The 56494-nt window shown below is 68.7% G+C and carries 52 protein-coding genes and 2 pseudogenes (2 of these 54 cut by a window edge); 22 read left to right on the top strand and 32 right to left on the bottom strand.

The window, feature by feature from the left end; translation table 11 throughout:
* Positions 1-4234: the 3' portion of an ATP-dependent helicase gene (locus ASD37_RS22135; protein WP_056556525.1), read on the top strand. 296 nt of this gene lie to the left of the window's left edge; the window shows 4234 of its 4530 coding nt (coding positions 297-4530); its start codon lies beyond the left edge, outside the window; it ends in the stop codon at positions 4232-4234.
* On the opposite strand, the gene ASD37_RS22140 is transcribed toward ASD37_RS22135, so the two are convergent.
* Entirely contained in the window at positions 4220-5656 is a 1437-nt protein-coding gene (locus tag ASD37_RS22140; RefSeq protein WP_056557506.1) for an MFS transporter, read from the bottom strand. The genes ASD37_RS22135 and ASD37_RS22140 overlap by 15 nt on opposite strands.
* Positions 5653-7119 (bottom strand): FAD-dependent monooxygenase, encoded by a 1467-nt coding sequence (locus ASD37_RS22145; RefSeq protein WP_056557508.1) that lies wholly within the window; start codon positions 7117-7119, stop codon positions 5653-5655. Before ASD37_RS22145 ends, ASD37_RS22140 begins: the two co-directional genes overlap by 4 nt.
* Before the next feature lie 56 nt (positions 7120-7175).
* Here ASD37_RS22145 and ASD37_RS22150 point away from each other — a divergent pair, with 56 nt between their 5' ends.
* Genes ASD37_RS22150 through ASD37_RS22160 form a run of 3 tightly spaced genes read left to right on the top strand, consistent with a single transcriptional unit; the run spans position 7176 to position 9444 of the window.
* Positions 7176-7898, top strand: a complete 723-nt coding sequence (locus ASD37_RS22150) for a TetR/AcrR family transcriptional regulator (RefSeq protein ID WP_056556528.1) — start codon at positions 7176-7178, stop codon at positions 7896-7898.
* Positions 7899-7953: 55 nt separating this feature from the next.
* Positions 7954-8445 (top strand): DUF2834 domain-containing protein, encoded by a 492-nt coding sequence (locus ASD37_RS22155; RefSeq protein ID WP_056556532.1) that lies wholly within the window; start codon positions 7954-7956, stop codon positions 8443-8445.
* Positions 8446-8502: 57 nt separating this feature from the next.
* The gene (locus ASD37_RS22160; protein WP_056556536.1) at positions 8503-9444 is read left to right on the top strand and encodes an SDR family NAD(P)-dependent oxidoreductase; all 942 of its coding nucleotides are present in this window, start codon (positions 8503-8505) and stop codon (positions 9442-9444) included.
* Here ASD37_RS22160 and ASD37_RS22165 read toward each other — a convergent pair.
* The 8 genes from ASD37_RS22165 to ASD37_RS22200 are packed head-to-tail and all read right to left on the bottom strand — an operon-like array spanning position 9441 to position 16855.
* Positions 9441-10535, bottom strand: a complete 1095-nt coding sequence (locus tag ASD37_RS22165; protein WP_056556539.1) for an MSMEG_0565 family glycosyltransferase — start codon at positions 10533-10535, stop codon at positions 9441-9443. The genes ASD37_RS22160 and ASD37_RS22165 overlap by 4 nt on opposite strands.
* A 2-nt stretch (positions 10536-10537) precedes the next feature.
* On the bottom strand, positions 10538-11377 hold the full coding sequence (locus ASD37_RS22170; RefSeq protein ID WP_056556541.1) for a carbon-nitrogen hydrolase family protein: 840 nt from the start codon (positions 11375-11377) through the stop codon (positions 10538-10540).
* A 1-nt stretch (position 11378) separates the two neighbouring features.
* Complete coding sequence (locus ASD37_RS22175; protein WP_156721058.1) at positions 11379-12779, bottom strand: MSMEG_0567/sll0787 family protein; 1401 nt, start codon at positions 12777-12779, stop codon at positions 11379-11381.
* Positions 12780-12784: 5 nt separating this feature from the next.
* Positions 12785-13840, bottom strand: coding sequence for an MSMEG_0568 family radical SAM protein (locus tag ASD37_RS22180; protein ID WP_056556548.1), 1056 nt, complete (start codon positions 13838-13840; stop codon positions 12785-12787).
* Between the two features lie 14 nt (positions 13841-13854).
* Positions 13855-15144, bottom strand: coding sequence for an MSMEG_0569 family flavin-dependent oxidoreductase (locus tag ASD37_RS22185; protein WP_056556551.1), 1290 nt, complete (start codon positions 15142-15144; stop codon positions 13855-13857).
* The gene (locus tag ASD37_RS22190) at positions 15141-15440 is read right to left on the bottom strand and encodes an MSMEG_0570 family nitrogen starvation response protein (RefSeq protein ID WP_056557510.1); all 300 of its coding nucleotides are present in this window, start codon (positions 15438-15440) and stop codon (positions 15141-15143) included. The genes ASD37_RS22185 and ASD37_RS22190 overlap by 4 nt, the downstream gene beginning before the upstream one ends.
* Positions 15433-16323 carry a carbon-nitrogen hydrolase family protein gene (locus ASD37_RS22195; protein WP_056556554.1) on the bottom strand — a complete coding sequence of 297 codons (891 nt, stop codon included), beginning with the start codon at positions 16321-16323 and terminating at the stop codon, positions 15433-15435. The genes ASD37_RS22190 and ASD37_RS22195 overlap by 8 nt, the downstream gene beginning before the upstream one ends.
* 10 nt (positions 16324-16333) lie before the next feature.
* Positions 16334-16855, bottom strand: coding sequence for an MSMEG_0572/Sll0783 family nitrogen starvation response protein (locus ASD37_RS22200; protein ID WP_056556557.1), 522 nt, complete (start codon positions 16853-16855; stop codon positions 16334-16336).
* A 194-nt stretch (positions 16856-17049) separates the two neighbouring features.
* Between ASD37_RS22200 and nei2 the strand changes: the two genes are divergently transcribed.
* A complete protein-coding gene (nei2, locus tag ASD37_RS22205) occupies positions 17050-17820 on the top strand; it encodes an endonuclease VIII Nei2 (RefSeq protein WP_056556560.1) in 771 nt (256 codons plus the stop codon).
* A gap of 75 nt (positions 17821-17895) precedes the next feature.
* Here the strand turns inward: nei2 and ASD37_RS22210 are convergent, their stop codons facing one another.
* Positions 17896-18936 carry an acyl-CoA desaturase gene (locus tag ASD37_RS22210; RefSeq protein ID WP_235568523.1) on the bottom strand — a complete coding sequence of 347 codons (1041 nt, stop codon included), beginning with the start codon at positions 18934-18936 and terminating at the stop codon, positions 17896-17898.
* Between the two features lie 140 nt (positions 18937-19076).
* Positions 19077-20150, bottom strand: a complete 1074-nt coding sequence (locus tag ASD37_RS22215) for a ferredoxin reductase (protein WP_056556563.1) — start codon at positions 20148-20150, stop codon at positions 19077-19079.
* Between the two features lie 69 nt (positions 20151-20219).
* On the opposite strand from ASD37_RS22215, the gene ASD37_RS22220 reads away from it, so the two are divergent.
* From ASD37_RS22220 to pip, 3 genes are read left to right on the top strand one after another with little or no spacing between them, the layout of a single operon-like run.
* Positions 20220-20903, top strand: coding sequence for a TetR family transcriptional regulator (locus tag ASD37_RS22220; protein WP_056556565.1), 684 nt, complete (start codon positions 20220-20222; stop codon positions 20901-20903).
* A gap of 24 nt (positions 20904-20927) precedes the next feature.
* Positions 20928-21713 carry an enoyl-CoA hydratase/isomerase family protein gene (locus tag ASD37_RS22225; protein ID WP_056556568.1) on the top strand — a complete coding sequence of 262 codons (786 nt, stop codon included), beginning with the start codon at positions 20928-20930 and terminating at the stop codon, positions 21711-21713.
* A gap of 5 nt (positions 21714-21718) precedes the next feature.
* Complete coding sequence (gene pip / locus ASD37_RS22230) at positions 21719-22669, top strand: prolyl aminopeptidase (RefSeq protein ID WP_056556572.1); 951 nt, start codon at positions 21719-21721, stop codon at positions 22667-22669.
* Here the strand turns inward: pip and ASD37_RS32365 are convergent.
* The 5 genes and pseudogenes from ASD37_RS32365 to ASD37_RS22255 all read right to left on the bottom strand — a co-directional run bounded on the left by ASD37_RS32365 (position 22653) and on the right by ASD37_RS22255 (position 29193).
* Positions 22653-24057, bottom strand: a pseudogene (locus ASD37_RS32365) (HNH endonuclease signature motif containing protein). The gene pip and the pseudogene ASD37_RS32365 sit on opposite strands and share 17 nt — an antisense overlap.
* Positions 24058-24297: 240 nt before the next feature.
* Entirely contained in the window at positions 24298-25068 is a 771-nt protein-coding gene (locus tag ASD37_RS22240) for an SDR family NAD(P)-dependent oxidoreductase (protein ID WP_056557514.1), read from the bottom strand.
* A gap of 4 nt (positions 25069-25072) precedes the next feature.
* A complete protein-coding gene (locus ASD37_RS22245; RefSeq protein ID WP_200959977.1) occupies positions 25073-25924 on the bottom strand; it encodes a pseudouridine synthase in 852 nt (283 codons plus the stop codon).
* Between the two features lie 20 nt (positions 25925-25944).
* Positions 25945-27696: a glycerol-3-phosphate dehydrogenase/oxidase gene (locus tag ASD37_RS22250; protein WP_200959978.1), complete on the bottom strand. Its 1752-nt coding sequence runs from the start codon at positions 27694-27696 to the stop codon at positions 25945-25947.
* An 81-nt stretch (positions 27697-27777) separates the two neighbouring features.
* Positions 27778-29193 (bottom strand): NAD(P)H-quinone dehydrogenase, encoded by a 1416-nt coding sequence (locus ASD37_RS22255; RefSeq protein ID WP_056556583.1) that lies wholly within the window; start codon positions 29191-29193, stop codon positions 27778-27780.
* 81 nt (positions 29194-29274) lie between these two features.
* Between ASD37_RS22255 and ASD37_RS22260 the strand changes: the two genes are divergently transcribed.
* Positions 29275-29760: a gamma-glutamylcyclotransferase gene (locus tag ASD37_RS22260; RefSeq protein WP_056556586.1), complete on the top strand. Its 486-nt coding sequence runs from the start codon at positions 29275-29277 to the stop codon at positions 29758-29760.
* On the opposite strand, the gene ASD37_RS22265 is transcribed toward ASD37_RS22260, so the two are convergent.
* Positions 29757-30926 carry an amidohydrolase gene (locus ASD37_RS22265; RefSeq protein ID WP_056556589.1) on the bottom strand — a complete coding sequence of 390 codons (1170 nt, stop codon included), beginning with the start codon at positions 30924-30926 and terminating at the stop codon, positions 29757-29759. The genes ASD37_RS22260 and ASD37_RS22265 overlap by 4 nt on opposite strands.
* Positions 30923-32107, bottom strand: a complete 1185-nt coding sequence (locus ASD37_RS22270) for a M20 family metallopeptidase (RefSeq protein WP_056556592.1) — start codon at positions 32105-32107, stop codon at positions 30923-30925. Before ASD37_RS22270 ends, ASD37_RS22265 begins: the two co-directional genes overlap by 4 nt.
* Positions 32108-32281: 174 nt before the next feature.
* On the opposite strand from ASD37_RS22270, the gene ASD37_RS22275 reads away from it, so the two are divergent.
* Positions 32282-33058 carry a purine-nucleoside phosphorylase gene (locus tag ASD37_RS22275; protein ID WP_056557516.1) on the top strand — a complete coding sequence of 259 codons (777 nt, stop codon included), beginning with the start codon at positions 32282-32284 and terminating at the stop codon, positions 33056-33058.
* Here the strand turns inward: ASD37_RS22275 and ASD37_RS22280 are convergent.
* Complete coding sequence (locus ASD37_RS22280; protein ID WP_056556595.1) at positions 33004-34092, bottom strand: AbrB family transcriptional regulator; 1089 nt, start codon at positions 34090-34092, stop codon at positions 33004-33006. The two genes, ASD37_RS22275 and ASD37_RS22280, sit on opposite strands and share 55 nt — an antisense overlap.
* Before the next feature lie 76 nt (positions 34093-34168).
* Here ASD37_RS22280 and ASD37_RS22285 point away from each other — a divergent pair, with 76 nt between their 5' ends.
* Together ASD37_RS22285 and ASD37_RS22290 are read left to right on the top strand one after the other, a co-directional pair.
* Positions 34169-34609, top strand: coding sequence for a MarR family winged helix-turn-helix transcriptional regulator (locus ASD37_RS22285; RefSeq protein WP_056556599.1), 441 nt, complete (start codon positions 34169-34171; stop codon positions 34607-34609).
* A gap of 15 nt (positions 34610-34624) precedes the next feature.
* Positions 34625-36139 (top strand): phospho-sugar mutase, encoded by a 1515-nt coding sequence (locus ASD37_RS22290; protein ID WP_056556602.1) that lies wholly within the window; start codon positions 34625-34627, stop codon positions 36137-36139.
* Here ASD37_RS22290 and upp read toward each other — a convergent pair.
* On the bottom strand, positions 36121-36744 hold the full coding sequence (upp, locus tag ASD37_RS22295; protein ID WP_056556605.1) for a uracil phosphoribosyltransferase: 624 nt from the start codon (positions 36742-36744) through the stop codon (positions 36121-36123). The two genes, ASD37_RS22290 and upp, sit on opposite strands and share 19 nt — an antisense overlap.
* A gap of 50 nt (positions 36745-36794) precedes the next feature.
* Between upp and ASD37_RS22300 the strand changes: the two genes are divergently transcribed.
* Complete coding sequence (locus ASD37_RS22300) at positions 36795-37091, top strand: type VII secretion target (protein WP_056556608.1); 297 nt, start codon at positions 36795-36797, stop codon at positions 37089-37091.
* A gap of 3 nt (positions 37092-37094) precedes the next feature.
* A complete protein-coding gene (locus tag ASD37_RS22305) occupies positions 37095-38177 on the top strand; it encodes a C40 family peptidase (protein ID WP_056556611.1) in 1083 nt (360 codons plus the stop codon).
* Between the two features lie 12 nt (positions 38178-38189).
* On the opposite strand, the gene ASD37_RS32770 is transcribed toward ASD37_RS22305, so the two are convergent.
* Together ASD37_RS32770 and ASD37_RS22315 are read right to left on the bottom strand one after the other, a co-directional pair.
* Positions 38190-38744: a DUF6636 domain-containing protein gene (locus tag ASD37_RS32770; RefSeq protein WP_370073075.1), complete on the bottom strand. Its 555-nt coding sequence runs from the start codon at positions 38742-38744 to the stop codon at positions 38190-38192.
* Between the two features lie 25 nt (positions 38745-38769).
* Complete coding sequence (locus tag ASD37_RS22315) at positions 38770-39840, bottom strand: alcohol dehydrogenase catalytic domain-containing protein (RefSeq protein ID WP_056556617.1); 1071 nt, start codon at positions 39838-39840, stop codon at positions 38770-38772.
* Positions 39841-39950: 110 nt separating this feature from the next.
* On the opposite strand from ASD37_RS22315, the gene ASD37_RS22320 reads away from it, so the two are divergent.
* Positions 39951-41219, top strand: coding sequence for a hypothetical protein (locus ASD37_RS22320; protein ID WP_056556621.1), 1269 nt, complete (start codon positions 39951-39953; stop codon positions 41217-41219).
* Positions 41220-41226: 7 nt separating this feature from the next.
* Here the strand turns inward: ASD37_RS22320 and ASD37_RS22325 are convergent, their stop codons facing one another.
* From ASD37_RS22325 to ASD37_RS22345, 5 genes are read right to left on the bottom strand one after another with little or no spacing between them, the layout of a single operon-like run.
* Entirely contained in the window at positions 41227-42096 is an 870-nt protein-coding gene (locus ASD37_RS22325; protein ID WP_056556623.1) for a polysaccharide deacetylase, read from the bottom strand.
* The gene (speB, locus tag ASD37_RS22330) at positions 42093-43046 is read right to left on the bottom strand and encodes an agmatinase (RefSeq protein WP_056556626.1); all 954 of its coding nucleotides are present in this window, start codon (positions 43044-43046) and stop codon (positions 42093-42095) included. Before speB ends, ASD37_RS22325 begins: the two co-directional genes overlap by 4 nt.
* Positions 43043-43804: an SDR family NAD(P)-dependent oxidoreductase gene (locus ASD37_RS22335; protein ID WP_056556630.1), complete on the bottom strand. Its 762-nt coding sequence runs from the start codon at positions 43802-43804 to the stop codon at positions 43043-43045. Before ASD37_RS22335 ends, speB begins: the two co-directional genes overlap by 4 nt.
* The gene (locus tag ASD37_RS22340) at positions 43804-44487 is read right to left on the bottom strand and encodes an SDR family NAD(P)-dependent oxidoreductase (protein ID WP_056556633.1); all 684 of its coding nucleotides are present in this window, start codon (positions 44485-44487) and stop codon (positions 43804-43806) included. Before ASD37_RS22340 ends, ASD37_RS22335 begins: the two co-directional genes overlap by 1 nt.
* Positions 44487-45956 carry an APC family permease gene (locus ASD37_RS22345; protein WP_056556636.1) on the bottom strand — a complete coding sequence of 490 codons (1470 nt, stop codon included), beginning with the start codon at positions 45954-45956 and terminating at the stop codon, positions 44487-44489. Before ASD37_RS22345 ends, ASD37_RS22340 begins: the two co-directional genes overlap by 1 nt.
* 139 nt (positions 45957-46095) lie before the next feature.
* On the opposite strand from ASD37_RS22345, the gene ASD37_RS22350 reads away from it, so the two are divergent.
* Positions 46096-47640: a PucR family transcriptional regulator gene (locus ASD37_RS22350; protein ID WP_056556638.1), complete on the top strand. Its 1545-nt coding sequence runs from the start codon at positions 46096-46098 to the stop codon at positions 47638-47640.
* Positions 47637-48461, top strand: a complete 825-nt coding sequence (locus ASD37_RS22355; RefSeq protein ID WP_056556641.1) for an alpha/beta fold hydrolase — start codon at positions 47637-47639, stop codon at positions 48459-48461. The genes ASD37_RS22350 and ASD37_RS22355 overlap by 4 nt, the downstream gene beginning before the upstream one ends.
* Positions 48462-48517: 56 nt before the next feature.
* On the opposite strand, the gene ASD37_RS22360 is transcribed toward ASD37_RS22355, so the two are convergent.
* The 3 genes from ASD37_RS22360 to ASD37_RS22370 are packed head-to-tail and all read right to left on the bottom strand — an operon-like array spanning position 48518 to position 51325.
* Positions 48518-49606 carry an adenosine deaminase gene (locus tag ASD37_RS22360; RefSeq protein WP_056556645.1) on the bottom strand — a complete coding sequence of 363 codons (1089 nt, stop codon included), beginning with the start codon at positions 49604-49606 and terminating at the stop codon, positions 48518-48520.
* A gap of 10 nt (positions 49607-49616) precedes the next feature.
* Complete coding sequence (locus ASD37_RS22365; protein ID WP_056556647.1) at positions 49617-50924, bottom strand: thymidine phosphorylase; 1308 nt, start codon at positions 50922-50924, stop codon at positions 49617-49619.
* Positions 50921-51325 (bottom strand): cytidine deaminase, encoded by a 405-nt coding sequence (locus tag ASD37_RS22370; protein ID WP_056556650.1) that lies wholly within the window; start codon positions 51323-51325, stop codon positions 50921-50923. The genes ASD37_RS22365 and ASD37_RS22370 overlap by 4 nt, the downstream gene beginning before the upstream one ends.
* Positions 51326-51570: 245 nt before the next feature.
* Here ASD37_RS22370 and sdhC point away from each other — a divergent pair, with 245 nt between their 5' ends.
* The 5 genes and pseudogenes from sdhC to ASD37_RS22395 form a co-directional block, all read left to right on the top strand.
* Entirely contained in the window at positions 51571-51996 is a 426-nt protein-coding gene (sdhC, locus tag ASD37_RS22375) for a succinate dehydrogenase, cytochrome b556 subunit (protein WP_082570334.1), read from the top strand.
* Complete coding sequence (locus ASD37_RS22380) at positions 51993-52475, top strand: succinate dehydrogenase hydrophobic membrane anchor subunit (protein WP_056556656.1); 483 nt, start codon at positions 51993-51995, stop codon at positions 52473-52475. Before sdhC ends, ASD37_RS22380 begins: the two co-directional genes overlap by 4 nt.
* A 16-nt stretch (positions 52476-52491) precedes the next feature.
* Positions 52492-54246 (top strand): succinate dehydrogenase flavoprotein subunit, encoded by a 1755-nt coding sequence (gene sdhA / locus ASD37_RS22385; RefSeq protein ID WP_056556659.1) that lies wholly within the window; start codon positions 52492-52494, stop codon positions 54244-54246.
* Positions 54246-55031, top strand: a complete 786-nt coding sequence (locus tag ASD37_RS22390; protein ID WP_056556662.1) for a succinate dehydrogenase iron-sulfur subunit — start codon at positions 54246-54248, stop codon at positions 55029-55031. The genes sdhA and ASD37_RS22390 overlap by 1 nt, the downstream gene beginning before the upstream one ends.
* A gap of 226 nt (positions 55032-55257) precedes the next feature.
* A pseudogene (locus tag ASD37_RS22395) lies at positions 55258-55878 on the top strand (carboxymuconolactone decarboxylase family protein); the annotation flags it as partial.
* Here ASD37_RS22395 and ASD37_RS22400 read toward each other — a convergent pair.
* Positions 55853-56494 carry the 3' portion of a sigma-70 family RNA polymerase sigma factor gene (locus ASD37_RS22400; protein WP_056556670.1) on the bottom strand. Its footprint extends 267 nt past the window's final position, so the window shows 642 of its 909 coding nt (coding positions 268-909); its start codon lies beyond the right edge, outside the window; its stop codon occupies positions 55853-55855. The pseudogene ASD37_RS22395 and the gene ASD37_RS22400 sit on opposite strands and share 26 nt — an antisense overlap.

Raw genomic sequence — 56494 nt, forward strand, 5'->3', positions numbered from 1 at the left:
CCTCAGCACCCCGCTGACGGGCATCGGCCGCGTCGCGGAACGCCGAGGAGAGGTCGCCCCGAGCATCAGCGTCGGGGTCCGCTCCGGCGACACCCCACCCAATCGCCGCCGCGAGATGATCGCCCGGCCACCCGACATCCTCATCACCACGCCCGAGTCCCTCTTCCTCATGTTGACCTCGGCCGCCAGGGAGACCCTCACCGAGGTCGACACCGTGATCGTCGACGAGGTGCACGCCGTCGCGGCCACCAAGCGCGGCGCCCACCTCGCGCTGTCGCTCGAGCGGCTCGACCAGCTGATGGACCAGCCCGCCCAACGCATCGGGCTGTCGGCAACCGTCCGACCGCCCGAGGAGGTGGCCCGGTTTCTGTCCGGCCAAGCCCCCACCACCATCGTGGCGCCCATGGCCGCCAAGACCTTCGACCTGTCGGTTCAGGTGCCGGTGCCCGACATGGCCAACCTCGAGAACAACAGCATCTGGCCCGACGTCGAGGAACGCATCGTCGACCTCATCGAATCGCATCGGTCCTCGATCGTGTTCGCCAACTCCCGGCGGCTCGCCGAGCGACTCACGGCCCGGCTCAACGAGATACACGCCGAGCGCCAGGGAACCGAGCTCGTCGAGACGCCCAACCCGAAGGTCGGCGGCGGCTTTCCCGCCCAGATGATGGGCAGCGGCGTGGCGAAGGGCGCCGCGCCGCTCCTGGCCAAGGCCCATCACGGATCCATCAGCAAGGAGCAGCGGGCGATCGTCGAGGACGATCTGAAGACCGGTCGGCTCAAGGCCGTGGTGGCCACCTCCAGCCTCGAACTCGGCATCGACATGGGGGCCGTCGACCTCGTCATCCAAGTCGAGTCCCCGCCCTCGGTGGCCAGCGGGCTGCAGCGCATCGGCCGCGCGGGTCACCAGGTCGGCGAGATCTCCCAGGGCGTGCTGTTTCCGAAGCACCGCACCGACCTCATCGACTGCGCGGTGACGGTCCAGCGCATGCTCGCCGGTCAGATCGAGACCATGCGCGTGCCGACCAACCCGCTCGACATCCTCGCCCAGCACACCGTCGCGGCCGCCGCTCTCGAGCCGCTCGACGCCGACCGTTGGTTCGACGCGGTGCGGCGCAGTGCCCCGTTCGCCACGTTGCCGCGCAGCGCATTCGAGGCGACGCTGGACCTGCTGAGCGGCAAGTACCCCTCCACGGAGTTCGCCGAATTGCGCCCCCGGTTGGTCTACGACCGCGACGGCGGGACCCTCACCGCACGACCCGGTGCCCAGCGGCTCGCGGTGACTTCCGGCGGTGCCATCCCCGACCGCGGGATGTTCACCGTGTACCTGGCATCGTCAGCCGACACCGACAAGCCCTCCCGGGTGGGCGAACTCGACGAGGAGATGGTCTACGAGTCGCGGCCCGGCGACGTCATCTCATTGGGCGCCACCAGCTGGCGGATCACCGAGATCACCCACGACCGCGTGCTGGTGCTGCCCGCACCGGGACAACCCGCCCGGCTGCCGTTCTGGCGCGGCGACGGGGTTGGCCGACCCGCCGAGTTGGGTGCCGCGATCGGGGCGTTCACCGGCGAGCTGGCGAGCATGAACCGGGCGAAGTTCGACGAGCGCTGCGCCACAATGGGTTTCAACGACTTTGCGACGAACAACCTCTGGCAGCTGATCTTCGACCAGAAGGAGGCCACCGGCACCGTCCCCACCGACACCACGTTCGTCGTCGAACGCTTCCGCGACGAATTGGGCGACTGGCGAGTGATCCTGCACTCCCCCTACGGGTTGCGGGTGCACGGGCCGCTCGCGCTGGCGGTGGCACGACGGTTGCGAGAGCGCTACGGCATCGACGAGAAGCCGACGGCGTCTGACGACGGCATCATCGTGCGCCTGCCCGACACCGAGGACACCCCGCCGGGTGCCGAACTGTTCGTCTTCGACGCCGACGAGATCGACCCGATCGTCACCGACGAGGTGGGCGGCTCCGCGCTCTTCGCGTCGCGGTTCCGGGAATGTGCCGCCCGCGCGCTGCTGTTGCCGCGGCGCCACCCCGGCAAGCGGTCGCCGCTGTGGCATCAGCGCCAGCGCGCCGCGCAGCTGCTCGACATCGCCCGCAAGTACCCCGACTTCCCGATCGTCCTGGAGACCGTCCGGGAATGCCTACAAGACGTGTACGACGTTCCGACGTTGCGCGAGTTGATGAATCGCGTTGCGCAGCGGAGTATTCGCATACTCGAGGTCGAGACCGTCACGCCGTCTCCGTTCGCGGCGTCGCTGCTGTTCGGCTACGTCGGGGCCTTCATGTACGAAGGCGACAGTCCGCTGGCCGAGCGGCGCGCGGCAGCCCTGTCGCTGGACAGCACGCTGCTGGCCGAACTGCTCGGTCGCGTCGAGCTCCGCGAACTCCTCGACCAGAAGGTCATCGAGTCGACCGTCGCCCAGTTGCAGCACCTTGCCGAGGACCGAAGGGTGCGCGACGCGGAGGGGGTGGCCGACCTGCTGCGACTGCTCGGACCACTCACCGAAGCCGAAGTGGCTGAGCGGTCGACCGTCGACGACGTCGGTGGCTGGGTCGACGGCCTGCGGTCGGCCCGCCGCGCGTTGACGGTGTCGTTCGCCGGCCAGACGTGGTGGGTGGCCGTCGAGGACATCGGCCTCTTGCGCGACGGCGTCGGCATCGCCGTGCCCGTCGGCATCCCGGCCAGTTTCACCGAGTCGGTCACCGATCCGCTCGGTGAACTCCTCGGTCGATACGCCCGCACGCGCGGCCCGTTCACGACCGCCGACGCCGCCGAGCGCTTCGGGTTGGGTCTGCGGGTGACGGCCGACGTGCTCGGCCGGATGTCGTCGGACCGACGACTGGTGCGCGGCGAGTTCACCACCTCCGTTCCCGTCGACACCGAACAGTGGTGCGACGCCGACGTTCTCAAGATCCTGCGGAGACGGTCGCTTGCTGCCCTTCGGGCGCAGGTCGAACCGGTCAGCACGGCGGCGTACGCCAGATTCCTGCCAGCCTGGCAGCAGGTGGGCGTCGAGAAGAGCACGGGGATCGACGGTTTGGCGTCGGTGATCGAGCAGCTGTCCGGGGTGCCGATCCCCGCGTCGGCGATCGAACCGTTGGTGTTCGGGCAGCGGGTCCGCAACTACCAACCCGCGATGCTCGACGAGCTGCTCGCCGCAGGCGAGGTGACGTGGTCGGGCGCCGGTTCGATCAGCAGCGGCGACGGTTGGATCGCGTTTCACAGCGCCGACACGGCACCGCTGACGCTCGGCGCTCCAGCCGACTTCGAGCTGACCGACGTGCACCGCGAGGTCCTCGACACCCTCGGCAACGGCGGTGCGTACTTCTTCCGCCAGCTCACCGGTGGCGCTTCGGAGGCCGACACGAAAGCCGCACTCTGGGAACTGATCTGGGCGGGCCGGGTCACCGGTGACACGTTTGCCCCCGTGCGCGCCCTGCTCGCGGGATCGGGAAAACGGGGCGGCACCCATCGGCAGCGCCAGCGTCCGCCGCGGTTGAGCCGCTACAGCGTCGCCCACGCCCAGACCCGCACCACCGACGCGACCGTCGCCGGCCGCTGGTCGGCGTTGCCGCACCCCGAGCCCGACTCGACCATCCGGGCACACTTCACCGCCGAGCTCCTCCTCAACCGGTACGGCGTGCTGACCAAGGGCGCGTCGGAGGGGACACCCGGCGGGTTCGCCATGTTGTACAAGGTGCTCACCGCCCTCGAGGACGTGGGGCGGTGCCAGCGCGGCTACTTCGTGGAATCCCTTGGTGGCGCTCAGTTCGCGGTGGCTTCCACTGTCGACCGACTGCGCACCTACCTCGACGACCTGGACCGCCAGCGTCGCGATTATCACGCGGTGGTGCTGGCGGCCGCCGACCCCGCCAACCCGTACGGAGCCGCGCTGCCGTGGCCCACCGAGGCGGACACCGGCCACCGACCCGGGCGCAAGGCGGGCGCGCTGGTCGTGCTCGTCGACGGGGAGTTGACCTGGTTCCTCGAGCGGGGCGGCCGGTCGCTGCTGGCCTTCTCACCGGATGCGGAGGCGCATGCCGCCGCGGCGACCGCACTGGTGGAACTGGTGGGTGCCGGGCGGCTTCAGTCGCTTCTCGTCGAGCGCATCAACGGCGTTCCGGTGCTGGAGACCGGTGCGGGCGCTGAGCACGTCGCGGTCCAGGACGCGTTGACCGGCAGCGGCTTCTCCCGCACCCCGCGAGGGCTACGACTGCGCTGAAACGGCGACCGTCGACACCCCAATGTGCTTGGGCAGCAACCCCACCAACATCAGCGTCACGACGTACAGGGCCGCGGCGACGAGGATGACGAGCTCGGCCGCCGAGAAGATCCCCGCTACGCCGCCGGCGTTGGCACGGGCGAAGAAGACGGTGCCGAGGGCGGCGAAGCCGATGGCGTTGGCGAACTGCTGGACCGCGTTGAGCATTCCAGAGCCCGCACCGGCCTCTTCGACTGTCGCGTCGCCGAGGATGTAGTCGAAACTGGGGACGAACACGAGGCCCGACCCGAACCCGATGACGAACAGCGCGGGGGCGAGCGTCCACGCGGTGAACTGCCCGCCGGCGTGGTCGAGGATCCACCACAGGCCCAGCAGGCCCGCCGCAGCGACTCCCAGGCCCACCTGCATCGAGCTGCGCCCGAACTTCTCGGCGAGGACGGCGCCGCTGAGGCCGATGGCCACCGCGGTGCCCAACGCCCATGGGATGAGGGCGAATCCGGTGTTCAACGGACTCCAGCCCATGCCGAGCTGGAACAGCAGGTTGACGGCGAGCTGAAAGCCGGTGAAGGAGGCGAAGAAGGCTCCGGTGATCACCAGTCCGACCACGAAGCTGCGTCGGGCGAAGAGCGACGGCGGCAGGACCGGATGCGTGCTGCGGCGTTCCCACCTGGCGAACAGCGCCGTCGCCACCATCGCCGCGCCGATCATGACGAACGACCATGCGGGCCAACCGAACTGGCGGCCCTCGACCAGGGGCACGATCAGCAGGAGCGAGGCGACGGTGAGCAGTGCCACCCCGCCGAGGTCCACGCGCAGCTCGGGGTCCTCACCGGCGTGCTTCGGCAGCAGGAACCAGCCCAGGATCACGGCCAGGATGCCGATTGGCACGTTGACCAGGAAGATGGCCCGCCACTGGCTGCCGAACAGGTCCAGGTGCAGCAGCCAGCCGGCCAGGATCGGCCCGGCCACGGTCCCCAGGCCCATGATCGGCCCGAAGGGTATCAGCGCCGCGCGCAACCGATCCGGTGGGAACACCACTTTCACCAGCGCGAAACCCTGCGGAATCATGACCGACCCGGCGAGGCCCTGCACTGCGCGGGCCGCGATCAGCGATCCCACCCCCGGCGCGAGCCCGCAGGCCAGCGAGGCAACGGTGAAACCGGTCATCCCGAGGAGGAACAGTCGCCGTCGGCCGAGGATGTCTCCGAGGCGGCCAGAGGTCACCAGCCCGATCGCCAGGGTGGTGGTGTAGGCCGCGAGCACCCATTGCAGCGTGGTCTCGTCACCTCCGAGGTCCGCGCGGATGGAGGGGCCCGCGAGGTTGGCGATCGTCGTGTCCAGCAGGTCCATCAGGTCGGCGATCAACACCACGGCGAGCACCGGCACCGCGCGCCGCAGCGGCAGCGTGGTCGTGGCGGTCATCGAACGCCCGCCCATCGCCGCAGGGCGTCGTCCAGTCCCGCGCCGTCGGAGGTGTCAGTCGCCCAGGCGACCACGCCGTCGGGGCGGACCAGGACGCCGGTGGGCGTCCCGTCGTCGTCCGCGACGGTCGTGACGTCGGCGTCCCACCGCGCGGCGAGGCGCGTGAACGCGCCGTCTCGCGTGCGGTCGAGCAACAGGAAGCCGCCGCCGTGGCCGTGGTCGACCAGACGGGAGCCGTCGCGCAACCAGAGATCGGGCACCAACGCCCCGACCGGCGGGTGGTCGCCGGAGAGGTCGACGCGCTGCGTCACCCCCGAGATCTTCTTGGCCGCGTAGGTCGTGCCCGCCGAGGTTCCCAGCAAGTCGCCGACGATCCCGCGCAGGGCAGCCGACTTGGCGTCGCCCCGCATCAGGCCGGTCTGTGCCCGCGTCCAATCCAGCACCCAGGCGCCGACGGGCCGACGCTCGGCATCGTAGGTGTCCAGGAGCGCCTCGGACGTCCGCCCCGCCACCACGGCGCCCAGCTTCCAGCCGAGATTCATCGCGTCGCCGATCCCCAGGTTGAGACCCTGGCCGCCGAACGGAGGGTGCACGTGGGCGGCGTCGCCGGCGAGCAGCACGCGGCCCGATCGGTAGTCCTCGGCCTGGCGGGTGTTGTCGGTCCAGCGGGTCGGCATCGTGCGCAACGCCGTCACCGTGACGTCGGTGCCGGAGGTCCGGCGCAGGCTGGCTTGCACGTCATCCAGGGTGACCGGCGCAGAGCGGTCGGCACGCGCGAACTGCGCACCGGCAGAACCAAACTCGAGGGTGACCACCCGGCCCGGCTGTGGACCGTAGCGATACACCCCGTGCGCAGACCACACCCAACCGTCCGCGAGCTTCTCGAGATCGGCGACGTCGACGATCGCTTGGTATCCGACGAATTCGGGTTCGGTGCCGGGGAATTCGAATCCGGCGAGACGACGAACGGCGCTGTGCCCGCCGTCGCAGCCCACCAACCACCCAGTGCGCATCTGGCCCGCCGACGTACCTACGCGCACGCCGTCACCGGTGTCTTCCAGCGCAGTGACCTCGACGCCGCGCTGCACCGGCACGCCGAGTCGGGCGACGTGCTCGGCGAGCAGCGCCTCCAGGGTGGGTTGCGCGATCATGCGGCAGCGGTCGGCGGCGGTGTGCGCGACGAAGTCGGGATCGGACCAGTCGACGAGGTCGGGGTCGAGGACCATCCCGGCGAAGTGTCCGGTGAACCGCTGGCCCGACGTGCCGGCGGGTAGCAGGCCGCGGCGGTCCAGCGCTTCCGCCGTCGGAACGTTGATCGACTGTGCCTTCATCGCCTGATCCGGCTCGGTCAGCCGCTCCAGCACGTGGACGTCGGCTCCGGCGAGGGCCAGCTCCGCGGCGAGCAGCAGGCCGACGGGACCGGCTCCGACGACGGTCGCGTCGCATTCACGCTCCGATGTCATGTTCACGAACACTGTTCTAGTAACGAACGGTGTTCGTGTCAAGTTAAGCTGGGCGAGTGAACCCGAAGCAGCGGCGCGCGGCGCGCCATCAGCCGCCAGGCCCCGGGGCATCCGACGTCGCGCGACCGCGTCGCCGCAAGACCCCGCTCACCCCTGAGCACGTCGTCGACACCGCCCTGAAAGTCGTTGCCGCAGAGGGATATGAGGCGCTCACGATGCGCCGACTGGCGGATGAACTCGACACCGGACCCGCGTCGCTCTACGCCCACGTGGTCAACAAGGCCGATCTCGACGAGCTGCTGATGGGCCGGTTGTGCGCCAAGCTCGACCTACCCGAGCCCGACCCCGACGCGTGGCGGGAGCAGATTCGCAGCGTGTGCACGCAGATGCGCGACCAGTACCTCAAGTACCCGGGCATCTCCCGCGCCGCGCTGGCCATGGCGCCCACCGACCTCGAAATCGTGCGCGTCAACGAAGGAATGCTGGCCATCCTGCTGGCCGGCGGCATCGAGCCCCAAGCCGCCGCGTGGGCCGTCGACGCGCTATTCCTGTACGTGGCCTCCTATTGCCTGGAGACGTCCATCGCGCGGCAGCGGTCAGCCGACGACAACAGCGAATGGGTGCTCGACCGCGGCGAGCTGCTCCGACGCTTCGCCGCCCTGCCCGCCGCGACGTTCCCCAACACCACCCGGTACGCGGCCGAGCTGACCGCCGGCGAAGGCCACGACAGGTTCGACTTCACGCTCGGGTTGATGGTCGACGGGCTCAAGCGCCGCTGATCGACGAAATGGCAAAAGTGTCAAAACTTCGGCGGATGAGTTTCATACTCGGGACATGGTCTCGCTGATCGTTCACGGCATCCTCGGCGTCCTCGTCATCCTGTGGATCGTCCGCGCCAACCCGCGTGTCTTCTCCCGCCCCACGGACGGACCCGCCTTCTCGACGCTGGAGATCGCGTTCTACCTCATCGGCGTCGCGTCGATCGCGCTCGGCTACTACTTCAACCACCAATTCGTCGCCCAGTACGCCGTCCCCGGCGGCAACCCCTTCTGGGGCCCGGGCAGCTGGCAGCAATTCATCGCCCTCGGCTACGTCAACCCCGCGGCGGCCTCGGCCAGCCAGGACTACACGATCATCAACGTCGTACTGCTGCCGCTGTTCACGATCGTCGACGGACATCGACGCGGAATCCGCCGGCCGTGGCTGTTCTTCGTCGCCAGCCTCTTCACCAGTTGCGCGTTCGCGTACGCCTTCTACTTCGCGGTCGTGGAACGTCAACACCGCCAACAGAAGACCGCGGCGCCAATAGCGCCGATTCCCGCCTGACGCACCGAATCCCGCCCGGCGGGAACATCGCTGGGCCGAACCGGGTTGACGACGGTCGTGACCGAGACACCACTGCGCACCCCGTTCGGATTCGACTCGACCGCGGCCGAGGTGATCGCAGGCGTCGACCTCACGGGGCGGCGCGCGATCGTCACCGGTGGCGCGTCTGGCATCGGCGTCGAAACTGCGCGTGCCCTCGCGACCGCCGGCGCCGAGGTGACGCTGGCCGTCCGCGACGTCGCCGCGGGTCACCGCGTGGCAGCGGACATCGGCGGCACCGTCGACGTGGCGGCCCTGGACCTGAGCGACCTGGACAGCGTGAAAGCCCTCGTCGCGGCATGGAGCGGCCCGTTGCACATCCTGGTCAACAACGCCGGGGTGATGGCGATTCAGGAGCTGACCATGTCGGCGAGCGGCCACGAGATGCAGTTCGCCACCAACCACCTCGGACACTTCGCGCTCGCCGTTGGCTTGCACGACGCGCTGGCTGCGGCCGGTGGGGCTCGCGTCGTCTCGGTGAGTTCGTCGGGTCACCTGCGCTCACCGGTCGTGTTCGACGACGTCGACTTCGCGTTCCGCGACTACGACCCCTTTGGCGCGTACGGGCAGTCGAAGACGGCCAACGTGCTCTTCGCGGTCGAGGCCACCAGACGCTGGAGGGCCGACGGAATCCTCGCCAACGCGTTGATGCCGGGCGGCATCGCCACCCCGCTGCAACGCCACCTCCCGGCCGACTACGCCAAGGAAGCGCTGACCGCGTTCCGCGCCGCGGGCACCGACTTCAAGACCGTCGAACAGGGAGCCGCGACGTCGACGTTGTTGGCAGCGTCCCCGCTGCTCGACGGCATCGGCGGTCGGTACTTCGAGGACTGCAACGAAGCCTCGGTGGTCGACCGACGTACCGGCCCCGGCCGCGGTGGTGTCGCGCCGTACGCCCTCGACCCTGCGAATGCCGAACGGCTGTGGGATCTTTCGCTGAAACTGACCGACCTCGGCTAAACCGGCATGGGGTGAGCGGCGTAAAACTCGACGTGACGGCTCGCCGCGGCCGCCCACGTCAACGACGCCGCCAGCGTGCGTCCCGGCCCCGGATCCGCGCCGGACTCGATGGCCTCGGCCATCAGATCAGCCAGCTGGGTCGGCGTCGCGCCGTAACGGACGGTGTCCCCGAAGACCTCGCGCAGCACCGGCAGATCACGGGTGACGACCGGACGACTCGCGGCGAGCGCCTCCATCGCGGCCAACCCGAACCCCTCCTTGGTCGACGGGAAGGCGAACACCGACGACGCGGCGACCAGGCTCGGCAGGTCGTCGTCCTCGACCGCGCCGAGGATGAGCGGCTCGACCCCTAGCTCGGCGCATAAGCGCTCGAACTCGGCCCGGTAGTCGCGGTAGTCGAAGAGCGTCTCCCCACCGGCGATCACCAGTCCGACGTCGGGCTCTCGTTGCCGCAGAACGTGATACGCCTGCACCAGGTCGAGGGTGCCCTTGCGTGGCTCGATGCCGCCGACCGCCAGGACGTAACGCCCGAGCCGGCGCCGCCACTCCGAGCGCCGCGCCTCGGCGACCGGGGTGTCGGCGGCAGCGTCGGCGAACCGTTGCGCCGCAACGCCGTTCGGAATCACCGCCGGCGACAATCCCCATCCGGCCCGCACCTCTGCGGCCACCGCGTCTGAGACGCAGATGCGCGCGTACGGTTCGACGACGGCCTTCTCGTGGCACTCCGCCAAGACGGGCGTGGTGAACTGGTCGAGGTGGTGGATGGTCCGGATGCAGGTCCCCACCGCGTTGGCGCTGATGCAGTCCTGCGCGTGTACGACGTCGTAGGCCTCCGGCGTGAACGCCTCGCGCAGCAACGCGATCGACCGCACGATGCGCGCCATGACCGATTCCTCGCCCTCGTCGGGGAAGTCCACCAACCGCACCCGCACCCGCGGGTCGACGGCGCGGAAGAAGCCGCGGTCGCCGTGGCGGGCGAGCGACCACACCGTGACGTCCATGCCCGCCTCCGCAAGCGCTTCGGCAAGGTTGAGCGTGTGCACGACGCCGCCACGGGGCTTCGTGGAATACGTGAGCAACGCGACGCGCACCGTCAGCTCCCAGCGCCGAGACCATAGGCGTCGATCCGACGTTCGGCGATGTGGTTCAACACCTTTCGGGCACGGGTGATCTCGGCCTCGACATCGACGGTGACTTTGGCCAGCCCGCCCTTGGAACCCGTGTTGGCCAGCACGTCGCCACCAGGGCCGACGACCTTCGCCTGGCCGAGGAAGCGCAGCGCCCCCATCACGCCCGTCTGGTTCGACGAGACGACCACGACCTGATTCTCCGCAGCGCGGGCACAGTCGTAGAGGTCGAACAACCGCGCCTGCCGGTCCGCGGGCAAGCGGGACGCCCGGTCGGTGACGCTTGCCGGCCACGCCGACAGCGCGGCGATGACGTGGGCGCCGTCGAGCGCCAAGGCACGCGCGGACTCGGGAAACGTCTTGTCGTAGTCGATCAGCATCCCCAACCGGCCGACCGGGGTGTCGAACGCCGCGAACGAGTCACCCGCCAAGTAGGCCAACGACTCCCCCGCCGGCTGGTGCACCTTGCGGTGGTGGCCCAGCACCCCGTCACCCGAGACGCAGATCGCCGCGTTGTAGCGTCCGCCAAGCGCCTGCTCGGCATACCCGACACAAACCGTCATCTGACCCGCCGCCGCGATCACCGCCGCGATTTCCGGCCCGTCGGGGTCCAACGCGGGGGGCTGGTCGTTCAGATCGGGCGCCCGAAGATCGCCGATGTACCCGCCCAGACACGCGTCGGGGAACACCAACAACTCCACGCCGTCACGCGAGGCCGCGTCGACGATGCCGACCACCTTGCTGACGCCACGGTCCACGTCGCGGCCGAAGTGCGCCGCGACGGCACCGATCGTCACGAGTCCCAAGTCAGGCCCTTCCCAGCCCGGTGACGTCCGCCGCCACCGCGGTCGTGGTGACGCCGTCGGGCCACCTCAGCCGAACCCCACGCCGAGCGGTCAGCTCACCACACGCTCCGGTGACCACGCCGGTCGGCACCCGAGGCGTCGACGCTCCTGCCCGGTCCGCGGTGAGCATGGCGTACCCGGGGAAGCACGTGAGCCACGCACCCATGTCGGCGGCGGGCCGGGGAATGCGGGCCACGTCCAGTTCGGCGCCCGTCCCACTGGCCTCGGCCAGCATTCCCATCGTGCCGACCACACCGGCCATGCTGACGTCCTTCGCTGCCCGCGGCGCCATCCGCGCGACCAGCGTTGACAACTCGGCGAGGTCGTCGGCGCTGCGGGTGCTACTCGAATCCCATTGCCTACCATGATGACCCGGGCGCCAATCGCCCGCCAGATCAGCCGTCAGACGCACCGTGTCACCAACGGAACCGCCGCCTGCGCGAATCGGACTCGACGTCCTGCCGAAGGCCGTCACCGCCAGCGACGCGGGCACCCCGAGCTGGGTGTGACCGCCGAGCACGGGCACCCGCCAGGCCTGCGAGGCCTTCGCGATGCCGCGAACGATGCGGGTCAACAACGACCGGGTGGGCGCCCCGACGGCGTCGAGCAACCCTGTCGGCGCAGCGCCCATCGCGGTCAGGTCGTTGACGTTGACAAGCACCGAACACCACCCCGCCCACTCCGGATCGCGTTCCACCATGGACGGGATGATTGCATCACACGCGGCCACCAGATCGCTGCCGGGCAGCGGCACGCCGTCGTCCCCGACGAAACCGTCGGGACCGAGACCGCCTGGCACCGCGCGCAACGGAGCCAGGGCGTCCCCGAGAAACGACTTGGTGGCGTCGGCGAGACGCTGCATCCGGTGCAGCGGCCACCGCATCAGCGCGTGCGGTTGGCCGGCCACCAGACAGTCGCCGTGGTCCTCCCAGCCGAGCGTGCCGAACATCGCCGCGTACCGCCGCTGCACGGTGGCGTCGAACCGCAGCACGCCCGCCGACTCGGCGTGGGCGCACGCCGCGCGAACCAGGGCCGGACCGACTCCCGACGACCGGGCGGCCGCGCTGGTGACGAGCCTGCTGCCGGTCCACCAGCCGAGGTCGGGCTCGCACCGCGGGGCCAGCCGCACGCCGCCAACCACCGTTCCGTCCTGGGCGACCGCCACCAGGACCACCGTGCGCGGATCGTCGTCGACGTCGTCGGCGTCGCTCCCGGCGAAGAGGTGCTGGTCGACGACGAAGGCGTCGTGACGCAGCCTCCGGTAGGCCGCCAGGTCGGCGCCGTCGTCCGCCCGGCGGATGAGGAAGCCCGCCGCGGGACCGGCGTGGGTGCGGGTACCGGCGAGAATCGACAGCGTCTCCACTGCCCTCACCCGCCGACGCTCTGCAGCACGCCGCACGCCCCGCAGGCGGCGCAGCCCGCCTTCTGGTCGGCCCCGGCCATTCCCGCCAGCCGGAGCACGTTGGCGACCTCCCGGGACACCTTCTCGACGGTCGCCGCGTCGGGCGCCCCGACCCGGTCGACGTCGACGGCAAGCGTGCCGGGGTGCGGACGGAACGGCACCACGAAGGGGTAGACACCCATCCCGACGAGTTCTGCTGCGCCGGAAATTAATTCGTCGGGATCCTCACCGAGCCCGACGATGAGATACGTCGACACCTGGTTGCGGCCGAAGACACGGACGGCCTCGCGCCACGCCTCCCGGTACTGGGCCAGCGGAACCGTCGCCTTGCCCGGCATCCACCGGCGCCGCACCTCGTCGTCCAAGGATTCGACGTGGATGCCGATCGCGTCCGCGCCGGCGTCACGCAGCTCGGTCAGCACCGTCAGGTCCGCAGGCGGCTCGCACTGAACCTGGATGGGCAGGTCCGACACCGCAGCCTTCACCGCCCGAACGCACCGGGCCAGATGCCTGGCACCGCGGTCGGTGCCCGCCGACGTGCCCGTCGTCATCACCATCTGGCGGACGCCGTCCAAACGCACCGCCGCCTCGGCCACCTCGGCCAGCTCGTGCGGTCGCTTCACCGCGGTCGTGGCGCCCGAGCGCAGCGACTCCTCGATCGAGCAGAACCGGCACCGGTCGTCGACTCCGTAGCGGATGCACGTCTGGACGACTGTGGTGGCCAGCACGTTTCGGCCGTGCAGCCGGGCGATCTTGTCATACGAGATGCCGTCGGCGGTCTGCAGATCGTAGAACGCGGGACGGTCGATCACGTCAACCTCCAGGCCCGAGTCCTCCCCGTCGAGCAGGACGCGACTGCCGTCGAACACGAAGGGGCTGTTGGGATTCAGCGGGATCGCGGCCGCGTGGCCGTCGATCATCAGGTGGCCGTCGGCACTGGGGCCGGCGCCCGCGGTCCGGCTGACGGGCGGGCGGCCCCGAATGCCAAGCAGGGTGAGGTCGACGCGGGTGGAGACGGACATGACTTCCCTCGTTCTCAGCGGGCCACGGCGAGGCGGCGGTGGGCGCTTGTCGCGGACTGGCGTCGGAGATCGTCGACGACCGTCGTCGCAATGTGTTTGGCGTCGCGGTCGACGCCGAGGAACCGACCGGAACCCCACGTGTGCATCCACGGCAGTCCGACGAAGGACAGGCCCTCGACCTCCGTGACGCCCCGGTTCTGCATCGGCCGCCCTCCGCCGTCGAAGGCGCTGGCCTCGATCCACCGGTAGTCGGGCCGGTAGCCGATCGCCCAGACGATGCTGGTGACGCCCGCGGCAGCCAGGTCGAGTTCGGTGACCTCCGCCTCGGGTCCCCACACCGGGGTATACCGGGTGGCCGGCGGCGCCGTGATCCCTTCCCGTTCGATGAACGCGTCGATGTCGGCGCAGATCGAGTTGTAGGTCGCGTCGGCCCTGTCGAGCGCATGCTGCAGCGACGGCTCGAAGGTCAGCCGGGCGTCCCTGCCGTGACCGAGGGTGCCGTAGAGCCGCATGCCCTCGGCGGCGAACCGACGCAGGTCGATGTCGCGCCCGCCGTCGCGACCGGTGACGTAGTGGTTGGTCTTCTCGATGGCCGCCTTGCCGCCGGGATACTCGGGCGCGGGCTTGTCGTAGAGCCCCATGTCGGCGAGCCAGGTCATGCAGTCCCGGCCGCGGTAGAACCGGGCCACCCGCGGTGCGCTGCCGACCGCGAGGTGCACCTGCCTGCCCTCCAGGTGAAGGTCCTCGGCGATCTGAGCACCGGACTGTCCGGTGCCGACGACCAGCACCGCGCCATCGGGCAGCTGATCGGCGTTGCGGTACTGCTCCGAGTGGATCTGGGTGATCGAGCTGTCAAGCGACGCCGCGAACGCGGGAAGCACGGGGATGGGATAGCCACCGGTGGCCACCACCGCGTGGTCACACGTCAACGTCTCCTGGCCTGCCTCGGTGGCCAGCGTCAGCTCGAAACCGCCTGCGGCACGGCGACGCAACGTCGTGACGCGGGTGTGGGTGCGCAGCGGCGGCTCGAAGGTCTGCAACCAGCCGTCCAACCACCGGACGACCTCGTCGCGGGTCATGAAGCCGTCGGGGTCGGGCCCGTCGTAGGCGTAGCCCGGGAGCTTGCAGTGCCAGTTGGGCGTCACCAGGGTGAAGTTGTCCCAGCGGGTGTCGGCCCAGGCGTGCACCGGGGTCTTGGCCTCCAGCACGACGTGGTCGACGCCCTCCTGCAGCAGGTACCAACTCACCGACAGGCCGGCCTGACCGCCACCGATGACTGCGACGGACACGTGTTCGGCGGTCATGACGTCTTCTCCAGACCTGGGTGCATGGCGACGACGCGGATCGTGGCGTCACCGGGGTATTGCGTTGCGGCGGAGCTGATTTGCTCCGTCGTCGCGGCGGCCGAGGTGCACGCGAAGCCGAACTTGGCCCGCACGCGTTCGCTGGCCTCCTGCAACGCGGTGGCGGATCGGTCGACGAAGTCCGCCACGGTGTAGTCCGAGCCGGAGGTCAAATAGTCGTGCATCACCAGGCTCGGCGAGTAGCAGCGCTGCACCCGGCCGTCGGGCCACCGCACGTCGAAGGTCATCTCAGGCATGCGCGAGTCCCTGCCACTGGGCTGCACCCTCCGCGACCACCGGTCCGTAGACGTCGGGCCTGCGGTCGCGCAGATGGAACATGCCCGCGCGCATGGCGCGGAACGTGCCGTCGACGTCAACGTCCGCGACCGCCATCCCGCTGCCGAGAAGCGTTGTGGCTAGCACGTTTCCGCCGGGGTCGACAACCTTGGCGTTGCCGACATAACGCAGCGAACCAAACGTGCCACTCTGGTTGGAGGCGATCCAGAACACCTGGTTGTCCAGCGCCCGGGCCGCGTCGAACAGGTTGAACCGGTACGTCCACCGGTCGTCCTGCAGGTTCTCCGCGGTCGCCGTCCGAGCCGCCGGCCACGCCGACAGGCTGGCGATGATCTGGGCGCCCTTGAGCGCCATGATGCGGGCGGCCTCGGGAAAGGCCTTGTCGTAGCAGATCTGCAGCCCCACCCGACCGACGGGCGTGTCGAACACGTCGTAGTCGGAGCCCGCCGAATAGGACATGCCCTCACCGAGTGGCTGGTGCACCTTGCGATAGGTGCCGTACACCTGGCTGCCGTCGAGCACCGCCGCTGCGTTGTAACGGGTTTCGCCGTCGGCGTCCAGTTCGCAGAAACCGATGGCGACAACCAGATCACCGACGATCTGCCGCACCCTGGCGATCTCGGGCCCGTCGATGCGAATGGCCGGCGGCAGCGACCGGGTCGTCGTCTTCACCGTGTCGCCGTGGTTGCCCAACGACGAGAGGTATCCACCAATCGCAGCCTCCGGCAACACCATGAAGTCGACGCCCGCGTCCCTGGCCTCCCGAGCCAGGGAGTCGATCAAGGCGTAGTTCTGTTCGAGGTCGCGGGTGAAGTTCGCCGCGACCGCCGCAAGCTTGGTCATCTCGATCCGCCTAGACCATGTAGGTGGAGTTGACGATCGCGCCCTTGCGCGCGTAGTAGATGAGCGCGTCCTGCACGTCGAGCGGGTGGGCGGGGATGACGCCCTCGATCAGGTCTTCTTCGCGTCCGCCGTGCAGCGCGAGACCGAAACGGCAGCAGAACACCGTGCCACCCTCGGCGATGAATGTCGCCAGCGAGTCGTTGATGTTCTGCTCGCCGGGGAAGCCCGAGTCGCCAGTCTTCGGGAAGCCGCGGGTGGCCAGGCAGTTGATCGATCCGGGCCCGTAGAAGTAGAGAGCGGAGTCGAAGCCCTTGCGCAGCGCCCTGGTGGCCTGCAGCACCGCGACGAAGCTGACCGACGATTCGTGGGCGATGCCGTGCACCAGCGTGAAGTAGCTCTCGCCCTCTTCGGCCTGGTAGTCGGGGAAGATCTTGGTGCCGCCGTAGATGTTGGACCCCTTGGGCAGCGACGGGTGCGGGATTTCGGCGAGCGAGGTCTTGATCTTCTCGGCGATCGAATCGTCAAACGACATGGCTGACTCCAGGATTCTCGGGATGCGGGTTCTTCGAACTCGGCGACGCTGCCGGCGGGCCAGGTGATTTCGGCTTGACCCAATTAGAGGAGCCGCACGTTTCCGAATGGTCATCGCAGGAATACGTTTCGGTTATCCGGAGCTCACACCCGACACGAGGGTGTAACAAACGGCGGTACGGGTAGGTTCACCCCATGCCAGAAGGTGACACGGTCTTCCGCGCCGCGGACAAGCTGCGGACCGCCCTGGCCGGCAAGATGCTGACGCGGTGTGACGTGCGGGTGCCGAAGTTCGCCACCGTGGATCTCACCGGCCAGGTGGTCGACGAGGTGCTCAGCCGCGGCAAGCACCTCTTCATCCGCGTGGGGGACGCAAGCATCCACTCGCACCTGAAGATGGACGGCGCGTGGCTGGTCGACGGTCAGATCCGCCGCATCCCCCAGCACAAGGTGCGGATCATCCTGGAAACGGCCGACTCTCGCGCCGCCGGCGTCGACCTCGGGGTGTTGGAGATCTTGCGGCGCGATCTGGACATGGACTCCGTCGCACACTTGGGCCCCGACTTGCTTGGCGACGACTGGGAGCCACGGGTCGCCGCGGCCAACCTGACGGCGGATCCGGCCCGCCCACTGGCCGAGACACTGCTGGACCAACGGGTGATGGCCGGCGTCGGCAACGTCTACGCCAACGAGCTGTGCTTCGTATCGGGACGCCTGCCGAGTTCACCGGTGAGCGCAGTGAAGGATCCGCTGCGGATCGTCCAGCGCGCCCGGGACATGCTGTGGCTCAACCGCTCCCGCGTCAACCGCACCACCACCGGCAACACCAGGGCGGGCAGCGACCTGTGGGTGTACGGCCGAGTCGGGCGACCATGCCGCCGCTGCGGGACGACCATCGAATCCGACCGTGCTCAGGTCACCGGCACCGAGCGCATCTCGTTCTGGTGCCCGGTCTGCCAGACGTAGAACGCGCCGAGACTGCGGTTGTTGACGAAGATCCCGTGAAATCCGTCAACAACCGCAGTCTCGGCGCGATTTGACTCAGTTCCAGGGCAACGCCAGCTTGCAGATCTTGCGGACCACGGTGCCGAACTGCTGCGGCAGCGGGCCCTTGTTGTAGGGAATGCCGTAGCGCTCGCAGATCTCCTGGACCTCTTGCGAGATCTCGGCATGCCGGAAGGCGGGGATGTCGGGGAACAGGTGGTGTTCGATCTGGAACGACAGATTGCCGCTCATCACGTGGAAGAGCTTGCCGCCGGTGAGGTTCGCCGAGCCGAGGATCTGGCGGAAGTACCACATTCCGCGCGTCTCGTTGGCGGTCTCCTCCTTCGTGAACTCCTGTGTGCCGTCGGGGAAGTGGCCGCAGAAGATGATCGCGTAGGACCAGATGTTGCGAATCAGGTTGGCCGTCAGGTTGCCTGTGAACACCCACGGCGCGAACGGACCGGCGAGCAGCGGGAAGGCCACGTAGTCCTTCAACGTCTGGCGCTTCACCTTGCCCCAGATGCCCTTCAGCGTCTCGCGCTTGTCGGCGATGCTGATCTCGCCGGAGCGGATGCGCTCGGTCTCCAGCTCGTGCAGCGCGACGCCGTACTGGAACAGCACCATCAGCAAGAACGCGTAGACCGGGTTGCCGTAGTAGTACGGCGTCCACCGCTGGTCTTCGCTCATCCGCAGGATGCCGTAACCGATGTCGCGATCCATGTCCACGATGTTGGTGTAGGTGTGATGCATGTAGTTGTGCGAGTGGCGCCACTGATCACTCGGGCAGGCCGAGTCCCACTCGAAGTTGCGACCGGCGAGCGCCGGATCGCCGGTCCAGTCGTACTGGCCGTGCATGATGTTGTGGCCAATTTCCATGTTGTCGAGGATCTTCGACGCGGCCAGCATCGCGGTGCCCGCGATCCACGCCGGCGGGAGGATGCCGGCGAACAGCATGGCCCGGCCGCCGACCTCGAGTGCGCGCTGCGCCTTGATGACTCGGCGAATGTAGGTGGTGTCGCGCTCACCGAGGTCGGCGACGACTCGCTCGCGCAGTGCGTCCAGTTCGGCACCGAACGCGTCGGCCATCTCCGGAGTCATGGTGACGGACTTGCCGCCGACGACCTTGGTGATCGCCTGACGGATGGGTTCGGGCAGGACGTCTGCGACGTCGGCCTCGATGTCGGCGGTGGGCTTCTCGAGCATGGCGGTCATGGCGATCTCCTTCTCGGGGGATTGGGTTAGAGGGCTAGTTCGACGTCGCCGACGGGGACGGTGACGCAGATCTGCACGTCTTCCTCGTCGGCCGCGGAGACGGCACCGGTGATGCGGTTCTTGACCGCACCGCTGGTCTTGCGCCGGGTGCAGGTGTGGCAGATGCCCATTCGGCATCCGCTCTGCGGCGACAGCCCGGCGGCTTCGGCCTGTTCGAGCAGGGAGCGACCGTCGTCGGTGACCTCGACGCCGCTGTCGGCGAAGGCGATCGTTCCGCCGGACGCCTCCGCGGGGACCTCGAACACCGGGGGGACGAAGCTCTCGAAGCTGGCGTCCGGGTAGTGCGCACGGACGGCGTCGACCAGCGCGGGTGGCCCGCACACGAAGACCGCGTCCGGAGCCGGCGCGTCGGCGATGTGCTCGGGTCCGAAGTAGCCCGTCAGATCGCCGGCATCAGCTTCACGCGAGTACCCGTGCAGCACCCGAACACCCGGCAGGGCGTCGAGTTCGATGCGGTAGCACGCCTCCTCGGCGGTGCGGGCGTAGTGGATGAAGGTGACGTCACTGTCCGCTGCCTCGCGGACCAGCGTTCGCACCATCGACAGCACCGGGGTGATCCCGCTGCCGCCGGAGACGAACAGGATGTTGCGGGGACGCTGCGTCGGGAGGGTGAAGTCCCCGCCGACTACGTCGAGGCCGACGACCATCCCGGGCCGGGCATTGCGGAACAGGTGCCGCGAGACCACGCCCTTGTCGTGCACGCCGACGGTCAGCTCGACGAGCCGATCCCCCTCGGCGTTGGCGGGTGAGTAGCAGCGCGTCTGCTGACGTCCGTCGACCTCGACGGTCACGTTGACGTGTTGGCCCGCGCGCAGGGCCGGGCCGGCCGCAAAGGCCGCGTTGGGTTCAAGAATCAGGGTGACGCTGCGGGGCGTCTGGCGGCGGACCGCGACCACCTTGGCGCGGCAGTCCCCCAGCGTCCACGTGGGCTCGACGAGCTCCGTGTAGCGATCGACGCCGTGCGGTCCGGTGAGCAGGTCTACCAGAGGCGACCGCAGCACTCTGTCCCGCAGGCTCAGCGTCTTCGTTTGAGTGAACATGTGTATACCGTGCGCTCACGGGACGCGACCGTCAATGGATTCGAGCAGGTTGTGGTAGGTTTCACAACAGTGAACGATCGTACGCCCAGTTCACGATCGTCCCGGTCGGGACGCTCGGGATCCTCCCGCTCTCGCGACACGTTGTCCCGCGAGGAACGCAAGGAGGCGACTCGTCGTGCCATCGTGGCCGGTGCCCTGCGACTCCTGGAGGAGCGCAGTTTCAGCGCCTTGAGCCTGCGTGAGGTGACCCGTGAGGCGGGCATCGTCCCGGCCGCGTTCTATCGGCACTTCGACTCCATGGAAGCACTTGGCCTCGTCCTCATCGACGAGTCGTTCCGCGCCCTGCGCGACATGCTGCGCGGCGCGAGAGCAGGCAAGCTCGACCCGAGCCGGGTCATTGAATCGACGGTGGACATCCTCGTAGCCGGCGTCGCCGAACGCCGTGAACACTGGCGCTTCATCGCCCGCGAACGCAACAGCGGCGTGACGGTGCTGCGTTACGCCATCCGTACCGAGATTCGACTGATCACCTCGGAATTGGCCATCGACCTGACCCGCTTCCCCGGTCTGAACTCGTGGAGCGCAGAGGACCTGAACATCCTGTCCAGCTTGTTCGTGAACTCGATGATCGTGATCGCCGAAGCCATCGAGGACGCGCCCGATCAGGCCGCACTCGACGACATCCGCCACACCGCCGTCAAGCAGTTGCGACTCATCATCGTCGGGATCAGCGGATGGCACAGTAGCGACTGAGTACCGCCCATAGGCTGGGTCGCTATGTCCCATCTCGAGCTGAGCCGTCCGCGCCCCGACGTCGCCGTCATCACGCTCAATCGCCCAGACAAGCTCAACGCGCTCAACTTTGGCCTCGTCGAGGAACTCCATCAGACACTCGACGAGGTCGATGACGACGATCTGTGCCGCGTCGTCGTGCTCACCGGGGCGGGTCGCGGATTCTGCTCCGGCCTGGACCTGACCGACCCGTTTCCCGACGACGCGCGCCGCGGACTTTCCTTCCCACGTTCGAGCATGCGCTGGCAGGAACGCATCGCAGAGCTCACCGTCAAGTTGAGCACCCTGCGTCAGCCGGTGATCTCGGCCGTCAACGGTCCGGCCTACGGAGGCGGGTTCGCCCTGGCCATGGCATCCGACATCCGCATCGCCGCGCCGTCGGCTCGGTTCTGCACCCAGTTCATCAAGCTCGGACTCGGCGGCTGCGACATCGGGGTCAGCTACACGCTGCCCCGACTCGTCGGGGCCGGCCAGGCCTTCGACCTGATTCTCACCGCACGCACGGTCGAGGCTGACGAGGCACTGCGCATCGGCCTGGTGTCACGCGTCGCAACGGGTCCCGTGCTGGACGAGGCACTGGCCATCGCCGAAACCCTCTGTGAGTACGGCAAGTTCGGCCTCGAGTCCACCAAGCAGGTGTTGTGGGCGAATCTGGAGGCACCCAGCCTGCAGGCGGCGTTGCACCTGGAGAACCGCAGCCAGGTGCTGTCTACGACAACTGGAGAGCTGACCCAGGCGACGTCTGCCTTCACCAGTCGCAAGAAGAGTTGACGTTGATGTATCCGGAGATCGAACCGTATGCCTCCGGCCTGCTGGACGTGGGCGACGGCAACCAGATCCATTGGGAGACATCAGGCAATCCCGACGGTGCACCTGCACTGCTCGTGCACGGCGGTCCGGGGTCGGGTTGCGTGCCGGGGATGCGACGGCCGTTCAACCCGGAGCTGTACCGCATCATCGCCTTCGACCAACGCGGCTGCGGCCTCAGCACACCCCATGCCGCCGACGCCGCGGTTGACCTGGGCGGCAACACGACTCAGCACTTGATCACCGACATGGAACTGTTGCGGGAGCACCTCGGGGTGCAACGCTGGCTGCTGGCGGGCTGGTCATGGGGCACGACGCTGTCGTTGGCCTACGCCGAGCAGCACCCCGACCGAGTCACCGCGCTCGCGCTGACGGCCGTAACCACCACTGGGCCAGCCGAGGTTGAGTGGATCACCCGTGACGTCGGGCGACTCTTCCCGGAAGCATGGTCGCGCTTTCGCGACCAGCTGCCCGAAGAGGACCGCGACGGCAGCCTCGTCGACGGTTATGCCCGATTGCTCGCCGACCCGGACCCGCGGGTGCGCGAGAAGGCCGCCCGCGATTGGTGCGATTGGGAGGCGAGCCACGTCGACGTCGACGGCACACGTCCGCCGCCGGTCCGCTACGGCGACCCCGTCTACCGAATGTGTTTTGCGCGCTTGGTGACTCACTATTGGCGGCACGCCGCGTGGCTTCCCGACGGGGAGCTGCTGCGCAACGTCGGGCGCATCGCCCACCTGCCCGCGGTGCTGATTCACGGTCGCCTCGACCTGAGCTGCCCGTCGGAGATCCCGTGGCAGCTCGCGCAGAGGTGGCCCGCCGCCAGGCTGCACCTGGTACCTGGCGTCGGGCACAGCTCCGGCGGCGTGATGGCCGACCACCTCGTCGACTTCCTCGACGACCTCAGCCGTCGGGTGTGACCAGCAGTCGTTCGGGGTGGTGGAGGTAGTTCAGCCGGGCTTGCCCGACGTCAATGGCCGGTGGGGGTATCCATTGGACGCCGTCTGGGCCGACGGTGACCGTCCAGCCTTCTTCGGCGAGGCGGTTGTCCCCGCCGCAGGCGAAGACCACTTCGTCGATGTTGGTTTGTCCATTCTTGGCCCAGCCGTTGGTGTGATGGACCTGCGCCCCGTACCCGGGGACGGTGCAGCCGGGTTTGGTGCACCCACGGTCGCGGGCGTGGAGCACGATCCGCTGCCCCACCGACGCCAGCCGTTTGGTGCGGCCGAGGTAGAGGGCTTGGTTGGTGTGTTTGTCGAACACCGCCAAGTAGTGGTGAGCGTGGGACGCCATCCGGATCACGTCCGCCATCGGGAGCAGCGATCCACCGCCGGTGACACCGCTGCCGCGAGGACGGACCGTCCGATTGCCCCAGTTCACCCGAGGCCAGGACGGACCGTCCGATGGCGATCAGCGCGTCGTGGTTGCGTTGCCCGACGGTGCGGTCATCGGCGTCGATCTGCTCCTGTGACGGTGTCCCCGACGTTCGCGGTTCGTGGTCGGCCGGGTTGCACATCCCCGGCGCTGCGTACTTGGCGAGGATTGGTTCGACGATCGCCCGCGCTTCGGGATCGAGCAGTGCGGTCAGTGTGGTCATGCCGTCGGCCTGCTGCGGACCCATCCGGGCGTAGCGTTTGCGGGCCCGCTCCACGTCGTCGGGCTTCTGGGGATCGAGCAGTGCGGTCAGTGTGGTCATGCCGTCGGCCTGCTGCGGACCCATCCGGGCGTAGCGTTTGCGGGCCCGCTCCACGTCGTCGGGCTTCGGGCCGTCCTGGTCGATTGCCGTTAACAGTTCCTTGGCCGCCTTGGCCAACTCCTCCGGCCCGGTGCCGGACCCGATTTGGACCAACGCCTTCTCCGAGAGCTCCCGGACTTCCGGGTCCACCCACCCGGGAAGCCCGTCGAGAAACCCTCGAATCTCGGTGACGTGCTCGGGCCCCAACGCCCCGCGGGCTTGCGCGCTCGCGGTGGGTGCCAGCTTGGGGTCCAACGGTTGCCCGTTCAGCGTGGTCCGCGGTCCGAGATCCTCCGCGTCGCAGATCCGGCGGCGGACCTCCTTACCCGAGATCCGCAACCGCTGAGTCAGCACGCTGCCCAAGGACTTCGCGCCCAACTCCACCGGGGAGGCTTCCTGCAACCGGGCGATCACCTGATGCCCCACCGCCGGCAGCTGCCACGTCACCGTTTCCAGTTCCCCCAACAACTCCACCAACTCGAGGTGGGTGAACTGATCACACTCCAGGTCGACGAGTTCGGCGACGGCAGCACGGATCCCCGCGACCGCTGCGGTGACCCGATCCGAACTCATACCCGAACACTAGTACGACCCACCGACAAGGAACCCGGATATGTGACACCTGAAACCGAAGTGACACAAGAGGATTGGGCCCGTCCTCAATTCGCTCAGAGGCGGGCACTCGCACTCCCCGGCGGAGAGCCTCCCCGGTTGGCATAAAGGACTTGACGTCCGCGCGAGCGTGCGCACACTCCGACGTCCACCCGGCCCGTCGCCCGCAGACACGCACGCTCGCGGGGAAGAGCGGGACACCTAGCGCGGGGTGCCGCCGCCGTCGACGATGATCATCGTGCCCGTGATGTAACTGCCTGCGTCAGAACACAACAGCAGTGCGGAGCCGACCAGTTCGTCGGGAGACGCCAGCCGCTTCATCAGCGTCCCGCGGGTCATGGCGTCGATCGCTTCCTGCGGGTTGTTGCGCATCATGTCGGTGTCAATGGGACCTGGCGCAATGGCGTTGACCCTGATGCCGTCACCGACGAAGGCCGCAGCCATCGACCGGGTGTACGACATCAGCGCGGCCTTGCCCGCCGCGTAGATCGACAGGTCGGCGGCGAAGCCGAAGGCGCCGACCGAGATCATGTTCAGTACCGCGGCGTGATCACTCTTCTTCAAGTGCGGCAACGCCTTTTGCGTCAGGAAGACCGGGCCGCGGACGTTGACGTCGTTGGACTTGGCCCATGCCTCGACGGTCATCTCGCCGAGCGGCTGAGCCAAGGCGTTGGCGGCGTTGTTCACCAGCACGTCGACGCCGCCGAACTCCGCCACGGTGCCGTCCACCAGGACGTCCAAACCCTCGACGTCACCGGCGTGGACGGGGATGCCGATCGCCTGCCCGCCAAGGCCGCGAAGATGGGCGGCCGCCTCCTCGCAGGCGTCGGCTTTGCGACTGGCCACCACCACGTTGGCACCGGCGAGCACGAAACCCTCCGCCAACGAAAGCCCGATGCCCCTGGTGCCTCCCGTCACGATGACGGTGCGGCCGGTCATGTCGAAGAGTGCGTCGAATGCAGTGCGATCCACCAAGTCAGTAGAACACGTCGCCGTCGAGCGACCTTGCGCTCTCGAACGACCGGCTGACCTTCGCCACCGGATCGTCGAACTCGAGGCGGTGAGCCAGCAGCTGCAACGGTCGCGTGAAGTCGTCCGGCGCGACGTCGAGCACGTCGGGGTACAACGGGTCGCCAAGGATGGGCAACCCCAGCGACGCCATGTGCAGACGCAGTTGGTGGGTGCGCCCGGTGCGCGGGGTCAACCGGTACAGGCCCTCACCAGACAGCAGCTCGACCAGCGTCTCGGCATTCGGCTCACCCGCCTCCTCGAACGCCTGCAACCTGCTGCGTTCCTTGATGATTCGGCTCCGGACCGTCAAGGGGAAGTCCAGCCCCGACTCCTCCGCTCTGGCCAGATAGGTCTTGCGCACCTCGCCGCGCGCGAACATCGTCTGATAGGCCCCGCGAACCTCGCGGCGCACCGTGAAGAGCAGCACCCCAGCCGTCAGCCGGTCCAACCGATGCGCCGGCGAGAGCTCGGGCAGGTCGAGTGAGCGCCGCAGTCGCACCAGCGCCGTCTCGGAGACGTGCCCTCCCCGCGGCATGGTCGCCAAGAAGTGCGGCTTGTCGACGACCACGATGTTGTCGTCGCGATACAGGACGGGCACGTCGAACGGGACGGGGATCTCGTCGGGCAGGTCGCGATACAGGTACACGTCCGCATTCGGCGGAAGCACCGTCGCCGCACCGACGACGGTTCCGTCCGCGCACACCACCTCGCCAGCAAGCACTTTCGTCGCCGCTGCCTCGCCGAACCGGTCGGCCAGTTCGACAAGCACCGCACCCCCGCGCAACCTCACCCGAACCGGCCCGAGGCCGTCCCGAATGGGAAGGGGCGGAGGGTGTCTCACGTCAAGGGCACGGGCTCGAGAATCTCGGCACGCGCCTCGGGTGCGGCGGCACGCAAGGCGTCGGCCGACTCGTCGTCGGCCCGAGTCTGCGACAACACCTCGGCTTCGACACGTGCCCGATACGTGTTCACCTCGCGGTCGACGTCCTCGGCGCTCCAACCCAGCACGGGTGCAACGACTTCGGCGACTTCACGGGCGCAGTCGACGCCGCGGTGCGGGTATTCGATCGAGATGCGCATGCGCCGCGCGAGGATGTCCTCGAGATGCAGGGCCCCCTCGGCCGCCGCGGCGTAGTACGCCTCGACCTTGAGGTATACGGGCGCTTCGGTGATGGGCGCCAACAGTTCTGGACGACCCTCGGCCATCGCCAGCACCTCGCCGATCAACGAACCGTAGCGGTCCAGCAGATGCCGGACGCGGTACGGGTGCAGGTCGTAGTGCGCCCCGACGTGCTCGGTTTGGTTGATCAGGGCGAAGTAGCCGTCGGCGCCCATCAGCGGCACCTTCTCGGTGATCGACGGCGCCACCCTGGTCGGGACGAACTCCGCTGCCGCGTCGATCGCGTCCTCGCCCATCACCCGATACGTCGTGTACTTGCCGCCGGCGATGGAGACGAGACCCGGCGACGGCGTGGCCACCGCATGCTCACGCGAAAGCTTGGAGGTCTCTTCACTTTCCCCCGCCAACAACGGTCGCAGCCCGGCGTAGACGCCGTCGATGTCGTCGTGGTTGAGCGGGGTGGCGAGCACGGTGTTGACCGTCTCGAGGATGTAGTCGATGTCGGCCTTGGTGGCGGCGGGATGCGCCAGGTCGAGATTCCAGTCGGTGTCGGTGGTGCCGATGATCCAGTGCGTGCCCCACGGGATGACGAACAGCACCGACTTCTCGGTCCGCAGGATGATCGCGACTTCGCTGACGATGCGATCGCGGGGCACGACGATGTGCACACCCTTCGACGCCCGCACGCGGAAGCGGCCACGCTCCTTGGACAGGGCTTGGATCTCGTCGGTCCAGACGCCGGTGGCGTTGACCACCACGTGGCCGCGAACCTCGGTGGACGCACCGTTCTCGGAGTCACGCACGCGCACGCCGGTGACCCGGTCGCCCTCGCGCAGCAGTGCCACGACCTGCGTGGAGGTCCGCACCACCGCGCCGTAGTGAGCGGCGGTGCGGGCCACCATCATGGTGTGCCGGGCGTCGTCGACCACGGTGTCGTAGTACCGGATTCCGCCAATGAGGGAACTACGCTTCAGCCCGGGCGCCAGGCGCAACGCACCGCCCTTGAGCAGATGCTTCTGGGCGGGCACCGACTTGGCGCCGCCCAGCTGGTCGTAGAGGAAGATGCCCGCCGCGATGTAGGGCCGCTCCCACAACCGGTGGGTCAACGGGAACAGGAACGGCAAGGGCTTGACGAGGTGGGGAGCCAGCGTCGTCAGGGACAGCTCGCGCTCGTGCAGCGCCTCGCGGACGAGACCGAACTCGAGCTGCTCCAGATAGCGCAGGCCGCCGTGGAACATCTTCGACGACCGACTCGAGGTGCCCGACGCGAAGTCGCGCGCCTCGACGAGCGCCACCTTGAGCCCGCGGGTGGCGGCGTCGAGTGCCGCCCCAGCGCCCACGACGCCACCTCCGATGACGACGACGTCGAACTGCTCACTGCCGAGGCGTTCCCACGCCTGAGCCCGCCACTCGGGGCCGAGGAGAGTCTGGCCGTTACCAGGGCCGGGGATCGGTTCGACTGCGCCGATGGTTCGCTCACGAGCGTCGCTCACGGCCATGCACCTTCTCGTTACTCGTCGGTAGGCGTACGGATCCGAGCCTACGTGGCTTCAGTCCAGATCGTCGTGAGCCATCAATCTTCGGGCGGCCTCGACCGTCGACCCGGAGAGCGAGGGATACACCGACAGCGTCTGCGCGAGGTCGGTCACCGATATCCGGTTCTGCACGGCGAGTGCGATCGGCAGGATCAGTTCCGACGCGATGGGGGCGACGACGACCCCGCCGATGACGACGCCGGTCGCCGGGCGGCAGAAGATCTTCACGAAGCCGCGGCGCAACAACGACATCTTCGCTCTGGCATTCGTGGTCAACGGCAGCATCAGCGTGCGGGCCGGGACCGTCCCGTCGTCGATCGCGGTCTGCGGCACTCCGACCGCGGCGATCTCCGGCCTGGTGAAGACGGCGGCCGCGACGGTGCGCAACCGAATTGGCGACACCCCCTCGCCCAGCGCGTGATACATCGCGATGCGGCCTTGCATCGCGGCCACCGAGGCCAGCGGCAGCAGGCCCGTGCAGTCGCCAGCGGCGTAGATGCCTGCCGCGGACGTGCGCGACACCCGGTCCACCGACAGGTAGTTGCCCCGGCTCAGCTCGATCCCGACCTTCTCGAGCCCGAGGCCTTCGGTGTTGGGCACGGAGCCGACCGTCATCAGTGCGTGGCTGCCCTCGACCTTGCGACCGTCGGCCATCGCCACCACGACGCCGTCGCCGCTGCGGGTGACCGACTCCGCGCGCGCGTTCTTGACCAGCTTCACGCCTCGTTCGTTGAAGGCCTCCTCCAGCACGGCGGCGGCGTCGGAGTCCTCGTGCGGAAGGATCTGGTCGCGGCTGGCCACCACGGTGACCTTGACGCCCAGCTCGGTGTAGGCGCTGCAAAACTCGGCCCCCGTGACGCCCGAGCCGACGATGACGAGGTGTTCGGGCAGCTCGGAGAGGTCGTAGAGCTGACGCCAGTTCAGGATCCGCTCGCCGTCGGGAGCGGCATGAGGCAGCACACGGGGACGGGCGCCGGTGGCGATCAACACGACGTCGGCCTTGAGCACGCCGACCTTGCCCTCGGTGGTGGTGACCTTCACCCGGTGGTGAGCCATGCCGGGGAGGTCGTCGACGAGCTCGCCGCGCCCGTGCACGATCTGCACGCCCTCGCGCAACAGGTTGGACCCGATGTCCGCGGACTGCGACCGGGCCAGCGTCTTCACCCGGTTGTGAATCTGCGGCAGCGAGATCTTGGCGTCTTCGATCTTGATGTCGAAGCCGAGCCCGTCGGCGCGCCTCAGCTCGGTGCGCACCCCGGTCGACGCGATGAACGTCTTCGACGGGACGCAGTCGAAGAGCACGCAAGCGCCGCCGATGCCGTCGGAGTCGACGACGGTGACCTGCGCTACGTCCGGGCCGCGGCCCGCTGCGACGAGTGCAGCTTCATACCCGGCGGGACCGCCGCCGATGATCACGATGCGGGTAGCCACGGGACCAACTTAGTCTGCTGTGTCCAACTCAACCCGGTGGTTAGGCGACTGCGCCAAGTTGGACCCCTTAGGCTTACCGCCGTGCCGATCTACGCCGCCTACGGATCGAACATGCATCCGGAGCAGATGTTGCAGCGTGCACCCCACTCGCCCATGGCGGGGACGGGGTGGATTCACGGGTGGCGACTCACCTTCGGTGGCGAGGACCTCAGCTGGGAGGGCGCGTTGGCGACCCTCGTCGAGGATCCCACGTCGAAGGTCTTCGTCGTCCTCTACGACATGACCAAGGAGGACGAGGAGAACCTCGACCGCTGGGAGGGCTCGGAGCTCGGCTTCCACAAGAAGATCCGCTGCCGGGTACACCGCGAAACCTCCGACACCAGTACCGATCCGGTGCTGGCGTGGCTCTACGTCGTCGACGCGTGGGAGGGCGGCATCCCGTCGGCCCGCTACCTCGGCGTGATGGCCGAGGCCGCCGAAATCGCCGGTGCGCCAGCGGAATACGTGCACGACCTGCGCACCAAGCCAGCCCGAAACATCGGCCCCGGACCCAGCCAGGGCAGTTAGAACGCCGCGCTCTGCTCGATGATGTTGGTGAACACCTGCACGCCGACGCCCAACGCCCGCTCGTCGAGGTCGAACGTCGGCTGGTGCAGGTCGAGCTGCGGCCCGACGCCCGGCCAGACGCCCAGCCGCGCCATCGCGCCGGGGACGTCTTCGAGGTACCAGGAGAAGTCCTCGCCGCCACCGGATTGGCGGGTGTCGGTGAGGACGTCGGGACCGATCGCCTCGATCGCGTGGGTGAAGATCCGCGTCGACACCGACTCGTTCACCACCGGTGGCACCCCACGCCGGTAGTGCACGCTGTACTGCACCTGCAGCGGGGCCAGGAGCGACGAAACGATCTCGCGGACAAGCTCTTCCATCACCACCCAGGCTTCACGACTTGCGGTGCGAATGGTGCCCGCGATGCTGCCCGTCTGCGGGATGGCATTCGCCGCGACGCCCGCGTTGACCGCGCCCCACACCATGACGGTGCTGTTGCGTGGGTCGACCCGGCGTGACAGGACGCCGGGGACGCCGGTGATCAGGGTGCCAAGCGCGTACACCAGATCGCCGGTCAGATGGGGTCGCGAGGTATGCCCGCCCGGTGAGTGAAGGGTGATCTCGACCTGGTCGGCCGCGGAGGTGATCGGTCCGGGCCGGATGGCGACCTTGCCGACCTCCAGACGAGGATCGCAGTGCAGCGCGAAGATTCGCGACACCCCGTTCAAGGCACCCGCCGCGATGGCGTCGATGGCGCCGCCCGGCATCAACTCCTCGGCCGGCTGGAAGAGCAGCCGTACGCCGACCGGAAGCTCGGGGACCGACGCCAGCGCCAGGCCCGCGCCGAGCAGCACCGCGGTGTGTCCGTCGTGCCCACAGGCGTGCGCGACGCCGGGCGTCAGCGACGAGAACGGCAGACCCGTGCGTTCGGCCATGGGCAGTGCATCCATGTCGGCCCGCAGCGCGATCCGCGGCGCGTGTTCTGGCCCGAAGTCACACGTCAGGCCGGTGCCACCCGGCAGCACCTTGGGATTGAGCCCGGCGTCGGCCAGCCGCGACGCCACGAACTGAGTGGTGTCGAACTCCTGGCGCCCCAGCTCGGGGTGCTGGTGGATGTGCCGTCGCCAGGCTACGAGCTCGTCGTAGTGGGCGGCCAACCATGCGTTGGTCGAATCTTGAATGCTCATGCGTTGTCCCGCTCCGTCTTGAGCTGGCTCACCCTGTCGCGTTGCGCGGGTGTCTCGGCGAGCTCCACGACGGTGCGGGCCAGCATGACGGCTCCCTCGATGACGGCCTTGTCGGCGCTCGGCCCGGCGGCGGCCGCCGCGAACGCCTGCTGATGGATGGATGCACCGTCGGCGTCGATGCCGACGATGGGATGAATGCCCGGCATGAGCTGCGTGACGTTGCCCATGTCGGTACTGCCGAGCGGTAGTGCCGCCTCGAATTCAGCCGCGACGGGCGTCCTGCCGAATCGAACCATCTCGGCGCGGAAGACGTCGGCAAGCCACTTGTCGGGCGTCAACTCGAGGTACGACGGCTCGGTCGCCTCGACCTGATGACCGCAACCCGTGGCCACCGCCCCGGCCAGAAAGCAGTCCCACATCCTGGCTTCCAACTCCTTGAGCGATCCCGCGTCGTTGGCCCGCATCGTGTACTGCATCTCGGTGCGGGCCGGGATGACGTTGGTGGCCTGCCCGCCGTCGGTGACGATGCCATGCACCATCTGACCCGGCGCGAGCTGTTGCCGCAGCAGACCGATCGCCACCTGGGACACCGTGATGGCGTCGGCGGCGTTCAGTCCGAGGTACGGCGCGACGGCCGCGTGGGCTTCGCGACCGAGGTACTCGACGGCCACCTGGGACAGCGCCAGCGACCGCGCGCGGGCGATGTCGATCGGGCCGGGGTGCAGCATCACCGTCGCCGCGACGTCGTCGAACACGCCGGCGTCCAGCATCAGCGCCTTGCCGCCACCAGCCTCCTCCGCGGGGGTGCCGAGGAGGACGACGGTCAGGTCGAGCTGGTCGGCGACCTCTGCGAGCGCCAGCGCCGTGCCCACCGCGGAGGCCGCGATGATGTTGTGCCCGCAGGCGTGGCCGATGCCAGGCAGTGCGTCGTACTCCGCGCAGATGCCGACGACCAGCGAGCCGCTGCCGAAGACGGCCCGGAACGCGGTGTCCAGCCCCGCCACCCCGGCGGTGACCTCGAAACCGCGCTCGGCGACCAGCGCCTGGGTCTTGGCGCAGCTGCGATGTTCGGCGAACGCCAGCTCCGGCTCGGCGTGAATCGAGTGGGACAGCTCGACGAGATCGCCACGCCGTTGCTGCACGACGTCCTCGACGATCGTCGACGCGGTGGCGGTGGGCATCGAAGCAGTATCTCACCGTCCGTTTGTTCTTCGCGCAAGCGCTCATGGGAGGGCACGGACCGTCGAGACTGCGCTCACGGTGACGGCTACTCGCACTTCTGCGACCTGAGTGCAGTCTCGGCGCCGGCGGTACGCTTTCCCGCCGTGACCACTGCACCGAGCGACCCGCAGTCCATGGCCGACGAGGCCGCCGCCGCACTGCTGGCCCGCATCGGCGCCGACGCAGTCGACGTCGCCGTCGTCCTCGGTTCGGGTTGGGCGCCCGCCGCCGCCGAGCTGGGCGAACCGTCGGCCGTCGTGCCGATGGCGGAGCTGCCCGGCTTCACCCCGCCGTCGGCCGCGGGCCACGGCGGCCAAGTCCTGGCACTGACGGTCGGAGACAAGCGCGTCCTGGTGCTGCTCGGGCGGATTCACGCCTACGAGGGCCACGACCTGCGGCATGTGGTGCATCCGGTGCGGACGGCTTGCGCGGCGGGCGCGCGCAGCGTGGTGCTCACCAACGCTGCCGGCGGGCTCCGGGAGGACCACGCGGTCGGCCAGCCGGTGCTGATCAGCGACCACCTCAACCTGACGGCACGCTCGCCGCTGGTCGGCGCGCAGTTCGTCGACCTGGTGGACGCCTACTCGCCTCGCCTTCGGGCACTCGCCCTCGACGTCGACCCCTCCCTGGCCGAGGGCGTCTACGCCGGGCTGCCGGGCCCGCACTACGAGACGCCGGCCGAGATTCGGATGCTGCGGACGCTCGGCGCCGACCTGGTGGGCATGTCGACGGTGCACGAGACGATCGCGGCGCGCGCGGCCGGCGCAGAGGTGCTTGGCGTCTCGCTGGTGACGAACCTCGCGGCCGGGATGACGGGCGAACCGTTGAACCACGCCGAGGTGCTCGAGGCGGGGCGTCAGTCGGCGACGCGGATGGGTTCCCTGCTCTCGGAGGTGCTGGCGCGGCTGTGACTAAGCTTGGCCAGCCCGCGGGCGATCAGCGGCGCGGCGAACAGCATCAGTAGCACCCGCATGACCTGCGCGGCGACGATGAACGTGACGTTGGAACCCGTCTCGACGGCCGTCGCCAGCACGGCGTAGATGCCGCCGGGGCTGGTCGACAGGTAGCCCTCGAGCAGGCTGATGCCGGTGACGTGAGCCAGCAGGATGCCAAGGCCCGCGCACGCGACGTTGAGCACGACGATCAGGCCAAGCGCCGCCGGGAGGGCGCGGCCGATCGCTCGCATCGATTCGCGAGTGAACGCGACGCCCGCCTGCCACCCGATCACGGCGTAGCCGAGCTGAACCAGCGCCATCGGGACCGAGAGGCCGAACGACGTGCCGGTTAGCTCGAGGGCGATGGTGACGGCCATGGGACCGAGCAGGCCCGACCCCGGCATCCGAGCGAGCCTGCCCGCGGTGGCGCCGACGAGCACGATGACCACCAGCATTCCGATGCTCACATACCAAGGCGCCGAGCCACTTTGGGCCGGCGCCGCGGCATGGCCGGACTTCTCGGCGTGGTAGACGACGGTGACGACGACCGGCATCGACGCGGTGATCAATGCGACCCGCAGGTACTGGACGACGGCGACCACGCGGTCGTCGCCACCCAGTTCGCGGGCGATCGCGACCAGTCCCGAGGCTCCCCCGGCGACGAGGGCGAGCGATCCGGTGAGCGGGCTGATGTCGCGGTGCAGCCCCAGCAGCGCTCCGGCACCGATGCTGAGCACCAGCGTCGACACCGCGACGCCGAGCACGATCGGCCAGTCCGAGCCGAGGGCGGTGAGCGCGTCCCGGTGCACCATCGTGCCGATGTAGACGCCGAGCACGCCCTGGGCGGCAATGCCCGCCTTCCGTGGGACGCCCGCCGGCGCGAGGGAGACGAGCGCCAGCACGATGCCGACGATCAGCGCCGCGAACAGTGCCGCGGAGGGAACACCGAGCAGGTCCAGCGGCACGGTGACCGCGACGGTGACCACGACTAACAGCGCCCACTTCCACATAAAGACAAGTATGCGCTTGTTATTTCATGATCTCAAACTGGTACTGATCCAGGTAATACCAAGGTATAACTTGGTAATGAGCTCCTCTTCGCCCAACCCCGCGACAGAGCTGCGGGAGTCGATCATGGCCCTGACCCGCCAACTTCGACGCCACCGCAGCGACAACGGCCTCACGCTGAGCCAGCAGCAGGTCCTCGGCGAAGTCAGCCGAGCTGGCGTCACGACCCCGGCCGAACTGGCCACCCGCATGCACGTGCGCGTGCAATCGCTGACCGATGGCATCAACCATCTGGAGTCACGCGGCCTGGTGGTGCGCAGAACCGACGACGACGACCGACGGCGCCAACTGATCGAGGTGACCCCAGAGGGCATGGAACTGCTCGAGCGCGACAGGGCCGAGCGCGACGAGTGGCTCAACTCCGCCATGCGCGAGACGCTGACCGAGTTGGAGTTCAACCTGCTGATGCTGGTGGCGCCGGTGCTGCGAAAGCTCGCCGACGGCGATGACGCGCGATGAGCGACAATCAGCGCCATGAATGAGCAGCGCCTCACCTTCGGCACCGCAGGACTTCGCGGTCCGATGCGCCCCGGGCCGGGTGGCATGAACGTCGAGACGGTGACGTCGGCGACGTGGGCGCTGGCGACGGTCCTCAACGATCGAGGACTCGGCGGTTCGACGGTCATAGTCGGTCGCGACGCCCGACACAACTCCGACGACTTCGCCTTGGCAACCGCAGAAGTGCTTGCCGCCGAGGGGTTTTCCGTCGTGCTGCTGCCCGACCCGGTCCCGACGCCGGTCGTCGCGTTCGGTGTGCGGCGTTTCACCGCCGTCGCGGGAGTCCAGATCACGGCGTCGCACAACCCTCCGGCGGACAACGGCTACAAGGTGTACCTCGACGGGGGCATGCAGATCGTCCCGCCCAGCGACCGCGACATCGAGGCGGCGATGGCGAAGGCGCCGACCGACGTCGCACGCGCTGAGGTCACGCCGGCCACCACCGACCTCATCGGCGACTACGTTCGCCGGGCCGCCGGCGTGCGGCGCGGCACCGGCTCCGTGCGGATTGCCTTGACGCCCATGCACGGCGTCGGCGGCGAGCCCGCGCTCCTCGTGCTGCGGGAAGCCGGCTTCGACGACGTCCACGTCGTTTCCGAGCAGTACTCACCCAACCCCGACTTTCCCACCGTCGAGTTCCCCAATCCCGAGGAGCCGGGAGCCACCGATCTGCTGCTGGCCCTGGCCGACGAGGTCGACGCCGACGTCGCGATCGCCTTGGACCCCGACGCCGACAGGTGCGCGGTCGGCATCCCGACGCCCACCGGCTGGAGAATGCTTTCGGGTGACGAAACGGGTTGGCTGCTCGGCGATTACATCCTGTCGCAGATCGATCCGGGCGAGGTGATGGCCGCCAGCATGGTCGCCAGCACCGTCGTGTCGTCACGCATGCTGGCCGCCATCGCCGCGCACCACGGCGCTCAACACGCCGAGACCCTCACCGGGTTCAAGTGGCTGGCCCGGGCGGACGCCGGCCTGGCGGGCAGCACGCTGGTCTACGCCTACGAGGAGGCGATCGGCCACTGCGTCGACCCCGGTGCCGTCCGCGACAAGGACGGCATCACCGCCGCCGTACTCGCCTGCGATCTGGTGTCGGTGCTTCGCGATGAGGGCCGCACCGTGACCGACGCCCTCGACGCACTGGCCCGACGTCACGGCGTGCACACCACGGCCGCGATGTCCGTGCCTGCGGACGCGGCTCTGGTCGAGCACCTCCGCGCACATCCGCCCACCCGTCTCGCCGACGAACCGGTGGACGTCGCCGACCTGCTGACGCGGGACGGAGATCAGCGCACCGACGCGTTGATCTACACCGGCGAGTCGGTGCGCGTGGCGGTCCGACCGTCTGGCACCGAGCCGAAGGTCAAGGCGTACCTGGAGATTCGGCTACCGGCACGCGAGGACGTCGCGTCGGCCCGTGCGGACGCCGCCCGGATGCTCGATGCGCTCAGGGCCGACGTGGTCGACCTGCTTCAGCGCGGGCCGAACTGACGGTCTCCCGCATCTCCCAGCCCGGGCATGATGTAGGAGACCTCGTTGAGACCGTCGTCGATCGCCGCGGTGTAGAGCTTGAGGTTGGGTGAGACCTTCTCAAGTGCCGCAATGCCTTCCGGCGCGCACACCACGCACACCGCGGTGACGTCGACGGCGTTGCGATCGTGCAGCAGACGCAAGGTGTGCGCCATCGAACCTCCGGTGGCGAGCATCGGGTCGAGCACCAACACCGGGGTGGCGCTGAGGTCGTCGGGAAGCGACTCCAGGTAGGGAGTGGGCAGGGCCGTCTCCTCGTCGCGCGCCATGCCGACGAAGCCCACCTTGGCTTCGGGTATCAGCTGGTGTGCCTTCTCGACCATCCCGAGGCCCGCGCGAAGCACGGGCACCAACAGCGGTGGCGACGCAAGGCGCGACCCGACGGTGTCGGCCATCGGGGTGCGGATCGGCACGGGAGTCGAGGCAGAGTCACGCATGGCTTCGTAGACGAGCATCAGCGCGAGGTCGCACAACGCGGATCGGAAACCGGCGTTGTCGGTGCGCTCGTCGCGCAGCGTGGTCAACCGGGCAGCGGCGAGTGGGTGATCGACAACGCGGACGTCCATGCGGCGAACCCTAATGGAACCGGCCGGGGTTGGCCGACGTCATAACTCTCATGATCGCCGATACGTCCGACATTCACGGGTTCAGCGCCGCGCAGCGCGGCCACGCCGACGACCTCGCCTCCGTGGCGGCCGACCTGCGGGCCTCGACGGTGGCGGCCGACGCGTTCGGCACGGTCGGGGCAGGGTTCCTCGCCGCGCTCAACCAGGCACTGGACCGGGAAGCGAGGCTCGCCACCGAACTCGCCGAGCGCTTCATCGCCGCGAGGCACGTCGCGGGTACCGCGGCGGACGCATATGACTTCGCCGAACGATCAGCGGGACAGTCCATTTCACGAACCGGTCTCTAACTGGTGGCGAGCACCCTGGTGGCCGTTTTGGCCGCGCCCCTGCGAGAGCTTCAGGCGACGCTCGGCACGGGCACACCCGACGCCGCCTCGACTCTTGCCGGCGCTCGGGCTGCCCTGTCCGACGTGGCCGCCGCGACCGGCCGGTCGTGGCAGGCGACGCGCTGGGAGGGCGACGCGGGTGCGGCGGCCGCCGCCTTCACCGAGTCGACCGTGGCGGCCGTCGACGCCATGGCGCTCAGGGCGGATCAGCTCGGTGCCGCCACCGCCGACGCCGCCGACGCCGTGGCTCGCGCGCGGGCGCGGCTGCAGAGGATCGTCACCGACTTCGAAGCGCGCGCCGAACAGCTCGAGTCCCAGCTCGACGAACCCGGTGCGGCCGACGAGCTCGTCGCAGAGGCGCGGCGGGCCCTCGACGAGGCCGAGGGGGTGCTCGCCGAACTGCGAGCGGAGCTCGACGGGCACGCCTCCGCGGTCGAGGCGTCTGCACCTCCGCCGTCGGTGCCGAAGATGCCCACCCTGCCGATGGGCGCCCTGCCCGGCATCGGCGGCGGACCCGGCGCGGGTTCGGGCGCCGGCTCGGGGCTCGGCGGCTTCCCGTCCGGCGCCGCGGAGTCGGGCCGACCCACCGTCGAGTCCGCTGCACTCAGTCGCGACGACGCACGACCGCTCGCCGACCCCGGCATGTTCGGCAGCGGTGTCGGCATCCAGCTTCCCGACGGCAGCACGGCCACCGCACCCAACGAGACCGCCGCCAGCGCGGTCCGGCACGCGCTGACACAGCTCGGCGTGCCGTACGACTGGGGCGGAACCACGCCCGGCGTCGGTCTCGACTGCAGCGGCTTGACACAGTGGGCGTATCACGAAGCCGGACTTGACCTTCCGCGCCTCGCACAGGAGCAGGACGTCGGGTCCGCCGTCACACAGGCCACGCTGCGCCCTGGCGATCTGGCAGTGTGGGACGGACACGTCGCGATGGTGGTGGGAAACGGTGTCATGATCGAGGCGGGTGACCCGGTGAAGCTCTCACCGATCCGAACCACCAACGCGGGTCAGGGTTTTCAGGGATTCTGGCGTCCCACCGCATGACATCCGTCACGATCAGCCGAGCCGGTAGGCATCACGGGAGATCTCGAAGCGATGTCCGGAGGTGCTGTCGGCACACGTGATCCCCACCTGTTCGCTGGAGCAGGTGATCGTGCCGATCGACCACGTGGACCCGTAGCCGAGGGGCTCCTGCGCGGCGGGCAGCTCTTGGGCGTAGCACGCGAAGGCGGCGTCGCCGCCCTCCTCGAGCTGGAGCCGCGAGCCCCAGTTCAGCTGGCACTGCGCGTCGCGGGGCGGTGCCTCCCACCCGTGTTCGACCGCCTCGCACGCCGCGCGCGTCTCCCCGTCGTGAGAGAACATGGCGCACAGTATGTTTCCCGACGGGGATCGAAAGGAGCCGGGGCCGGACTCATGCGCGACCGGCGCCGACGACGCCGGAGCCGAGGTGCTTCCCGATGCGGAGGGAGTCGTCGTTACGGTGACCGTCGACGACGGAGACTGCGCGGGCGGGTCCTCCGGCGTCGAACACCCGACGAGGGCCACCGCCGCCACCGCCGCCCATACCCAGGTCGCGCGACGAAGGACGGCTGTCACGCCGGTGTCTGCCATGGCGAACAGAATGCCGCACTGCGACTCAGATCACGCGCGGATCGATCAAAGTGACGCCAACCGGGGCCGCGGCGTCCAACGTCGGCAGCAGGTGGGCGCCTTCGGTCAGCCCGACCACCCGCTCGACGAGGTCCTGCGGGCGCAACGTCCCCGCCTCGACCAGACGCAACATGTCGGGATAGTCCACGCTCGCCATCCCGTGGCTGCCGAGAACGTCTAGCTCCCAACCGATTACGCGATCCATCGGTACCGCGGGGTGTCCGCCGACGGCAGGCAGCAGCCCGACCTGAACGTGTCGGCCGCGACGCCGCAGACTGTGGATGGCGTCGGCGCACGTGCTCTCGGACCCGACCGCGTCGACCGCGACGTGACTGCCACCTCCCGTGAGGTCGTGGACCTCGGCGGCGACGTCCATTCCCCCGTCGCTTCGCTCGCCCCCACCCCCACCAGCCAGCACCGTGTGCGCCGCGCCAAGCCCGCGCGCCAACTCCAATGCCGCCGGGGTGCGGTCGACGGCGACCACCTTGGCTCCTGCCGCGACGGCGATCTGCACCGCACTGAGGCCGACGCCACCCACCCCGACGACGGTCACCCACTCCCCGCTGCGCAGACCCGCCCGCGCGTGCAGCGCCCGGTACGCGGTCGCGAAGCGACAGCCGAGCGCCGCCGCGGCCGAGTCCTCCACCAGATCGGTGACGGCGACCAGATTGGTGTCGGCGGCGTGCAGGGCGACGCGTTCGGCGAAGGACCCCCAGTGGGTGAACCCGGGCTGGGTCTGCGCGGGACACACCTGTGCCTGTCCGGCATGACACCACTCGCAGACGCCGCATCCGCAGACGAAGGGCGTCGTGACGCGATCCCCGACGGACCACCGCCGGACGTCGGTACCCACCTCGACGACGACGCCGACGAGTTCGTGACCGGGCACGTGCGGCAGTGCCACCCCGTCGTCGTGGCCGGCCCAGGCGTGCCAGTCACTGCGACACAGGCCCGTGGCGTGCACCTCCACCACGACACCGCCCGGCGACGGAACCGGGTCGGGCACCGATCGGACGTCGACGGAACCGCCAAACCGTTCGAAGACGACTGCGCGCATGACGCCATCGTCCCCCGGGCGGGTGGCACCCGACTCTCCTGGTACCCGGCCGACGTCGCGCGCACCGGGTGTCGGCAACTCCGCCGGGCACCGTCGTTAGGCTGTGCCGCATGGCTGCTGACATCGTGCCGGTGAGGCTCGGTCTGACCAAGGGCGATCTGTACACACTGTGGGCTCCGTCGTGGCGTGACGCCGACGACGAGTGGCAGGCGTTCCTCGGCAAGGACGACGACCTCTACGGCTTCGAATCGGTGGCCGACCTGGCGGCATTCGTCAGGACCAGCACCGACAACGATCTCACCGATCACCCCGCGTACCCGGAGCTGAAGGAATCCTCGGCGCACCGGTTCGATCCGGCCGAGGACCGTCGGCACGATCTGATCGGCGTACCCGAGGTGGCCGCCGACAAGCCGTCCGAGGAATCGGTGGAGACGCTGCTCGGCGCGCTTGCCGTGGTGCAGGCCATCGGCTCGGTCTGCGATCTGCCGGTGGTGTCGAAGTTCTTCAACGGCAACCCCGTCCTGGGTTCCCTCGGTGGCGGACTCGAAGCGTTCGAAGGACGCGCCGGTCGTAAGCGCTGGGCCGAGGTCGAGGCCGTGATCGCCAGGGGCTGGGACGGAGTGGTCGACGCGATCGACGAGATCGTCAGCATCCCCGAGGTCGACTCCGCGGCATCCGAGAAGGCCGCCGCGGAGCTGGCCGAGCCGGCGCCGGAGATCGAGGAGGTCGAGGACGCCGACGACGCCGTGATCGAGGGCGACGTCGACGCCGACGACGACGACGAAGAGGCCGTCCTGGCCGCGCAGGCCACCCAGCAGGTGCTCGGCAGCGACGAGGACTTCTGGGCGCACGTCGGGATCGACCCCATCCGCCTGCTCACCCGCGGCGGCACGTTCTACACCCTGCGCTGCTACCTGGACGACCAGCCGATCTTCCTCGGCCGCAACGGCCGGATCAGCGTCTTCGGGTCGGAACGCGCACTGGCGCGCTACCTCGCCGACGAGCACGAGAGCGACCTCTCGGACCTCGCCACCTTCGACGACATCAAGACCGCCGCCACCGACGGCTCGCTGCAGATCCGGGTCACCGACGACAACGTGTACGTCTTGCGGACCCTCACCGACGACATCGCCGACGGCCCCGAGGCCGTGGACGCCGACCAGCTCGAGCTCGCGGTCGAGTTGATTCGCGACGTCGGTGACTACGCCGAGGACGGCACCGTGGAGGAAGCCCTGGACACCGATGAGCCGTTCGGACGGTTCGTCGCGCACGTCCTGACCCCCGACACGGTCGCCAAGCCGCCCGCGCCGTACGCCACGGCCGTCGCGCAGTGGGAGAAGGTCGAGAACTTCGTGGAGTCTCGCCTACGCGAGGAGTGAGCGGACGCTAGAAGTCGGCGGGATCCGGCCGCTGCACCGAGCGTGGTGTCAGGCCGAGCCCGCGGACGTGTTCGGCGATCGCCCCGAGGTGCGTCACCCAGACGTCGTCGAGCGAGCACACGTAGGAGACGAGGTTCTCCAACGCCGCCGCCCGCGACGGTCGTCCCGTGAGAAACGGGTGGTTGGTCAACACGAAGCACCCGCGCTCGGCGCGCATCGCGTCGAACTCCAGGCGCCACATCTCGCCGACCTTGGCGGGGCTCTCGATGAGGCCGGTTCCGGAGAAGTCCGGGATGAAGCAGTACTGCTCCCAGTCGTCGAGAGCCCACTGAATCGGGATCTCGACCAACGAGCTCGCTCCGACGGCCAACTCGTAGGGATGGTCGGCGTCCATCAACGAGCTGTCGTAGAGAAAACCCCTGTCCGACAGCAACTGTGGAGAGTGCCAGTTGAGCTCCCACATGGGCGCCCGGTAGCCGACGGGCCTGAGCCCCGTCACCTTCTCCAACGCGTCGATGCCGCGGTCGAGGATCGCGGCCTCCTCCTCGGCAGACAGTCCCGCCATCGGCTCGTGCAGGTACCCGTGATGGGCGATCTCGTGACCCCCGTCGACGATGCTGCGGACGACGTCCGGGTAGCGCACCGCGGTATACCCGGGCACGAAGAAGGTCGACGTGATCTGGTGGCTGGCGAGGATCTTGAGGATCCGCGGAACGCCGACCAGCGGTCCGTAGGCCTGATGGCTGATGGCCGACATCCGGTTGGCGTTGCCGTGGTCGACGGCCAGCATCGCCGACTCCGCGTCCACGTCGAAGCTGAACGACGCCGCACACCGGGCGGCATCCGGCCATGGCACCGGGGCGGCGGGCAAGGTCATGATGCCCGGGCCTTCTTGGCGAGTAGCGAGATCAGCTCGTAGGCGACGTTGGCCGCGGCGACCCCGGTGATCTCGGCGTGGTCGTAGGCCGGTGACACCTCCACGATGTCGGCGCCGACCAGGTCGGCGCCGTCCAGTCCCCGGATGATCGCCAAGAGTTCGCGACTGGTCATGCCTCCAGCCTCCGGCGTCCCCGTCGCGGGGGCGTGGGCGGGGTCGAGTACGTCGATGTCGATCGAGACGTAGAGCGGCCGGTCGCCGATGGCGTCGCGCAGTTGCCCGACGACGTCGTCGGTGGACCGTCCCTCGAACTCCGCGCAGTGCACCACGGTGAACCCGAAGCCGGCATCCTCGACGAGGTCGCTTGGGGCGTAGAGAGATCCGCGGATGCCGACGTGAGCGCTGTGCCCTGGCATGAAGAGACCTTCCTCGGCGGCCCGCCGGAACGGCGTCCCGTGCGTCACCGGTGCGTCGAAGTAGGTGTCCCACGTGTCGAGATGGGCGTCGAAGTGCAACAGTGCGACGGGACCGTACCGGCGATGGTGGGCGCGCAACAGCGGGTAGGCGATGGTGTGGTCACCGCCGAGGGTGATCAGCCGAGCTCCCGACTGGATGAGTTCGTCTGCGGCAGATTCGATCTCGCGTACCGCGGCGGCGATGTCGAACGGGTTGGCCGCGACGTCTCCGGCGTCGACCACTTGCTGACCCGCGAACGGGGACACGTCGAGCTGCGGGTTGTACGGCCGCAGCAGCCGGGACGCCTGCCGGATGTGCGAGGGCCCGAACCGTGCGCCGGGCCGGTACGTCACGCCGGAGTCGAACGGTATGCCGAGGACGGCCACGTCACACCGGGACACGTCCTCTCGGCGCGGAAGCCGGGCGAAGGTCGTCAGCCCGGCGTACCGCGGAATGGCCTGGCCGTCCGCCTGGCCCTTGACGTCGTCGTTCATACCCGGCACCGTGTCGATCCTCCGTTGACTTGAAGTGTTTGACCTACCATCGCGCCAATGTCGTTGCGCGCCAACAAAGCTACGGCGCTCGCGATTTCCTCGGGCCTACCGATGCGACCCATCGGGATGTCGATGCCGTAACGCCTGCGCATCTCGTCGAGGGAGACTCCGGCCGACGCCGCGTCGACGAGGAGTTGAGGGGTGTCGACGACGCCGGGTGCCACCGCGTTGACGGTGATGTTCTCCCGCGCCAGTTCGCGGCCCAAGGTCTTCACCAGCGCGACGAGGCCCGCCTTGGAGGCCGAGTACGCACTGGCCTCCGGCCACCCGATGACCCCCCACTCGGAGGCGATCACGACGATGTTTCCGCCTCCGGCGCGGCGCATTCCCGGCAGCACCGCCTGAATCAGTCGAAACGTGCCCGCGAGGTTGACCTCGACGACCCGCCACCAATCGTCCTCGTCGTCGGTCGTAAACGGGGCCATCGACATGTACGCCGCGTTGCACACCAGGACGTCGACTGGCCCACGGGCCCTCTCGATCCCGTCGACCAGGGTCGCGACGTCGAGTGCACTGACGTCGCCGACCGCGGGGAAGCCTCCCGTTGCTGCGACCACCTCGGCCAGCGACTCGCCGTCCGTCAAATCGTTGACCGCGACGGCGGCACCGTCAGCGGCCAGCCTGCGGGCGATCGCCGCACCAATGCCTTGGGCGGCACCGGTTACCAGCGCCACTCTGCCCCTCAGGGGTGTCTCCATCAGATCACCGCTCCACCATTGGGTGAGACGACCTCGCCGGTGCAAAAGGCGGCGTCGGCACTCACCAGGAATTCGACGACTCGGGCGATCTCGTCCGGTCGGGTCAGTCGGCGGTTCGGCAGAGTCGCCAGGTATTCCGTTGCACGCCAGGGAGAGTCCGCGGCAAGCAGCGGCGTGTCGGTGGGTCCGGGTGCCACGGCGTTGACCCGGACGCCGGTCGCGGCGTACTCGGCGGCAAGGCTGCGCACCAACCCGATGACGGCACCCTTCGCCGCCGCGTAGTGCGCGTCGCCGTCGCCGCCACCGATCGCGAGCTCGGAGGTCACCGCGACGATCGCGCCGCCGCCGCGGGCCACCATCGACGGCAGGACGGCACGCGCGGTGTTGCGCAGTCCGCCAAGGTGAACGCGGAGCATCCGGTGCAACGCCTCGGCGGAGATCTCCGAGACCGGGGTGATGTCGTAGTGCCCCGCCGCCGAGACGAGCGCGTCGACCGCTCCGACGTCCTCGACGATCCGACTCACGGCGGCTCGGACGGCGTCGGGGTCGGACACGTCGGCGACGTGGTCGGCAGTCGGCGACAGATCCATACCCATGACGGACCACCCCTTGCCCCGCAGGAGGTCGGCGATGGCGGCACCGATCCCGGACTCCGATCCGGTGACGATTGCGATGCGGGACATCAGGTTCCGGACGCCGGGGCGTCGTGACCGAGCCGCTCGCCGATCGGGGCCTCGATGTTGCGTCGCACGGTGAGGTAGATCGCGCCGCCGACGACGGCGAGCACCGCGGTGGTGAGCACGCTGGCCCAGTTGATGAACCACGGCTGGCCGGGCTGGGTACGCGGCCACGCGACGTTGACCGTCTCGAAGATGATCCACAGCGACGCCGCATAGGTGACGGGGGCACCCCACTTGCCCAGCGTGAACGGTCCTGGGCTCCACTTGCCGGTCAGGCGGGCGACGGCTGCGCCGATCACCGGCACGCCGAAGGCGATGTAGAAGCCGATGATGTTGAAGTTCACCAGGATGTTGTAGAACTGCGAACCGGCCAAGAGGATGAAGACGATGGCGACGATCGCGGTCAGGGCGATCGCGTTGACTGGCAGACGTTCCGGGCCCGCCAGCTTGCCGAGCACCTTGGATCCGGGCAGGCTACGGTCCCGCGCGGCGCCCCAGATGCAGCGCGACACCGCGGCCTGCACCGCGAGGAAGCTCGAGATGAAACCGATGACGAACATCGCGAGCAGAGGTTTGGTCACACCCGCACCGAGGTGGGTGGTCAACGTCTCGGAGACCACGTCCCCGGCCTGGGAGGCCACGACCTCGTCGAGGTTCGGAATGGCGAGAATCAATGCGGCGCTGGAGAACATGACGACCAGCCCGACCAGGAGCAGACCGAAGATGATCGCCTTGGGCACGTTGCGCTCGGGATCCTCGACCTCCTCGGCGATCGATCCGGCCGCTTCGAAGCCGAGGAAGGACCATCCGACGAAGGCGACGGCGAGCAGCATGGGCCCGGACGTCCACGTCTCGGCATCGGGGATGCCCGCGCTGGAGAACAACGCCGAGAACGGGTTCTCGCGGTAGAACACGAGGAGCACGATTCCCAATCCGACCGAGCCGATGACCTCACACGTGATGCTGGCGATCACCATCACCTTCAAGACCTGCCGGCCCACGATGTTGACCACCGTGCCGAGCGCGATGATGACGATCGCCACCGTCGCCGTCCCCCATCGCGACGGCTCGGTGACGCCGAAGATTTGCAACAGGAAGCCGCTCGCGGCGTAGGACAGCGTGCCGAGCGCGATGGTCAGGCCCCACATGTACGCCCACGCGGCGACCCATCCCCACGTCGTGCCGCGGACGTGTCGCGACCACTGGTAGACGCTGCCGGCATACGGCCAACGCGAGGCCAACTCGCCGAAGACACCGGCGACGAGGAGCTGTCCGATGAGGACGACGGGAAACGCCCAGAAGAACTTCGGACCGACGGCGAACAGGCCGAGGGTGAAGATCGCGTACACCGCGGCGATGGGTGACACGTCGGCGAACGCCAGCGCGAGCGCCGAGCGGAAGCTGAAGCCGCGGCTCAACGTCGAGGGCGCCTCGGCACGAGGCGCCCGGGTGTCTGGCGTCAGATCTGACATCGCTTCTCCTCCAGAGTGGTTGTAGCGACCTTCTACCTGTTCGGGCCCAAACAGAACCGGCCAATCGTCTGAAGTCCGCACTCAGCCTTGGATGATCGTCTAAGTTGTCGTCAGCGATGTCCGGGGCAGGGAGCGATTCATGACGTATCGACTGGCCGACCTCGTCGACGCCCCCCACCTGCGTCTGACCGTCCGGGCCGGGGCCCGTGGCCTCGACCGGCCGGTGTCGTGGGCGCAGACGTCCGACCTCGAGGAACCGTGGTCGTGGTTGGCCGGCGGGGAACTGCTGATGAAGAACGGGCGCACCCTCCCCGAGTCCGCGACGGGCCAGCTCGCGCTGATCCGGGGGCTCGACGAAAACGGGATCTGCGGCATCGTCATCGGCCTCGACTCGGCCACTCCCGATCTGACTCCGTCGGCGGTGACACTTGCCGACGACCTCGGCTTCGCCGTCCTGCTGGTGCCCTATTCGGTGGGGTTCGCCGCCATCGGCAGGGCCGTGGCAGGCAGCGCGGGGAACGACGACAGCAGACGCATCGCCGTCACCGAGCGGGTGTATCAGGTGATCCGACAGTCCGTCGGCCGGTCGGGGGCGGAGAACGCGCTGCGCCAACTCGGTCGCGAGGTCGCCTGCCGGCTCGCCGTGCTCGACGCCGCCACCGGTGAGGTGGCCCTCGACTCCTCCGACCCGGTGCCCGACGGCCTTCGGCGGGCGCTCGTCGACGAGATCTCGGCCCGCCGGGGAGCGGTGCCAGGGGTGCTGCACCTCCTTGCTGGCGACGACCGCGCGCTGGTGGTCGAGGTGCCGGACGAGGATCCGACGGTGTTGGTGGCGCACGGTTTTCGTGCGTCGCCGCCCGACGTCGTCCAGCTCCAGCACCTGGCGTCGGCGATGGCGGTGCTCCTCGCCCAGCAGAGCGTGCGACGTGAGCACGACCGCCGTATCGGCGCCGAGCTGTTGGCGTCGTTGTGCGACGGCCGGCTCACCGGCGCAGAGTCGGTTCGGATGCTCGCCGACCGTGGTCTGCGGCCTGCGGGCTGCGTACTCATTGCCGTCTCGGGCGGATCGCAGTCCGCCGAACGGCATTTGCACGTCAGCCTTGGCCGCCGCCAGGTGCCGCATCTCCTCCTCAGGCGCGGGGCCGTGCTCTACGCGCTGGTGTCGGCGGGCGACGCCCCGCTCGCTGCGTTGCGACACCGCGTCGGTGCGGCGGCGGCGATCGGCGTGAGCGACCTCCTCGGCCATCCGCGTCGGGGCCCTGCCACCGTGCGGGAGGCGACCTGGGCGATGCGCGCGGCTGACAGCACCGCCGACCGGACTGCCCGCTACGGCGACGTCACGATGTTGTCCGTGCTTCGAGACACCGAGGAAGCGCAAGTGGTGGTCGACCGCGTGCTCGGGACGCTCGTCGCCTACGACGCAGCGCACTCGAGTGACATGGTGGAGACGCTCGACGCGTACCTGCGGTGTGAACGGTCGTGGGTCCGGACGGCGAAGTCGATGGGGTTGCACCGTCAGACGGTGGTGTACCGGATACAGCGGGTCGAGGACATCACCGGCCGTCGGATCGCGGACACCGGGACCATCGCAGAGTTCTGGCTGGCTCTGCGCGCCAGGGATCTACTCAGCCCGCCGGTCGGCGCCGATGAGTTTCCCCGTCGCGCTCGGTCAACACCGGCATGACCATCACCGACGGCCTCGTCTCCCGCTCCCTCGACGTCCCCGGCGCCCGCCTGCACTACGAGGTGCGCGGGCACGGCCCACTGTTGCTCGTCATCGGCTCCCCCATGGCGGCCGCGGAATTCGCCCCGCTGGCCCACGCCCTTGCCACCGATCACACCGTCGTCACCTACGACCCCCGTGGCTTCGCGGACAGCCCGGTCGACGATCCCGAAGGACCGTCCAATCCGGATCTGCGCGCCGACGACGTCGCGGCGATCCTCGACGCCCTTGGTGCACCGTCGGCCGACGTGTTCGGCTCCAGTGGCGGTGCGGTCACCGGGTTGGCCTTGGTCGCCCGTCACCCCGGCCGGGTCGGCACGCTCGTCGCGCACGAACCGCCGCTGCTGGAACTGCTCCCCGACGCCGAGGCGCAGCGGGCGGCGACCGCCGACATCGTGGAGACGTTCCGTTCCGAAGGGCTGCAGGCGGCGTGGATGAAGTTCATGGTCAACGCCGGCTTCGACGTGGCCGCCTTCGGCTCGGGCGCCGACGGCCCGCCCGAGCCGGCGAATCCCGAACAGGCACTCGCCGAAGGCGCCCGCTTCTTCCTGCACGACCTGGTGCCGACGACCCAGTACGTTCCTGACTTCGAGGCGCTGCGGGCCTCGGGGTCGCGCATCGTCGTCGGCCTCGGCGCGGAGTCGGGCCACCTGCTGACCCAGCGGACGTCGGAGGCGGTAGCCAAGCGGCTCGGCGTCGACACCACCGAATTCCCCGGCGACCACGGCGGGTTCATGGGCGCGCCAGCCGAATTCGCCGCCCGCCTCCGCCAACTCCTCTAGCGATTTGTGGAGTGTCACCGGCGCTGACCGCCGGTGGAACTCCACAAAAAGCGGCTTTAGCCGACGAGGACGGCGTACCGCGGCTTGATGACCTCGTCGATCAGCGTCAAACGTTCCCGGAACGGGATGAACGACGACTTCATCGCGTTGATGGTGAACCGCTCCAGATCGCTCCAGCCGTAACCGAAGGCCTCGACCAGCCGCAGCATCTCCTGGCTCATCGTGGTGTCGCTCATCAACCGGTTGTCGGTGTTGACCGTCACCCGGAACCGCAACCGGGCCAGCAGCGCGAAAGGGTGCTCGGCGATGCTGGCCACCGCACCGGTCTGCACATTCGACGACGGGCACAGCTCGAGCGGAATTCGCTTGTCCCGCAGGATCGACGCCAATCGGCCCAGCGTCGCGTCACTGTCGTCGTGGACCTCGATGTCGTCGACGATCCGCACGCCGTGGCCGAGGCGGTCGGCGCCGCAGAACGAGATCGCCTCCTGGATCGAGGGCAGGCCGAACGCCTCGCCGGCGTGAATGGTGAAGCGGGCGTTGTTGTTCCGCATGTACTCGAAGGCGTCCAGGTGCCGCGTTGGTGGGTAGCCCGCCTCGGCGCCCGCGATGTCGAACCCGACGACGCCCTTGTCGCGGAACCGGATGGCAAGCTCGGCGATCTCCCGGGACCGAGCGGCGTGCCGCATCGCGGTCACCAGACACCGCACCACGATCGTCCTGCCCGCCCGTTCGGCTGCCCTCTCACCGTCGGCGAAACCGGCCAACACAGCGTCGACGACCGCGTCGAGGCTCAACCCGCCGTCGATGTGCAGCTCGGGGGCGAACCGGATCTCGGCGTAGACCACCGAGTCTGCGGCGAGGTCTTCGACGCATTCGAACGCCACGCGGTGCAACGCCTCCGGGGTCTGCATGACGCCGACCGTGTGGGCGAAGGGTTCCAGGTAGCGGACCAACGAACCGCTGTGTGCGGCAGTGCGGAAGAAGGTGGCCAACTCGCCGACGTCGGTGGTGGGCAGTCCCTCGTAGCCGTACTGCGCCGCGAGGTCCACCACCGTCGCCGGGCGCAGGCCCCCGTCGAGGTGGTCGTGCAACAGGGCCTTGGGCGCCCGCTGGATGTTCTCGAGCGTCAACGGCGTCGTCATGGAGCTCTCCTCAGGTGATCCGATCGATGATCAGGGGACGGACGGCAGGAGCAGGGTCATCGGCGGAGCCGACGGTCCAACCGCCGTCGAGCTCGGCCAGCGCCCCGGCGAAGCGCTCCGGGGTGTCGGTGTAGAGGGTGAACAACGTCTCGCCGGGAGCGACGGGGTCACCGGTCTTGCGGTGGATGCGCACCCCCGCGCCGAACTGCACCCGACCGCCCGGGGTCGAGCGGCCCGCACCGAGCCGCCACACCGCCAGACCCACCGCCATCGCGTCGATGTCGCCCATCGTGCCACCCCGTGATGCGGTGACAGTCTCCGCGTGCGCACCGACCGGAAGGGGCTGCGACAGATCGCCACCCTGGGCCTCGACGAGCTCGCGGAAGCAGTCCATGGCCGTGCCGTCGCGCAGCGTCTGCGCGGGATCCACGCCGTCGACGCCCGCCGCTGCGAGCATCTCCCTGGCCAGCGCCACCGTCAGCTCGACGACGTCGTCGGGACCGCCGCCGGCCAACACGTCGAGGGATTCGGCGACCTCAACGGCGTTGCCGACCGTCAGGCCAAGCGGTCGGTCCATGTCGGTCAGCAGCGCCCGGGTGTCGACGCCGTGAGCCGTGCCGAGCGCCACCATCGTCGCGGCCAACTCCCGAGCCTCCGCTTCGGAGGTGAGGAAGGCGCCCCGTCCGACCTTGGTGTCCAGCACCAGGGCACGGGCGCCCTCGGCGAGCTTCTTGCTCATCACCGAACTCGCGATCAGCGGCAGCGACTCCGTGGTGGCGGTGACGTCACGCAGCGCGTAGATCTTGCGGTCGGCGGGCGCCAGGTCCCCGGCCGCGAAGATGGCCGCGCCGACATCCTGAAGCTGTTGGCGGATCTGAGCTTTGGACAGTTCGGCGGTGAACCCCGAGATGGCCTCCAGCTTGTCCAACGTGCCGCCGGTGTGTCCGAGCCCGCGGCCGGCCGCTTGCGGCACCGCCGCCCCGCACGCCATGACGACCGGCACCAACGGGATGGTGATCTTGTCGCCGACCCCTCCGGTGGAGTGCTTGTCCACCAACCTCAGTGGCTTGCCGTCGCGCCGGAGGTCGCCGAAGTCGAAGCGCTCACCGGAGTCGATCATCGCGGCCGTCCAGCGGGAAATCTCGCCGGGGGTCATGCCGCGGAGGAATATCGCCATCAGAAGTGCCGACATCTGCTCGTCGTGAACCACACCGCTGGTGTAGTTCTCGATCACCCAGTCGATCGCCGCGTCGGTCAGTACGCCGCCGTCACGCTTGGTCCTGATCACCGTCGGAGCGTCGAAGCCGAACCCCGTCATGGCGTTTCCACCCGCGCGAGGTCGTCGGGTCCGAAGGCATCCGGCAGCAGATCGCCGAGTGGGCGGGGGCCGGACGGGTGGTCGATCAGCATCTCGGGCCCGCCGTGCTCGAGGAGTACCTGCCTGCAGCGCCCGCATGGCATCAACAGGTTGCCGTCGGCGTCGACGCAGACGAGGGCGACGAGGCGGCCGCCGCCGGTGGAATGCAGGGCGCAGGCGACCGAACACTCGGCGCAGAGTCCTAATCCATATGAGACATTTTCCACATTGCAGCCGACCAAGATTCGGTCATCGGCCGTCAGGGCCGCAGCACCTACCGGGAAGCCGGAATACGGCGCATACGCCCGACCAGATACCTCGATTGCCTTCTCCCGCAACAACTTCCAGTCGACGTCAGCCATCGCGCCAGGCCCGCCGAGCGCACTCTGAATGCATTTAGAAGCTCCCGTCCCACCACTGCGAATTCGATTAGGCCACCCTAATTTCCATGGTATTAGGGCAATCAACGGTCTCACGCCGGTTCTTTCCATGCGCCTACTGGCATTAGAGTCACAAACAGGTTTGGGCAACGATTTGGCACCAGTATCCGCCGTCCCCCAGACCCGTCCACCGAAGGTGTTGGAGGCGCGGAAGTGAGTACTCGGACATGACGCAGACAACAGCGGATTCTGCGATACCCGCGCCGCGGTCGTCGCCGCCGCGACGTCGCACCCTTTATCGCGGAGACCCCGGCATGTGGTCGTGGGTCCTGCACCGCGTCACTGGCGCGACGATCTTCTTCTTCTTGTTCGTGCACGTGCTCGACACCGCGCTCGTCCGGGTCAGCCCCGAGGCCTACAACGCGATCATCGACACGTACAAGACCCCGATCATCGGTCTGATGGAGATGGGCCTCGTCGTCGCGGTGCTCTATCACGCGCTCAACGGCGTCCGCATCATCCTGATCGACTTCTGGCAGAACGGCCCCAAGCACCAACGCCTGATGCTCTGGATCGTCCTCGGAGTGTGGATCAGCGTGTTCATCGTCGCCCTCGGAGTGATGGGCATGCACATGGCGGAGCGTTTCCTATGAGTCCTTCGCAAGAAAACCCCTACGACCACGTCAGCGAGCGCGGCGGCCCAGCCCCCGTCATGCAGCGCAGCTACGACCGGCCCGCCGGTCTCGACAACCCGCGCTCCCCGCGCGGACGCAGCGCCATGCCGAACTTCGAGAAGTACGCGTGGCTCTTCATGCGCTTCTCCGGCATCGTCCTCATCGTCTTGGCGCTCGGACACCTCTTCATCGGTCTGATCTGGGACGGCGGCGTCTACCGGATCGACTTCAACTACGTCGCACAACGCTGGGCCTCGCCGTTCTGGCAGACCTGGGACCTGCTGCTGCTGTGGCTGGCCCAGCTGCACGGCGGCAACGGCATGCGCACGATCATCAACGACTACGCCCGCAAGGACACGACGAAGTTCTGGCTGAACACCGTCCTCGGGTTGTCGGTGTTGTTCACGATCGTGCTGGGCACATACGTGCTGTTGACGTTCGACGCAAACATTTCCTGAGTTAGATGGAGTCCAGATGCTGATCGAACACCGGTACGACGTCGTCATCGTTGGCGCGGGCGGCGCAGGGATGCGTGCGGCAGTCGAGGCGGGACCGCGGGTGAGGACCGCCGTCCTGACCAAGCTGTACCCGACCCGAAGCCACACCGGCGCAGCGCAGGGCGGCATGTGCGCCGCCCTGGCCAACGTCGAAGACGACAACTGGGAATGGCACACGTTCGACACCGTCAAGGGCGGCGACTACCTCGCCGACCAGGACGCCGTCGAGATCATGTGCAAGGAAGCCATCGACGCGGTCTACGACCTCGAGAAGATGGGCATGCCCTTCAACCGCACCCCCGAGGGCCGCATCGACCAGCGCCGCTTCGGCGGGCACACCCGCGACCACGGCAAGGCCCCGGTCCGCCGCGCGTGTTACGCCGCCGACCGCACCGGTCACATGATCCTGCAGACGCTGTACCAAAACTGCGTCAAGCACGACGTGGAGTTCTTCAACGAGTTCTACGCGCTCGACCTGGTCATGTCGGACACCCCCGGCGGCCCGGTCGCGACGGGCATCGTCGCCTACGAACTGGCCAGCGGTGACATCCACGTGTTCCACGCCAAGGCGATCGTCTTCGCCACGGGCGGTTCCGGCCGGATGTACAAGACGACCTCCAACGCCCACACCCTGACCGGCGACGGCCTCGGCATCATCTTCCGCAAGGGACTTCCCTTGGAGGACATGGAGTTCCACCAGTTCCACCCCACGGGTCTGGCCGGGCTCGGAATCCTCATCTCCGAAGCCGTGCGCGGTGAGGGCGGACGTCTGCTCAACGCCGACGGCGAACGCTTCATGGAGCGGTACGCCCCGACGATCGTCGACCTCGCGCCACGCGACATCGTGGCCCGCTCGATGGTCCTCGAGGTGCTCGAAGGCCGCGGCGCAGGTCCCAACAAGGACTACGTCTACATCGACGTCCGCCACCTCGGCGCCGACGTGCTCGAGGCGAAGCTGCCCGACATCACCGAGTTCGCCCGCACGTATCTGGGCGTCGACCCGGTGACCGAGCTGGTGCCCGTCTACCCGACGTGTCACTACGTCATGGGCGGCATCCCGACCACGGTGAACGGACAGGTGCTGCGCGACAACGACTCGATCATCCCCGGTTTGTACGCCGCGGGTGAGTGCGCCTGCGTGTCCGTCCACGGTTCCAACCGGTTGGGCACCAACTCGCTGCTCGACATCAACGTGTTCGGCCGTCGGGCCGGCATCGCGGCGGCCAGCTACGCGCAGGGCCACGACTTCGTCGACATGCCGTCCACGCCGGCCAACATGGTGACCGAATGGGTCGGCGACATCCTCTCCGAGCACGGCAACGAGCGCGTCGCCGACATTCGTGGCGCGCTGCAGCAGTCGATGGACAACAACGCAGCCGTCTTCCGCACCGAGGAAACCCTCAAGCAGGCGCTCACCGACATCCACGGCTTCAAGGAGCGGTACTCCCGAATCACCGTGCAGGACAAGGGCAAGCGCTACAACAGCGACCTGCTCGAGGCCATCGAGCTCGGCTTCCTGCTCGAGCTGGCGGAGGTCACCGTGGTTGGTGCGCTCAACCGCAAGGAATCCCGCGGCGGCCACGCCCGCGAGGACTACCCGAACCGCGACGACACCAACTACATGCGCCACACCATGGCGTACAAGCAGGGCACTGACCTGCTGAGCGACATCCGGCTGGACTACAAGCCGGTCGTCCAGACGCGATACGAGCCAATGGAACGGAAGTACTGATGAGTGCACCTGTGCTCGACAAGCCCAGCACCGGCGATTCCGCCACCCCGCCCGTCCCCGAGGGTGCGGTGATGGTGACGTTGAAGATCGCACGATTCAACCCCGACGATCCCGACGGCGCCGGCTTCCAGAGCTTCCGCGTCCCGTGCCTGCCCACCGACCGGCTGCTCAACCTGCTGCACTACGCCAAGTGGTACCTCGACGGCACGCTGACCTTCCGCCGGTCGTGCGCGCACGGCGTGTGCGGCTCGGATGCCATGCGCATCAACGGCGTCAACCGGTTGGCCTGCAAGGTGCTGATGCGCGACATGCTGCCGAAGAAGCCGGGCAAGCAGCTCACGATCACGATCGAGCCGATCCGCGGGTTGCCCGTCGAGAAGGACCTCGTCGTCGACATGGAGCCGTTCTTCGACGCCTTCCGCGCCGTCAAGCCGTTCCTCATCACCAGCGGCAACGAGCCGACCCGCGAACGGATTCAGAGCCAGACCGACCGCGCCCGCTACGACGACACCACCAAGTGCATCCTGTGCGCGTGTTGCACGACGAGCTGCCCGGTGTTCTGGAACGAAGGCTCGTACTTCGGACCCGCCGCCATCGTCAACGCGCACCGGTTCATCTTCGACAGCCGTGACGAGGCCGCCGCCGAACGCCTCGACATCCTCAACGAGGTCGACGGGGTGTGGCGCTGCCGCACCACCTTCAACTGCACCGAGGCCTGCCCGCGCGGCATCCAGGTCACCAAGGCGATCCAAGAGGTCAAGCGCGCGTTGATGTTCGCCCGCTAACCCCCTTCCCGTCCCTTCCCTTCCCGCGAGCGTGCGTGTCTGCGGGCGACGCGCCGCCGGCAGACCTGACTTTGCGCACGCTCGTCGCGTGTAAGAAGGCCGGCCGATCCGCGCGAGCGTGCGGAAACTTGGGCTGAAACACGGCGTGTCGACCGCAGACACGCACGCTCGCGCGATGGGTGGGGGCGCGCGGGCACACGGGGTGTCACACAATCGCGGGCTGTCTCGTCTGATTGGCATGACCGTTCAACGACCCCGCATCGCTCCCCTGCCCCCGACCAAGGCCTCGCTGACCGCGCGGCTGATGTACCGCTACGCCAAGCGCCGCTTCGGTGAGGTGCCCGTGCCGTTCGCGGTGGGTGCGCACCACATGCCGCTGCTCGTCGCCAACGCCGTGCACGAGACGCTGCTGGAACGCGGCTCGAAGAAACTGCCGGCCGACGTTCGCGAGCTCGCGGTCTACTGGACCGCGCGCACGGTCGGGTGCTCGTGGTGCGTCGACTTCGGCGCGATGCTGATTCGGATGGACGGCTTGGACGTCGACCGGCTCAAGCACGTCGACGACTATGCGACCAGTCCCCTCTTCAGCGACGACGAACGTGCGGCGATCGCCTACGCCGACGCGATGACCACCGATCCGCACCTGGTCACCGACGAGCAAGTCGCCGATCTGAGGCGGCGCTTCGGTGACGACGGGACCATGGAGCTGACCTATCAGATCGGCGTCGAGAACATGCGAGCCCGGATGAACACCGCGTTGGGAATCACCGAGCAGGGCTTCAGTTCCGGGGAGGCGTGCCGCGTCCCGTGGGCCGATGCGGTCACGGGGCGAGCGGTGAACCCGTGAACTTGTCGGGGTTGGCGACGTCCCAGATCGCGCACACCTTGCCGTCGCGAACGGTGAGCGCCTGGATGTGGGCCTGCATGGCGGGGCCCTCGCCGTCGGCTTCGAATCCCGTTGTGACCACGCCGAGTTCGCCGTTGACCAACGCCAGCTGAGCGGACTCGACGAACCGCGGCCCGTACCGCCGGGCCAGACCGAGCACGAAGCGGGCGACCTTGTCGGGACCGTGGATGACGCGGGCGGCGGTGGGCGCCTTGCGGTTCGAGTCACCGGTGAACGTCACCTCGGGATGAAGCAGGGCGACGACGGCCGACATGTCGCCACCGGCGATGGCCGCCATCAGCTTCCCGACGACCTCGTCGTGGGACGGATCGCGGGCGGGCACGTCGGCATCGGCAATCGTCCGCCTGGCTCTGGACGCCAACTGCCGGGCCGACGCGGGGCTGACCCCCAGTACGTCGGCGACCTCACCGAAGGGCACCGCGAATCCGTCGTGCAGGACGAAGGCGACCCGTTGGTCCGGCGTCAGTCGTTCCAGCACGACCATCGCGACGAAGCGGGCGTCCTCGTCGGCGACCACGGCGGCCAGCGGATCCGACCGGTCAAGCGGCGTCACGAC

Origin of the sequence: Mycobacterium sp. Root135 (assembly GCF_001426545.1) — a bacterium.
Lineage (GTDB): Bacteria > Actinomycetota > Actinomycetes > Mycobacteriales > Mycobacteriaceae > Mycobacterium.

What these genes read in the sequence shown, in the direction of transcription:
- ASD37_RS22290 (WP_056556602.1), top strand. Translation starts at nt 34,625, where the DNA reads ATGAATGAGCAGCGCCTCACCTTCGGCACCGCAGGACTTCGCGGTCCG.
- ASD37_RS22320 (WP_056556621.1), top strand. Translation starts at nt 39,951, where the DNA reads ATGGCTGCTGACATCGTGCCGGTGAGGCTCGGTCTGACCAAGGGCGAT.
- ASD37_RS22390 (WP_056556662.1), top strand. Translation starts at nt 54,246, where the DNA reads ATGAGTGCACCTGTGCTCGACAAGCCCAGCACCGGCGATTCCGCCACC.
- ASD37_RS22355 (WP_056556641.1), top strand. Translation starts at nt 47,637, where the DNA reads ATGACCATCACCGACGGCCTCGTCTCCCGCTCCCTCGACGTCCCCGGC.
- ASD37_RS22215 (WP_056556563.1), bottom strand. Translation starts at nt 20,150, where the DNA reads ATGTTCACTCAAACGAAGACGCTGAGCCTGCGGGACAGAGTGCTGCGG.
- ASD37_RS22340 (WP_056556633.1), bottom strand. Translation starts at nt 44,487, where the DNA reads ATGTCCCGCATCGCAATCGTCACCGGATCGGAGTCCGGGATCGGTGCC.
- ASD37_RS22140 (WP_056557506.1), bottom strand. Translation starts at nt 5,656, where the DNA reads ATGACCGCCACGACCACGCTGCCGCTGCGGCGCGCGGTGCCGGTGCTC.
- ASD37_RS22270 (WP_056556592.1), bottom strand. Translation starts at nt 32,107, where the DNA reads ATGCCCACCGCCACCGCGTCGACGATCGTCGAGGACGTCGTGCAGCAA.
- ASD37_RS32770 (WP_370073075.1), bottom strand. Translation starts at nt 38,744, where the DNA reads ATGGCAGACACCGGCGTGACAGCCGTCCTTCGTCGCGCGACCTGGGTA.
- ASD37_RS22350 (WP_056556638.1), top strand. Translation starts at nt 46,096, where the DNA reads ATGACGTATCGACTGGCCGACCTCGTCGACGCCCCCCACCTGCGTCTG.
- ASD37_RS22285 (WP_056556599.1), top strand. Translation starts at nt 34,169, where the DNA reads ATGAGCTCCTCTTCGCCCAACCCCGCGACAGAGCTGCGGGAGTCGATC.
- ASD37_RS22200 (WP_056556557.1), bottom strand. Translation starts at nt 16,855, where the DNA reads ATGTCGTTTGACGATTCGATCGCCGAGAAGATCAAGACCTCGCTCGCC.
- ASD37_RS22225 (WP_056556568.1), top strand. Translation starts at nt 20,928, where the DNA reads ATGTCCCATCTCGAGCTGAGCCGTCCGCGCCCCGACGTCGCCGTCATC.
- ASD37_RS22280 (WP_056556595.1), bottom strand. Translation starts at nt 34,092, where the DNA reads ATGTGGAAGTGGGCGCTGTTAGTCGTGGTCACCGTCGCGGTCACCGTG.
- ASD37_RS22365 (WP_056556647.1), bottom strand. Translation starts at nt 50,924, where the DNA reads ATGACGGGGTTCGGCTTCGACGCTCCGACGGTGATCAGGACCAAGCGT.
- ASD37_RS22185 (WP_056556551.1), bottom strand. Translation starts at nt 15,144, where the DNA reads ATGACCGCCGAACACGTGTCCGTCGCAGTCATCGGTGGCGGTCAGGCC.
- nei2 (WP_056556560.1), top strand. Translation starts at nt 17,050, where the DNA reads ATGCCAGAAGGTGACACGGTCTTCCGCGCCGCGGACAAGCTGCGGACC.
- ASD37_RS22325 (WP_056556623.1), bottom strand. Translation starts at nt 42,096, where the DNA reads ATGACCTTGCCCGCCGCCCCGGTGCCATGGCCGGATGCCGCCCGGTGT.
- ASD37_RS22195 (WP_056556554.1), bottom strand. Translation starts at nt 16,323, where the DNA reads ATGACCAAGCTTGCGGCGGTCGCGGCGAACTTCACCCGCGACCTCGAA.
- pip (WP_056556572.1), top strand. Translation starts at nt 21,719, where the DNA reads ATGTATCCGGAGATCGAACCGTATGCCTCCGGCCTGCTGGACGTGGGC.
- upp (WP_056556605.1), bottom strand. Translation starts at nt 36,744, where the DNA reads ATGGACGTCCGCGTTGTCGATCACCCACTCGCCGCTGCCCGGTTGACC.
- ASD37_RS22145 (WP_056557508.1), bottom strand. Translation starts at nt 7,119, where the DNA reads ATGACATCGGAGCGTGAATGCGACGCGACCGTCGTCGGAGCCGGTCCC.
- ASD37_RS22315 (WP_056556617.1), bottom strand. Translation starts at nt 39,840, where the DNA reads ATGCGCGCAGTCGTCTTCGAACGGTTTGGCGGTTCCGTCGACGTCCGA.
- ASD37_RS22210 (WP_235568523.1), bottom strand. Translation starts at nt 18,936, where the DNA reads ATGACTCCGGAGATGGCCGACGCGTTCGGTGCCGAACTGGACGCACTG.
- sdhA (WP_056556659.1), top strand. Translation starts at nt 52,492, where the DNA reads ATGCTGATCGAACACCGGTACGACGTCGTCATCGTTGGCGCGGGCGGC.
- ASD37_RS22345 (WP_056556636.1), bottom strand. Translation starts at nt 45,956, where the DNA reads ATGTCAGATCTGACGCCAGACACCCGGGCGCCTCGTGCCGAGGCGCCC.
- ASD37_RS22155 (WP_056556532.1), top strand. Translation starts at nt 7,954, where the DNA reads ATGGTCTCGCTGATCGTTCACGGCATCCTCGGCGTCCTCGTCATCCTG.
- ASD37_RS22335 (WP_056556630.1), bottom strand. Translation starts at nt 43,804, where the DNA reads ATGGAGACACCCCTGAGGGGCAGAGTGGCGCTGGTAACCGGTGCCGCC.
- ASD37_RS22300 (WP_056556608.1), top strand. Translation starts at nt 36,795, where the DNA reads ATGATCGCCGATACGTCCGACATTCACGGGTTCAGCGCCGCGCAGCGC.
- ASD37_RS22190 (WP_056557510.1), bottom strand. Translation starts at nt 15,440, where the DNA reads ATGCCTGAGATGACCTTCGACGTGCGGTGGCCCGACGGCCGGGTGCAG.
- ASD37_RS22265 (WP_056556589.1), bottom strand. Translation starts at nt 30,926, where the DNA reads ATGAGCATTCAAGATTCGACCAACGCATGGTTGGCCGCCCACTACGAC.
- ASD37_RS22370 (WP_056556650.1), bottom strand. Translation starts at nt 51,325, where the DNA reads ATGGCTGACGTCGACTGGAAGTTGTTGCGGGAGAAGGCAATCGAGGTA.
- ASD37_RS22360 (WP_056556645.1), bottom strand. Translation starts at nt 49,606, where the DNA reads ATGACGACGCCGTTGACGCTCGAGAACATCCAGCGGGCGCCCAAGGCC.
- speB (WP_056556626.1), bottom strand. Translation starts at nt 43,046, where the DNA reads ATGAACGACGACGTCAAGGGCCAGGCGGACGGCCAGGCCATTCCGCGG.
- ASD37_RS22275 (WP_056557516.1), top strand. Translation starts at nt 32,282, where the DNA reads ATGGCCGACGAGGCCGCCGCCGCACTGCTGGCCCGCATCGGCGCCGAC.
- sdhC (WP_082570334.1), top strand. Translation starts at nt 51,571, where the DNA reads ATGACGCAGACAACAGCGGATTCTGCGATACCCGCGCCGCGGTCGTCG.
- ASD37_RS22180 (WP_056556548.1), bottom strand. Translation starts at nt 13,840, where the DNA reads ATGTCCGTCTCCACCCGCGTCGACCTCACCCTGCTTGGCATTCGGGGC.
- ASD37_RS22380 (WP_056556656.1), top strand. Translation starts at nt 51,993, where the DNA reads ATGAGTCCTTCGCAAGAAAACCCCTACGACCACGTCAGCGAGCGCGGC.